Here is a 57,190-nt window from a genome sequence, read left to right as displayed (position 1 = left end):
CTACTACCATAGACTGGGGAGATGTACAGCCAGAAAGCGGATGGGGCGTTGCATTAAATGAGAAAACAAAATGGTCGCTTGATATCTACGATAATGCCATGTTCCTCCTGGCCATCAATGATTTCATCGCCATTAAACCTGCTGCTTATCCCACTAAAGATAACTGGAAAAATATCGCGGCTACCCTCCGGAAAAATATCCGGAAGCATTTGTGGGATACCAAAACCAACAAATACATACCGCATATCTACCTGGATGGTAGCCCCTTCCCGGCATCCTTCGATGAACGCAGTATTCTTTATACCGGGGGCTCCGCCTGCGCGATTCTCGCCGGACTGCATGACCAGAAAGAGATTCGGGAAATCAACCAGCAATGCCTGGCCGCTGCAGAAAAAGAACAATTCGCAACCATCGGTATGACCGTTTACCCTCCTTACCCGGTGGAAGTATTCCCCAACATGGCTGCCTATGTATACCAGAATGCCGGCGACTGGACCTGGTTCGGTGGACGCATGATCTCCGCATTGGTTAAGAATGGTATGCCATTGGAAGCCTATGCAGAAATGAGCCCCATGCTGGACCGCGTGATCAAAAACAAAGGATTCAATGAGTGGTATGACGTTCGTACCGGCAAAGCTTCCGGATCCGGCGACTTCAGAGGAGAAGCAGGCGTATTGTTTGATGCCATTCATCAACTGAAAGCCTGGGCAGGTAAAGTGAAGTAACATATTTTGTCAACGGGAAACCGGGGCATCCAGGTATTAGCATCCTTTTATTGAATATAAAAGGATGCTTTTTTAGTGCCACCTTCTTTGGTTTGATAAATGGATATCAGGCCAGTTATCGAAGATGAAATTTACCAGCTTTTGCTCTGTTTGAGGCCTTTCAATATTTCGTCTTTGTCCCTTAATTGATATTAAGAGACAACATATATAGCTGTTGTAGCAGGAAAAATCCCATAGAATTGTGTTCTATGGGATGCTTCTATTTGGAGAAAGCTATTTCATTTTGAAATGAAGTTTCCTTAGGGCTGATCTTTTACTTTCTCACTTGCGCTAAAATTAATTTATTTATCTGCCCAGGTTGTTCTTCCGGAACATAATGTCCGCATTCTTCTATCGTTTCAGTTTGTACATGATCGGCTACTTTCTTCATGGCCTCGCCCACCCGTTCTGCTGTTGCAAAACGTCCACCTATTGCCAGAACGGGAATGGATAATTTCCCGCTGAACGATTGGTTTTGCCTGGCGCTTTCACTAAAAGCCCGATAGTAATCAAAACCGTTTTTCATGGTTCCTTTATAATCCTTGTAATAAATCTGGATATCGTTTTTATTAATAGCAGATTTAACAAATGACTTCTTCGTAAAATACCAGGATATATATTCTTTTTCTTTCCCGGCGGTTAGAAACTCAGGTATTTCATCAACCGAGTGAAAATAGAACTGCCAGACTTTGTTGGCATTTTCCGGCTGAAAAACGGCAGGATCCATCAATCCAGGTATGCCAGCATCAATGACCGTTAGCGTAGATAGTTTACGCTCAAAGAAGATGGCGTAAGTAACAGCCACCCAACTACCGATGTCATGACCTACCAGGTGGAATTTTTCAATGTTTAGGGTATCCACTAATTTATTAATTATAGTAGCGATGTTTTTAGTATCGTATTTTTCTACTTTCCCACTTTTACCTAACCCTGGCAGATCTACTGCAATTACCCGGTTGTTTTTTGAGAGTTCTGCGAAATTTTTTCTCCATACATAGGACGTTTGCGGCCACCCGTGAAGGAGGATAATGACTTCGCCTTTCCCTTGCTCATAATAGGCGATTGGGGTGTTGTCAATTGTAATTGTTTTCATAGCTGGCAATTGTGCCAGTAAACTCCCCGGGATTATTAATAAGCATAATAATCTGATCACTTTATTTATTTTGAAAGAAAAGGTCATAACTGGTTTTTGTAACGTTAATAATCGAAGTAGCTTCAATCTGCTTCGCTATTTTCCGGATAGGTCCTATAGAAACACCGGTAATAAGCCAGGCTTTCTGTTTCATCATTTTTTTAGTTTAAATCCTGTGCAAAACTATTTTATACCTTCGCATATGACAAGTACCTACAAAATTGTAGGTATAAAATAAAAGTGATGAGAAAGGAAAATTCAACCAACTTTTTAAACCAAAGGGACCTGGAAAGAAACTGCGGAATGTATTATACTATCACGCTTATCGGAGGTAGATGGAAAATAAGTATTCTGGCTGCGCTGATGGATCACGAAGTGCTGCGGTATTCGGAAATAAAGAATAGGCTCATCAATATTACAGAAAGGATGTTGATCAAACAACTCAAAGAGCTGGAGGAAGACGGCCTTATTACCAGGAAGGATTATAAGGAACTCCCACCAAGAGTGGAGTACAGCATCAGCATGAAAGGGCAAAGTCTTAAAAATCTGTTGATTGAAATGCAGCAATGGGGAAAGAAGAACAGGAAAATATATAAGTAGAAGGTCTTATAGAAGAGAAACGTAACATTTTTGATAAAACGATTTGCCAATTGGAATAAGTTCATGCGAATACCATATTGAAAATATTTCCGATTTTTGTAAAGTAACTTGCAAAAAAGGGAAGCCAATGAATCATCAAATATTTGAACCGGATAGTGATCTGGCCCCATTCGTCAAATGTTACTGGACATTGGAAAGTCCGCATGAAAAAACACCGAAAAAGAACACCATCGTTCCTGATGGTTGTATGAAAATGATTTTTCATTATGGCGCCCCATATAAGCATTACCCTGAAAATGGGGATAGTGTTTTCTTACCCAAATGCTTTGTAATAGGTCAATTGACCCGGCCTTATGAAGTTGCGCCTACCGGAGAAACGGGTACTTTCTTTGTGTGTTTTCACCCTAATGGATTTTTGCCTTTTGCCACTTTCCCAATAAAAGAAATGGAAAACACTGCCGTCCCCCTGGAAAAACTATTTGGACAGGAGGGGAAATCTGTCGCCCAAAAAATCTTACAGGCAAAATCAACTGCAGAAAGAATACAAATCATCGAAATATTTTTATTCAACCGGTTAACGGATGCAACCGCCGTCGACTATGTCGTACAATCAACGATTGAAACTATCCTGACGGCCAACGGGCAACTTTCTGTTGATGAGCTATCCAGGAAGAGCAATATCAACCGCAGACAATTGGTGCGTAAATTTACCTCCTCCATAGGATTAAGCCCCAAACAACTTTCAAAAACAGTTCGGCTACAGGCGACGCTCAAAACATTACTGAATAGTAAAATAACCAGTCTTACCGGCCTGGCTTATGAAAGCGAATATTACGATCAGGCACATTTTATCAAAGATTTCAAGGAGTTTACCGGCCTTACCCCAAAGGAATTTTACGGCGATAATTTAAAGATGTCGTTGATCTTCGACAGCTTAGATTAACCTTGTCCCATTTTTACAATTTTGGACTACTGGCGTGATGCAACTTTGCTATCTAACGCAAAACAATTTGACAATGGATAATCTCGTCAACTTCATTGATATTCCTGCTACAGACTTTAGCAGGGCAGTATCTTTCTACAAAGCCATTTTAGATTTGACCATCAACGAAACGGAAATGTTCGGTACCAAAATGGGCTTCTTCCCAACAGACGGTAAAAATGTATCAGGCGCAATTGTGCAGGGGAATGATTACAAACCCTCCACAAATGGTGTTGTAGCTTATTTAAACGGTGGCAACAACTTACAGGGCATATTAGATAAAGTAGAAAGCAATAACGGGAAAGTCATTGTGCCTAAAACACATATCAGTGCAGAAGTTGGCTATGTTGCGATGTTCATAGATACCGAAGGGAATAAAATGGGGCTTCATTCTATTAACTAATGCAGATGCGTAAATCTACTCTTGACTATCTGCAAAAGTTAGCACAAAATAATAACCGTGAATGGTTTAATGAGCACAAGCAGCTATTCACCGTTGCCCAGGATGACCTGGTTGCATTCGTGAAGGTATTACTAGGGGAAATGACCAGGTTTGATAAGGAAATAGGCAGAATAGATGCCAGGAAGTCACTTTTCAGGATATATCGTGACACCAGGTTTTCTCTTAATAAAGAGCCATATAAAACCAATTTCGGCGCTAATATTAGCTATAGAAATGCGGGCTATTATCTGCATATCCAGCCGAATCAATCTTTTTTGGCAGGTGGTATTTTTATGTTGGACAAAGATCAGTTGAAAACGCTTCGGAAAGAGATTTCCAATGACGCGGCGGCTTTTCAAAGTATTATAGGTGAAGAAAGCTTTTGTCGTTATTTTGGCGATTTAAGCAATGAAGGAAAGCTAATGCGCATTCCTGTTGGCTTTGAAAAAGATGATCCGATGGCAGAATACCTGAAGCTGAAGCGTTTTGTGGCGGTTCATCCAATCACGGATAAAGAATTATTGGAAACAGATGCACCCAAAAAGCTGGCGGAGATTTATAAGTCCTTAAAACCACTTAATGATTTTCTGAATGCCTCTTTGGGATAAAAGGGAACGCTTCACCTGGATCCCACTACGATAAAAGTGGTGAGTTTTTTATGCCAGATTTTACTTGACAATTGTTTTCCTTTAAATATACCGCTGTCTGCGCTCATTCATCAAAGGCTCATCATATCCAGCTCCTATCCATGTTTGATGGGTTGGCCTTTATAAGAGGAGGTTGTGCCGTTTAGGCAACCTTCTCTTATATCTTGATAAACTGCTTTGTTTTGTCTAATCAATCTATTAATAACGCTTAAGCGTTTGTAGTAGAATGATCACCGGATTGCGTCCAATCTTGAGTATACCGATACCTCCCAAATCCTAGGGTATCAAATTCATCTTTATTTCGATCCGCAATAACATCGAAGGTCCTTAAAATAATATTTATCACTTCTTGTCCATACGGTAATTCAACGTTTCTTTCCCCGTCTTTCCAAATAATCCCCGTTTGTCCGCCGACGCCTCCAAAATAGGTTACTTCTACATAGGCTAGTGGTTTTCCTTGTATGGCGCTTAATATATTCAATTCTACAGTGCCCGTTAAATAATCAAAGCCACTGATACTTGCAGAGGCATCGAACTCATTTATCTGATCAAATAAATCCTTTGTGAAAGGAATTAATGAAATATCTTGGTCCAGGTTCACTGGTATTGCTTTATTGTATGATTCACGAATGCAACTGATATCGCTTGATTTGCCGATAAAAGCGTTTAAATAATATCCCATTTGCGGTAATATGTTGTAAATGCAAGTTATAAATATTCCAGTGCTTGCGCAATGATGCCGGGAGAAAGCCTTTTGAGAATATTCTATTGTTCTATACACTTGATTACAATGAAAATTTTGAAAATATCCAATAATGTCAAATGATTTGCACGTTTGTCTTGAGTTCTTCCCATCATTTTTGGAGCGATGCAAAATGGAATTTTATCGTGAAAATGAAACATGGTTACTCATGGTGATCCTTGAAAGTCATTCTGGAAAAAATAAAGGAAATTGGACAGCAAGAACTACGGATACATGGTATGTGGAGAAGATAGTTGAGCTAAGCAGAACTGTAGTAAAAGAAGCAAGAAAAGATGACAGACTGATATTAGATGGGATAGAGCTAATATGTTCCATTACAGAAAACAATGTTCAGAAAGTTCACAAATACCGTTGTCCTAAACAGGGCGATCCTGAATGGTTGTTAGCGGGCGCTTTCCTCGTTCGCGCACAAAAATTAATCAACGATCAGGAACTAACAAATTATATCGAATTACTGGAAGGTTATTTTGGCGGGCTTCCGGCTAAACTTTTTGATGAGATCCCGAGAAGACTTAGAATTTATGGTTACCTGTCGGTACATGACTCAAAAGCACTGTCAGATCTGATAGAAAAGGTTATTAATGAACAGGTACTCGTTCTTGACTTAACAAACCTGCATGGGATGGGGACTATTCTGTATCAACATTTCGAACCATTAAAAACTATCAGGGATTTAAAAGTAATAGTTAATGCAAACAATGAACATACCTTACAACAGGTGAAGGAAATCGGATTTACAGCCGGGCAGGTAATGGAGGTTAATAAGTAGAAATTACATCAATAATAAAACCATAGATTGCCAATTGTTATTAAGCGATGTGGCAGAACCTGGGGGAAATCGAATTGGGAGAGGTTGAATTTTTGCTAAAAGATTTGGAATGATATAGTTATAGAAAATAAAAAAGGCTTCCAGTATTACTGAAAGCCTTTTTTTGCTATTCGTAGCAAAGGTGATGAGAAATGAAATAAATTATCAGCATGCTTATGGGACTTGGTATCTTTACTCGCAAAAATATTTTAAAGAAGAATTACTATTAACCGAACCTAAGAAGATTCTTCTGCAAAATATATCTAGTAAATTAATTGATTCTAGTAAGATAAACTCTGCTTTTAATACAAGTTTACGTATAACAAATTTGATGATTTTATTAATCAAAGAATGCAATAAAAAGTTTGCGAATAAAAACTATAATTTTAATAATGGGTCCTTAAAAATGATAAATATGCTTGAGGCGTAAAAGTTAAATTATTCCTTATTTGTTTGGAACCCCGCTGGGTGTTGGAAGGAATGAGGCGCGGCATAATAAAGGATTTTCGTTCTAGATGTCAATGGAAGGAGGATGGCTGTTAATGAAGAATAATATTGAGTATAAACCTGAAATACATATGTAGGATTCTATATTGCAGTTAAATTATACTGCAATATTATTGTTCCTTCTTAAATGTATTGATTCTGATACCTTTTCCAACTTGTTGCTCGTAGCTGGATATATACTTTTTCAATTCTAGTATATTTGCCAACTTTAAGTTCCAGCTAGTATCCGGTAATGACGGTTTTTTTCCTACCAATGCTATATTAGAGTAAGGCTCTCCTAATGAATTTAAAAACTCTGTGATAAAAGATGAATCAAGCGTCTCAAATCTGTCATTGAATATTTTCACTTTGGTCTCAGTTAGTAAGCTATTCGAGCAAAGAATTCGCTTTAATATCTGCTCACTAAATACGAAAGAAGTGTTCTTTGCAGCAATACTTCCGATGGTTTGCAATATTTCTGCATTAGAAAGTACAATTGTCTCATCAATCTTATTTAATAGCTCACCCTTAAATTCATCTGAAAATGAACTAGATTTTAGAAGATTAAGAAGGTCATCACTATCAAGGTCATAGCTAGATATGTCTTTCAAAAGGTCGCTATTGCTATATTCTATTAGTCGAATGTGGTTTTGTCCACCTTTTTCCTTTAGATGTAAAAAATTGTCTTTCGAAAGTCTAATTGTCTTAGCCTTAATGAGACTCAGTATTTTATTGTTATTCAAATCTTCAGTCATAAATTTGTTGTAAAAATATGGTGATGATTGCAGCATAAGAGCATAATTCTTATCACTTATCTCTTCTGACTTAAGAAGCTTGAGAATAAAATTCTTGTAGATTTCCTTTAAAGGTTCGTCCTCTCCTCCGGTTGGTATTTTTTTCTTTGAAAGCAGATATATGATATTATCCTGATCAATAAACTTAATTAGAGTATCAGATATTTCTTGTTTTGCTTCTACGAAAAAGCGGAAAATATTATCCCATGTTGGAATTACTTTATTTTCTTTAAAAAGTAGTTCGATTACTTCTAAATTTGCTATTTCACTTATGTCGCTGATCTGAGTTTTAACCTTAAGAATAACTTTATGCTTGTTTTCAAGAGTTACTTCGCTGCTGTTTAGTAAAGTAGTCAATAAGTTTTCATCTTCCTGGTCATTTGTTTCTATTTTCAAATAAACGTATTTGATATACAAATCCAGATTATTATCTAGGTATGAAATCAACTCTTCGCAACCAGAACTAGTAATGGCGGAATAATTTTTCGTATCAAAAGACGCTTGATTAAAAGTCCCCTTTTTCTTTATCAATAGCTTGATCATATACACATTGATTTGGTAATAGGAGCTTTCATAGATGTAATTTAAAAAAGAGGAAGAAAGGGTGTTTTCGTCTATTTCCACAAATCGCAAATTAAGGATTTTAATTATACTAAGGACTTTTGTTTCATCGGGAATAATGCTTAGGAAGTGCTTGTCTGAAAGGATATACGCCTTTAAGTCCGATTTAGACGCTATGGATTGAATATCTGAGATCTCTGCATTTTCTATTATAAGACGAAAATATTCTCTCTTTTTTTCATCTGGGTATAGTGACCTTGTTTGAACGTAATTCCAAATATTTGACCATTTTTTGCATATAAGGGTTATGAATTTTTGATCCCCATTCCCGAGAAAGATCATGCCATCTATGAATTTTACAGACACTTCACTCTCGTCGCATAGTTTGTTCAACATTCGATTCAATTGAACATCGTATGTTTTACTATTTAATAAGAATTCAACAACCTGGTAGTTTAGCAAATACTCTTTGTCAAAATCTAGTGAGCTAATCCTTTTAACCAGGTCTTCAACCTTATTAAGTTGAAAATCGTACTCTGATGCTTTTTGACTTTTTACATTTAAAAGGAATTGATAATCCCTTTTTGTTAATGTGCCTTCGTAGAAAAGAGAAATATAATCAAAGTAATTCTCATCGATATATCCGTTTCTGATAAGAACATTAACTAAAGCCTTTTGATTATCATCAATGGATCCAAATATGGAAGGATCTTTTGCAAGTATTTCCTTTATGTTATAATTCCTAATTGCGGATTTCTCTAACTCTAGCTCTTGAATTTGCTTTTTCAGCTTATTTATTTTACTACCATGCCAATCCCTTATTTCATGCAATCGAGCGCTGTAGTTTTTTTCTGGATCAACGCTTTTCTCTATTTCATCGAATTTCTCATGAATTTTAGCGTTTTGAAATGATCCATAATTAAGAAATTGATAGTGCGATTTATTTCCAATTAGATAATCGAAGTTTTCATCACTAGTCATATTTGCGAATGCGACTGCGTTTCCATTGATAATAAAATTATGAATGCCTTTTAATCGCTCTGTATATTTTAGAATATAAAGGGATCTTAATTCCTGAATGTTTCGGATTTGTATATTCTCTATATTACTAATTTCTTCCTTTATAACCTCTATTTTATCATTTACTTTTTTGATAGCTGTGAGTATATAATTTTTCTTGTTATGCAAGGCATTGTATAGCTTTCCTTCTCCATCGCTTAACTGTGAAAAATCACCAGGGAAAATATTTTTATAAATTAGAATAGCAAGTAGCTTATTCTGATCTAGCTCCTTATTAAGTTTACTTTGATATAAATGAAATTCATTGACTATATTGTGTAATAGCCTCATGTCGCTAATGAATATAGCGATATCTTCTATTAAATCGTCCGTCCATTTATATTTGTTTGCGTTTTTATATTCTATTAATTTCTGACTTGAATTTGATGCATTAATAACTGGAATAATTGGAACGATAAAATCAAAGAACTTGGCGCGCTCCTTGTCTTTAAACATGTCGTCTCTAACAGCATAAACAAATACAATGTCTTTATTTACTTTCTTCGAGTTGTTCAATAATAAATTAATTTCTCGAAGCTTTGTGAATATTTCAGTTTGATTGAAACGATCTAAATCTTCTATTATCACCACATTATACGATGTTGCTTCAAAAAAATAGAGCAATTCGTCTATATGGTGGTTTAAAATCGATTTGCTAATATTTTCATCTATCTCAATTTCTGTATCAGTAATGCTTAACTTAAGCTTTACCTTCGATAGTATCCTGAGTGACTTTGCAATTAAGTACACGAAGCCTGACAAAGAGATTATCACGGATACCCAATGAATAATATTTAATTGCGATTTGCTTGGTTTGTATCCATTCAGAATTCTAGTGTCAAACTCCGTGTAGATCAGGTTTATCGCTGAAAGTGCAAATAAAGACCAACATAAAGTTGTAAAAATGATAGATACCCTGCTGTGTCTCTTGATTTTCTTAAATCTTGAATCAGGAATCTGACTATCTTTTTCGTGATAGAATATTTGCTGCAATATGCTTAGCTCAATGAGTCTAAGCATCTCTTCTTTAGAAGAGTTGTCATTGCTGCTATTACCAGCTTTTCCCTGCCCTTGTCCTTCAGAATTGATTTCATCCTTAAACGTAGCAAGTGATATATTTAGAAATTTAAGGTCTTTTCCACCAAATTTCTTCTGAAAAGTTTTTAAGACACTACTTTTTCCCGATCCATAAGGACCAGTTACAGCAATATTTTTAATATCCTTTTCTTTTCTATTTTTTAGTGCCCATAATAAAGCTTGGGCATATTTTCCGTCATTATCGGCATTGTCTATTGGAGATAATGAAGTATAGGCGTGAAGCTCTTGGCTTGCTGATAATCTGATATGTATTCTTTGTAGATATGAAATAAATCTTTCAAAGTATTTCAATAATTTTTCCTTCATCTTCTTTCTACCTTAGGGAGATAAGTTTCTTAATTGCCTAAATTATGAATTGAATTATTGCAATTATAGGTGCTTTGTCAAAAACGAAAATTATAATGCATAATGACATTCTATAGTGCTTTTGGGGCTAAATCTTTGCATTCAATCACATACGGAAATATAAGTATTTTACACGAAAAAAACTCGCTTACCCTTGATAATCTTTGGTGCGTTCACTCGAGCGATCTAAATGTGACTATTAAGCATGACCTCCGTGGCTTTTTTACAGAGGCTTGAACAAGGTCCAGGTTTAGCCATCTTATTAATTAGAACCCCGCAATAAAAAGGGCTGCGCCAGATTTTAGAGAACTTTTGGGGCGCAATCTTTAAGCCTCGGGCTTTCAGTTAGCCAATGATTTGTGCATCGCTGTAGTGGCTGATGATTTCCATTGCCAGGCTTCTTTAAGAAGTTCGCCATCTTTATCAAATGCGGGAATTGTAAAGGCTATATGCTTAGCTATATCAACCAGAAGGGGATCTGCATTATAATAGCTGCCACCATTGTAAAGGATTTAACATCAATGCACACATACAACAAAGCAGGCAAAGCGCAAAGAGCTACATGATCTCTTTCTCGACTTTCTGAACAATTTCAGTATTTCTCCTGCTGTTGTTTCTCTGGTTAAGTTGCAACTGACGAAACTCTACGATCATTTTAATGAAGGCAATAGCAATGATGATAAATTAAAGGAACAACTAACCGCCTTAGAAAGCAACTTGAAAATCTGAAAATTCGTCATGGTTTGGGGGATATTGACAAAGAAACCTATGATCTGACGACCGAACAGTTGAACGAGAAAATCAAGGCAGTAAATAAAGAATTGAATAACGAGATTCCTAAAGTGTTGAACCTCGATAAATTACTGACACAATCGCTAGAGAAATTGCAAAACTTGCGGCTAGTATGGATTTTCAGCGATTTAGAAAGAAAGAAAAAGCTACAAAAAACAATCTTCCCTGATGGCTTTTATTATGACCCGGAAAATCACCAGTGTTTAACCTCAAAATTAAATGAGTTCGTTCGTGTAAGTGCTGAATTGGCGCGTGTTTCGCCGGAAAAAGAGAAAGGGAAGTATCAAGATTTGCTTGACACTTCCCTTTCTGTAGCGAGATCGGCACTACCACCTATTTAATTAGTATGTCTTCGTCTTTACGCTAAAATGCTGGTAGAACCCTTTGTAGTTAACCGTTTTGGCGTTGTTCGCTTGCTCTCGTGAATTAATCGAGATTAAAATAAATAAGTGGAAATAAAGAGAAACCGACCACTAAACCGACCACCGTTTATTTATTTTAATACCTTTGTTTCCTTTAACCCGCATATGGTAAATATTAACCTCAACTTAAGGAAACAGGATAGTAAAAAGCCCCAGGTTATTTATTTGGTTCTGCGTTGGAGTGGTGAATACTATCGGTATCCCACTAAGGTATCCGTTACCCCCAAAAATTGGGATATTGAAAGACAACGTATACGGAACGTAATTACGGAGCTTCATAAGGACACTATCAATAAGTACCTGAATGATCTGGAAAATGCAGCGAAAGGCATATATATCAATGCTATTGCTAAACAGGTTCCAGTAACAAAGGAATATCTAAAAAGCTCATTGGACAGGTATACCGGTAGGGTAGTAGATGAGAAAAAAACATTCTGGTCTTTTCTTGATAAGTTTATAGCGGAGGCACCAACCAGGACAAACCCACAAACAGGGCAATTAATCAGCGCCAGGACTATCCAGAAGTATAACACTACTAAAGATGTACTGGCAGAATTTGAGAAAACCATACCCCGTAAGCTGGATTTTGAATTCCTGGATTTGGACACCCTAAACGACTTCCGCGATTACCTGACCCAGGAAAAGGAGTATGGGGCCAATACTGTAGCTAAACACATCGAAATATTAAAGGGATTTCTAAATGAAGCCGCCGCCATTGGGATTCCTGTTAACAATAGCTATAAAAGCAAGCATTTTAAAGCTAAACGCGAGGATTCAGCTGCTATCTACCTATCAGAAGCTGAACTACAATCAATTGCTGATTTGGATTTGGCGGATAATCTGCGGTTAGATCGTGTACGTGATTTATTTCTCATAGCAGCGTTTACGGGCCTGCGGTATTCAGATTTTACGGAACTCAAGGAACATCACATTAAAAAGGACAGCATTGAGCTGTTTCAAATCAAGACTGGTGACCCCGTAATTATTCCCCTGCATCCGAAGGTAAGGGCGCTTTTAAAGAAATATGACGGTAAACCGGCACCAACTATTTCTAACCAGAAATTCAACGAATATCTAAAGGAGGTTTGCGAAAAAGCGAAGCTGACCGAAGTCATTGAGATTCAAAAGACTAAAGCCGGTAAGCGTACAAAAGAGGTGTTTGAAAAATGGAAATTGGTAAGTAGTCACACAGCCCGCCGCTCGTTGGCCAGTAATCTGTATAAACGTGGGGTACCTATGCAGACAATTATGATTATTACCGGCCATAAGACAGAAAAGGCTTTCCGGCAGTATATCCGGTTAGGTAAAACAGAACACGCAGAAATAGTTAGGTCTGTTTGGAAAAAAGCCGCGCCTAAATTGGTTAATAAAACCCAAAAGTACACATGACAATATTTGAAATTGATATAGATCTTATAGTATCCAGGGTGTTAAATCTTCCCCGGAATGAATTATATGAAGAAAAGTTTCATGTTTTTGTAAATGCTAAGATGACAGAACGTTATCTCCATTGGGAATCAGAGGCAGATAAGCGGGCGTTTGACAAAGAAAAATGGTATAGCAAATATGCCGAAGTATATGGGGGTTTGATCTCTTCATTAAATTATTATGATCAGTATGAGGTGGGAAGTATTCCCCAGGTGTACTTTTATAAAGACCCGGTAATGCTTAATGGTATTGAGTATTACAGGAATCAAATAGACGAAAATGATAGATTTATAAAAGATGTCTTATTAATCCGTACTGCAAAATTTTTATTGTCAAAAGGGGAAGAATCTAAAGGGCTGGCAGATGTATCAACCGAACCGAAGTTAAAGTGGGCTGGCAAGCCTTCCCAGCTAGGCCACGTAATTTCCGAACTGATTCAACAGGGTTATATAGATGCTCCGCATAAAAAAGATAATGAAATTAATTATAATGAGCTGGCGCGACAGGTTATTGCTGCTTTTGACATAAAGGACGGTACTACCGTAAAGTCTCTTTCACAATCCTTGAATCCTGGAAGTGAAAATGGTCAACTGTCTGAAGATAGGAAAGCAAAATTTGTAATACCCTTTATAGGATTGATTAATTAACCTACGTTTTAAAGCTACATAGCCGCTATGTGCGGCTATGTTAACTGCCTTTAATTCAGGCTTTCTTTGCTGTAAATCGAGTTTATATGATAGCAAAGCAAGTGTTACAAATCGATAATTTAGAAGGCAGTTTGGTTATTAAATTGTTTGATAACCTGAATAAAAGATTAGATGAACTGGGAAGCAGCCCCAAAAGCGACCCTGAAACATTTCTTACCCGGCAGGAAGTTGCCGACTTATTTAAAATCTCCCTCCCTACTGTCCATGCCTGGATGAATGCCGGGATACTAAAGACCTACAAGATTGCCAATAAAACCCGTTTTCTACGCAGTGAAGTGCTGGCAGCGGCAAAGGATATTTCCAGAAAGGAGGTCGGCCATGCGTAAAGAAGTTGCAGCATTAAATCGTAGGCAATGGTTTATCATGGCGGCTTTTGATGAATTAAACGCTATTCGCGTTACCGGCTGCGGAGACGGTAAGGGCCTACGAACCTTATTGGATGTGCTTTATATGCATTCCGCCAGCGACGCGAGAATGCCGGTACACGGGTTTCCATGCACAAAGGTGGCCGATCATTGCCTAACGGTGGTGGAAAACCTTTTACAGCTATGTCTTTTAAGGCAAGCCCCCGCCTATGCCCTGCAAACAATTGATGATATGCTGTGCCTGGCATTAGGCCATGTTCAAACCGCTTTAACCCGCTACACAGGTAGCCATTAACCAGCAACCTTTTCACCTTAAAACACCTTCGTAATGATTGACAGTATTAAAAGCCTGCACCCATATTTGCAGCCGGAAACGTGGCAACGTTCCGGGCTGCTGGGTATGGGTGTTACCGTTGACATGCAGACCGGTGAGATAATGGACGGGATACAGGCGGCCCATTACAAAGGGCTACGGTTTGAGATACGGCCATCTGCCGGTAACCGGGGATATACGTGTTTACTTAACGGTTCACTGCATAAGTACTACAATGACGGGGTACATAATGCGAACGATTTTTCATTTTCTGCCCTGGTAGATACAATCAACGGGCTAGCCGTTGATTTTGGGCTGATACTCAGTCAATCCTCTTTACACGTGCTGGAAGTAGGGATTAATATAAAACTACCTTTTTCCCCGTTGCGCATATTTAAGCAGATAGTTTGTTACCGGAATAAACCATTTACCCAGATAGACAGGCGCAATAAGCGTTTGGGCCTTATCTGCTGCCTGAATGACTATGACGTAAAGCTATATGATAAGCAGGCCCAAAGTGGCCAACCCTGCGGGCATGTATTGCGGTTTGAAGTGAAGGCAAAGAAAATGCGCCACCTACGGCCCTTTCATATTGCTACAATGGCAGACCTGATGGACATAAGCCGGGTTTATAGGTTGCTTGATTTGCTTACGGATGCATTGCAAAATATCATCTTCTTTGATTACTCAATTGATCAAAAAGCACTAAGCAGGCGGGAGTTAAACCAATACCTGACCCTGGGTAATTCCGTTTCCTGGCAGGGTATGAATAAGTACCAGCTTACCAGGAACCGGCAGCGGTTAACTGACTTACTTTCAAAACATTCCCGGCAGCAGCTAAAACCCCTGTTATACGGGCTTATGGTGGAAAACTGGAAAGGTTTGTTTGCGGGTTACCAGGAAGCAAAAAGACTGCAACCTTTTCACCGGTCTGCGGGGCAGATTGAAACGCCTTTATCTGCAACCTTTTCACACCTTGAATATGTAGGGGAAATAGTTGCAGGGATAACAGGTAAACCCTTACAAGAAAATAAGCAGGAAAATAGGGATAGTTGTAAAGAGATATATAGCGCAAAAAATGAGCAAAAAAATTGTGCAAAAACTGCACAGCGTGAATGTAAAAGTTGTGGCCGCAGTATAGCCAGCCAGCGCCCCGGTAGTGTGTTTTGCAGTGAGCGTGTATATGGCCCTATAGCTAAAGCCTGCCGGAACCAGGACAGTAACCGCCGCCGTGATCTTAAACGCATTGTTACACACGCCATCATCTCACAATATGCCATAGTAGTAACCTATCGGATAGAGGGAAAAACCTGTACAGATAGTTTATCCCCTGCTGACCTGGAACTAACAAAGGCATGGTTAGACCGTATTGTCCGGATTGAGTTAATACCAACTATAATAGGAAAGAACCCGCCAGCCCGCACAGGATGCTGGGCGTAGGGAATTGTATAATTAATAAACCACAGAATAACATGAATGAGTTAATCAAAATTGAGCGCCGGGAAGGGCGGAACATTGTATCTGCAAGGCAGCTACATCAGTTGTTGAATGTAAAAACCCGGTTTAATGATTGGATAGTGTACCGGCTGGCGGAATATCAATTCCGGCAGGGGATTGATTTTACTGAAATTTCAGTAAAACCCCTATCGTCCGGCAGGCCGCGTACAGATTATGCCCTAACCCTGGATACCGCCAAAGAATTGTCTATGCTGGAAAAAACAGAGCAAGGGCGTTTTGTGCGGGGATACTTTATAGAATGCGAAAAGCGGCTTTATATGAAAGCAGGAACGGAGGATAAGAACTTACATCTAAAAGCCCGTTATGGTGATTTGGTATTACAACGGTGTGTCATCAATAGGGAACTGGCTAATATCCGTTACAGGCTGCGTCAGACAGCGCAAGCCCCTGCCTCATGTTACCTGCCTGTTTTTCATCAGACGGCGCTATTTACCGCTTAATTGGCCGGTAAAGCGTTTGAAGTAGGTGAAAACGTAGAGGGGGGATAGGTTTAAAAACCGGTTCAAAAAAATGTCAATATCACTGTTTGTAACTGCGACAACCACAGGTACAATTTAGGTTAATTTTAGTTGTATTAAATGGAAGGAAATACACGCCAAAGGGCAAGAGATAATAAGGCGTTAGGGGTAAAGGCCTACGCTTATCATTTAATGGGCTTAAGTGCGCCGGAAATAGGTACGCTGTTGAACGTCTCCCCCCGCACGGTACAACGGTATATAAAAAGGGAGCGGGTTAATAACCCCCTCCCTAAAAAAACAAAGCTGCAAGCGGCGGAACTATACCGGCAAGGATATAGCTATCGGCAAATTGCTGGTATTATCGGCAAGTGTAGAACAACTGTTTATAACTACATTAAGGAGATAAAATGTGTCTCAAAAAATAAGACTGTCAATAATCAGTCCCTGCTATAGACTATTGCTTACTTTTCGGATAGGTGCTTATTAACATCGGTAGTCAGTCGGTCAATTATTAAGCTCAACGCTTTGTCCTTGGCTTCCTTGTCCATACTCTCCGTTGTTTTCAGGGCTAGGCTTATGTTTTGTGTGATCACTAGTTTTTGATGATATTGGGACATTTTTAATACTGTCCGATTGTATAAGTAGTAGAAGATTGCAGCGATAGCCTCACTTATTAGGCCAGCCGCTGTTGTTACATACGCTTGATCGGTTTTCTCAAAAAGCATCAGAACAATGCCAAAACAAATAATTGTAAATCCGGCCAATGCTGCATTGCGGGCGACTTTAAAACTAACTGATGCTTGTGTTTGTGTTTGAAAATAATATCGGTCGAGGTATTTAAAGTTGATGTCAACCAGTTTTGTAAAGAAGTCATCTTTTATATGTTCCTTTAAATCGCTGATTGAGTAGTCGATTAAGTTTCTTTGTAGAAATCTTAATCGATCAATTTCTGTTTTTCTAGTAGAAATGTCATAGAGCAGATAAACAGTACATGCCATCATGATTACCATTTGTACATAATCCGTTGAGTCAATTTTGTGTTTGATTGAAAAATCAGGTAGATACACTCTCAATATCGTCATTATAGCTGATGATAAGCCTAACGTTATGACTAATACTCTAATAACCGTACGATTATTTTTGTGTCGAATTCTTTCTTTTACTTGAGAGAGTTCCTCTCTTAGCATATTAACTTCTATATCTTCAATTGCATTTATTAGCTGTTCTTTGTCGTTGGGGTCTGTGTGGAGATTGCCATTATTTGACTTGCCAGTAGTGTTGATCATATTTATAAGGGATTGCTAAACTACTATGAATATATAGATATTTTAGTTAAGTGGAAGAATGTAGATTTATCAATCTTTCTTATTGACTACGGCGCTAGAGGCAAGGTCGGCTATTTTCGTTAGGTTCTCCATGTATGCTTATATGGAGATGTTGCTCAATTAGGTAAATAACCCAATAAACATCTGTCATTGAGGTGTGGAAAAAGAAGTTAGCCCCACGCCTTAACCCTCGGCCTCCATCGGCAGTACGATCATTTGCCACGGCTAATAGTATTGGCCTTTTTTTGTGCTCCTGTCGGATTTTGGAAATGAGCTTAAAACCAGATACATCAAGCGGATCGATGGTAATAATGACCAAATCATAATAGCTTGAGGTAAATTTTTTCCATCCCTCTTTTTTCTCACATGGTGTAACGTTGTATCCTACCCATTTAAAAGTGGAAATAGCTTCTTTTACTTGCAGCGTGGGCTCCATGTTGACCCATAGAATGTTAGCTTTCATGGTTTGGTGGTTGGGGGCATTGGAAGGGAAGAGCAATTGAGTAGAAGGCCATGAATTGTTGCATCCTGAGCGTTGATGATTAACATGCAATAGGCTAGTAACAGGATTAGGCCAAAAGTCAGACCTAGTGAGAATCCTAGCGCAATATTATAAATGTCAAAATACGATTTGATTTCTTTTGCTTTTTCGGCGGTTTTAGGTTCCATATACAGGGTTATTATGATAATGGAGCGCCGGGACTATAATGCATAAAAAGGCGCGGAGCTCTTGCAATGCTGCACCAGCCGACCAAGGTAGGAAACAGCAAAGAAGAGCCCGCGCACATAGGTCGCGGGCCTCACTTCTTCTCCTGTTTCCTTTAAAATGCTGGTCGGCTGGTTACAGGTAAAAAGCGATGCCTCGAATAATTTCAGGGAGGCAAAGATATGCTAATATAATACTTTTCTGAAAAAGATGCTTTAAAGATGCCAGTTTTTAATATGCCATATTTAAATAGGTATTATATTAACCATCTTTTTGTAATTTTCGCAGATGGCGGTTAATAATAGACATAGAATTGATGATGCAAAGTATTTTGCACGACTGGGCGCAAGGATTAAAAAGTTGAGAATTGAAGCTGACTATCCATCTGCTGAATCCTTCGCCGGTGAAATAGGCATGAACCGCACGCAGTACCTGAACTATGAGAAAGGCAGGAATATGGAGATAGCAACGCTTAGGAAGTTAGCCGGTGCATTTAACATGAAGGTCGAAGAACTGCTGAGCGGATTAGAAGATGTTGAAGACTGAAGATTTTGTTTTTGACCTTATAAACCCCTATACGTATCCCCAGCCCTCCTTTTTATCCGTTAAATGACCAAAATGCTTTGCAGCCAATAATCTAACCCAATACTGTACATGAGAGAATTACAAATAGCTGTAGATTACTACAGTAAAAATGAAAAGGAAAAAATTAAGAATAATTTCCCTTTAGATTTTCCTATTATTAATGCAATTGCAGGAACTACTATTAAAGTCCCCTATGAAGATTTTCAGGTTTATGCCTTTTATAGACATAAAAAGAACCGTGAAGGCTATAGGAATTATAAAGAGTTGAGCCAACATATTGCAACCCGACAGGACTATGAACATGCAATGGAATATGATCCTAATAAGAAAACTCTAGTGTTATCTGAGCCGGGGGAAACACTTATTTCGCAAACCGAGGCTATAGGTATAGCCGGAGGTCTGACAATTGGCAGTTATCTTTATTCATTAACTCCTGCGGATTGGGAGCTTATTCCTAAAATAAATAAGAAGGATTTAGACTATAAAATGCTGGCGGCAACCACTAATAGATATGTCAATCTTGAAGTTAAAGGGTCTGCATCTCACGATAATACTGTATTAGGTAATGCAATTCATCAGCAAAAAAAAGGCATTGCTGATAAAAAGGCTGATGACTATTTCAAGTCTAAATATGATTATTCCAGAGATATTTGTTTGGGTACAATTACCGTAGTAGATCCTAAAAATACATTGAAGATTTGGTTGGTTGACCCGGTATTTAACGGGCCGGATATAGCACCAATTAAGATGAAATTATTAAAGAGGATTTATCACTACTATAGTTTATTAGCATATATTTCACCGAGAGCTGCGATTGTTATTGCATTGGCGAATAGATACGTAAGTCTCGAGCGTATACAGGAATATCAGCCTTTAGATAGAGAACCGCTGGTCAATCAATATATGAGCAAATTTGAATTTGCCGATTCTTTTTTCGCAGGTCGTACTTCGAGCGTTAATAATGATATTTTTGGGAGAATTGAATTTCACAGTCAAGTATTGGTGTTTATTGGCACGGCATCAAGATGCCTGCAACTGATGACTAATCAGGATTTTGACGAAATCTTAAATTTTTCTGTTTCCCCGTCGACCAGTGATAGAATATTTAATTGTGTAGTTAATGACAGGTACAAGGAATATATAGATAGATTGGAAGCTCGGGGCCTAGTTGCTAGGCGGACTGTTGTAAATGGCTATTTGCATTTTCAGATGACATTAAATGTTTCAACGACCAGCTCGGGCATGTGTTATGCAAAGGTAGTTATCTAACAATAGCTAAGAATCTGACCACCAAACCGACCACCACAATAAATTGAAAAAGCCGCAAACCCTTTCTAGTAAAGTGTTTGCGGCTTTTATCCTGTAGCGAGATCGGGAGTTGAACCCGAGACCTTTGGGTTATGAATCCAACGCTCTAACCACCTGAGCTACCTCGCCATTTTCCTTTTTTGATTCGCTGTAACTACTATCAGTAGCGACTACTCGTCCAAAACGGGAGTGCAAAGATAACGGCTTAAAAATGAAAATTCAAAATGTAACCAACGTTTTTTTATATTTTTTTTTAAACAGCGTCATCAGAACGGGGTTTATCCCACTTTTTCAGCAGTGTTTCGTCTATCGATCTTACGTGCAAATCCTGCTGTGGATAAGGCAATTCGATGCCGGCCTTGTTCAGCGCATCGTAAATAAATGTGAGTACGTCACTTTGCTGGGTGCCGGCAGTATCCAGGTCAGCGATCCAGAAATATACCCGGAAGTTAATGGAGCTGTCACCAAATTCATATAGTTGTACGGCAGGAGTGGGGCTGTTGAGCACTCCGGGGCGATCTGTAAAAGCTGATTTTATAATATCCATTACCTGTTTCACGTCACTGCCGTAGCCTACGCCAATGGTAAAGGTAACGCGTCGGATACGGTTAGTTCTGGTCCAGTTGATGAGTTGCTGGGAGATGAGCTCGCCGTTGGGGACGATGATTTCAGAACCATCGGCGGCGCTGATTTTACTGGAGCGGATACCTATTTCCTTTACTACGCCGGAGCGGGCGCCTATTTCTATTACATCGCCTACTTCCAGTGGTTTTTCAAAGGCGAGGATAATACCAGATACGAGATTGTTGACAACATTCTGCAGGCCAAAGCCAATACCAACGCCTAATGCACCTATTACGATAGCCAGTTTATCCATGGGGATACCGGAGGCAGCAAAAGCCAGTAACACACCACCGGCGAGTACCGCGAGGCGTAATAACAGCAGGGCTGAGCCGAATTTCGTTTTCCGGGAGGGCGTTGAACTGGTGCCGGTGCTGCCAAACATATAGGCAATCAGCTGAGATGCTACCGTGGCTACCCATATCACCAGGATAAAAATAATGATGCTGCTGAAAGTAAAGTCGGAGTTGCCGATTTGATGCCGGGACGAAAGAAAGGTGGTGATGGTGTCATAAATAGCATCGTACAAATACAGGTTGCGGGCAACGATCATCAGCCAGCCGATGCCGGCGAGTATGCTGAGAAAAGTCTTCAGTTTTCGTTGTACATCCTGGTAGTCCATGAAGGAAATAAAGGTGCTGGAATCTTTATTGGCTTCTACCTGTAGGTAAACCGCTTCCATGAGTATTTTAACGAGTGCAAAAAGGCTGAGGGCCATAACGGTATTGACAACAGCGCTGGAACCCATTATTTTGGCGGTGCCTACCCGGGCAAAAACAACGAGTAACAACGAAAAAATGCTGGTACCCAGGAAAAGTAGTAATAGTGGCCGGGTATATTTAGGTTGTGCAAAAGTGGTTAGTGCGGTTTCTTTCAGGAAACGCCGGGCCAGTACAATAGACAAGATAGCGCCAATCAACAGCCCCCATTGTTCTGCATAGGTAATTTCTATCAGCAGGTTATTCAGGCTGTAAAGAAATAGCAATCCAATCAGCAATAACCAGTTCCGGAATAATGTTTTAGGGAAATGTTCACGGAAAATAATAGTCAGTGCGGTGGCTGCCAGTCCCCAGGTAATTTCAGTGAACAGGATGGGGTAGCGGACCGAAAGTACGGCCGACAGTGTAGTAATGAATACTACAATACTGGCCACAGGAAAGCGGTATACGTATTTTGCATGTTGTAATATGGTTTCCCCTTCCGGCCCGGGATGATTCGCCCGGATCCGTCGGATATTGTTGTATACCCACCAGGAGAGGAGTATGGCCAGCAATAGCCAGATAAAAAATATAGGCCATTGTATAGAGAAAAAGATGAGTACTACTTTCGTGCTTTTATGCAGCGAGTTTTTGAGTACCGGGAAAAAATCAAGTGGATTGATACTGTCGCGGTGAGGTCTCCAGAGATAACGGTAGTCCCGGGCAAACATATTCAGGGAATATTGTTCCAGCCGGTAGTCCATGTCTTCATATAAATTCGACACTTCAATATACCGGTTAGCAACCCTGTTTTGCAGTAACCCCATTTTAATGAGATGATGTTTGTTGGCGCTGTCTACTGCATGGAATTTGAGCGCCAGGTTCGTGATTTGTCCCAGGTAAAAACCGTATAGTTCATCTTCGGCAGGGATATTCCGCATGGCGGTATCGGTACGCAGGGTATGGATGGTATCGTTGATGGCAATCAGTTTGCTGTAGTAGTCAAAAAGGGTACTTTGCCAGGAAGTAAGCTTACGTTGCAACTGTTCCAGCATGACTTTATTGGTGTAAATATCATTGATATTGGGAGTGCGGCCCAGGCTGGCAATATTATATTTAACGAGTCCGATCGAAGTATCTATCAGGGGGAGATCGGTGCTGATACGGGCGGTATCAAAGCCGCGTTTGAGTGAACTCATAAGTTCATTCAGCATCAGGGTATAGTTTTCAATGCGACTAATCAGGATGGCAACAGACGTATCCGATTTTTTTATCTTATTGCTGTCTTTAGCCAGGCTGGCGATGTTTTTTCGGATGGTAGCGCTGTCTATGGCCATCATATGAATAGTATCCGCCGGCTTCTTTTTCTGCGCAGTGGCGGAAAAAAAAGGTAGCAGCAATAGTAGGATATGTAGCAAAAATGGTTTAGCCTTCATGAACATATGAAACAACATGTATTTTTGAGCACGAGGTTGTCCTGATGGAGGAACATTTTTTCCGCGTAAATGTTCCTGAATTTAAAACTTTTACCCCGCTTGTCCGTTAAGTTTTCCGTAATTGGCCATGTAACTTTTGCTCGGTACTTAATTCCGCTGTATTTTGTAAGTAATTGCCGGACCTGGAAAAACTAGTTTATGAACAGAGAAATGCTCGTTACCGCATTAAGAAAGGATCTTGTACCCTGGGATATAGTCGTAATAGGAGGTGGGGCTACGGGCCTGGGAGCTGCGCTGGAGGCAGTAACAAGAGGGTACAGGACTTTGCTGCTGGAGCAGGTCGACTTTGCCAAATCAACCTCCAGTAAAAGCACGAAGCTGGTACATGGAGGGGTACGCTACCTGGCGCAGGGCGATGTGTCGCTGGTGCGGGAGGCCAGTGTGGAACGTGGGTTGCTGGCGGCCAATGCGCCACACCTGGTACGTAACCTGGCTTTTGTGATTCCTACTTTTAATTTTTGGGAGAATTTAAAATACACCATCGGCCTCAAAATGTACGATTGGCTGGCCGGACGGCTTAGTCTGGGTAAGTCGGTACATATTTCCCGCGCTGAAACCTTAAAACGACTGTCAACACTGAAAGAAGATAAGCTTGCTGGTGGCGTATTATACCATGATGGCCAGTTTGATGACAGCCGCCTCGCCATTAACCTGGTACAAACAATCAGCGACAAAGGGGGAACGGTGTTGAATTATATGCGGGTAACCAGCCTGCATAAGGATGCGGAAGGAAAAATCAGCGGCCTAACGGTAAAGGATACACTTAACGGTGGAGAAGAAATTTATATCAATACCAGGTCGGTAATTAATGCGACCGGTGTTTTTGCAGATGATATTCTGGAGATGGATAACCCACAGGCCCCCAAGTCTATTGCGGCCAGCCAGGGCGTACATGTGGTATTGGACAGTGAATTCCTGCCAGGTCATAATGCCCTGATGATTCCTTCTACCAGCGATGGCAGGGTGTTGTTTGTGGTGCCCTGGCATAATAAGGTAGTAGTAGGTACTACGGATACGCCGGTAAATCATATCAGCCTGGAACCCCGGGCGCTGGAAAATGAAATCTCATTTATTCTCAGTACTGCCGGACAGTATTTGTCCCGGCCTCCGCAGCGCGCAGATGTGCGCAGTGTTTGGGCCGGTCTCCGGCCATTAGCTGCTGCTAAAGCCGAAGGACATAAAACCAAGGAAATTTCCCGTAGCCATAAAATTATTGTGGCCCAATCAGGACTGGTTACTATCATTGGTGGTAAGTGGACTACCTATCGCCGTATGGCTGAAGATGTAATCCATAAGCTGGAGGAAGTGCTCCGCTGGAAAGAAACCACTACCGCTACTACGCACCTTAAAATTCATGGTGCGGCAGACAATGTAAATTGGGAAGATCCCTGGTATTTCTATGGTAGCGATGCGCTGCATATTCACCAGATGGTGGCCCGTCAGCCGGATCTGCAGGAAGAACTGAGCCGGGAATATCACATTATTAAGGCGCAGGTAGTGTGGGCGGTAAAAGAAGAAATGGCCCGCAACGTAGAAGATTTCCTGGCCCGCCGTACCCGCCTGCTTTTCCTGGATGCGAAAGAAGCAATACGTATAGCCCCGGCCGTAGCCAGGATTATGGCCGCCGAATTACATAAAGATGAACATTGGGTAGCTACACAAATCAGTAGCTTCGAAGCAGAAGCAAACGGATATTTACTACCTGCATAACATAACAAAGGGCCTGTAAAGGCCCTTTGTTATTATCGTTACATCCATTTAAACTTTTGATCAAAAGGCTTCAGCCTTCTTCCCGGTTGTGCAGGTTCGTCGGTATAACCGAGGTAAAAGAAGCCCAGTACCAGGTCTTCATCTCCCAAACCCAGGTAATCCTGCATGGCAGGGTGGTAGGTCATTCCGCCGGATCCCCAGTAGGCGGCCAGGTTCAGCGCAGTGGCCCCCAGCCAGATATTTTCTACAGCGCAGGACACGGCAGCAATTTCTTCTATCGCCGGAATCTTAGGGTTATTACCTCTTTTCATACAAATAGCCAGTATATGTGAGGCCAGGTTGCCCTGGTTCTTCAGCTTTTCGTAGTTGCCGGCAATATATTTATCTGCGGGAGTGTATTGCTTGTAGAGATTGGCATGATCCAAACAAAACTGTGGTACTTTATCGCCGCTGTATACCATGAAGTACCAGGGTTCAGTATGGCCATGGGTGGGCGCCCAGTCGGCCAGTTGCAATAATTGTTGTACCGTTTCATTGGGTATTTTCTGTCCATTCATGCTGGTAGGCTTCACGGTGCGGCGGGCGGTAATCACCTGCTCCACAGCGGAGGCTAATGTGGTAGTATCTATCATATTATAATGGTATTTGTTTTCCTGTTTCCAGGCTGGCCTTCAGGTGGGCCGGTAATTTCGCTATTTTGCGAAGTGTGTAGTCAAAGCAAATCATGCCGGTTTTAGCTTCGGCAATGGTAATCGTTTGTGCATTCCTGTTAGTAGTGATCCGGTAAAATAAATCAAAGCCAAAGGCATTGAATTCTCCTGCGGCGATGGCTACTTCAAAAATATCTCCATGAAATCCTTCTCCTTTGTAGGCTACCGCTACGTCTGCCATGATAAAACCGCTGCCGGCTTCATGGTCCAGTTCTTTATACCCGATACTGCTCAGGAATTGAATCCTGGCTTCATGCATGATAGACAGGATGGCGTCATTGCCCACATGGTTACCATAATTAACGTCCTGTATGCGTACAGGTATTTGTATACTAAAAGGGAATATTTCCGGTAAATCTATCTTAATCCTTGCCATTATTATTTTTTAGGGAGATGCTAAACGTTTGTTGTTTGTTGCAGGAAAGCCACAAATTTCGCGAAGGCCCTGGCGCGATGGCTATACTGATTTTTTGTTGCCAGGTCCATTTCTGCAAAAGACCTGGTGTCGCCTTCCGGTACAAAAATGGGATCATAACCAAACCCCTGGCCACCTTGTGTGGCGGTGGTGATATGTCCTTTACTGATGCCTTCAAACTGGTATTCTTTGTTATCCAGTATCAGGGAAATCACGGTACGGAACTGGGCGCTACGATCGGTTTTACCTTCCATTTCATGTAATACCTTCACAATATTATCGGCTGATTCCTTTTGTTCACCGGCGTAGCGGGCCGATAAAACGCCGGGCGCGCCTTGCAGGGCATTAATTTCCAGGCCGGTATCTTCTGCAAAACAATTTTCGCCGGTCATCCGGTGAATGGTAGCAGATTTTTCGGTGGCATTGGCTTCCAGTGTATCATGTGGTTCCGGAATATCGATGTCTATGCCGGCTTCCAGCAGGGTAATGATGTCAAACTGATCACCCAGCAGGGAACGGAACTCTTTTACTTTGTTTTGATTGTTGGTAGCAAATATCAATTTCATATAGTCGGATGAAAAAGCGTTTTATTGTATTAAATACCCAATAATTGTTTTAATCCTGCCCAAAGCCTGGCTTTCAGTGCTTTGTCGGTGCCAATGAGTGATAACTCATCGGAAAAAAGCAGGGTGGTACCGTTTACGGTGACCAGTTGGTACAGCGGAATATCACTGAGTCCAAGTTGTTCCGGTGCAATGCCAAATACAACGCCCCGGTCTATCTTCACAGCTGCCTGCCAGTCAGGAAATGTCAAAGAACGATAGTGCGATACGTTCAGAAGCGATACATCCTGCATGCCTAGTTTACAGGCATTTAATATATTGGTGAGGAGGTTGAATAATTCGTCGTTTAAGTAGGCTTCCTTTTCGTTTTCTATGAAGAGCGCGATGTTTTTTTGATTTTCTCCTAAATATTTGACTTTGGGCGCCACTTTTTCTGCAGCCTCAGCCGGCACGCTTTTCCCCGGAATGATTGGCTGGGTAAAGATTTTAGCCAGAAAGTAAGGATCAAGCTGGAATTGCTCAAGTGACATATTTATTATTATTTAATTTAATGTGAAAGTCCCCGCTGGGGAAAAATCTGTTTATTTGCACAGCCGGAGCGGCAAGGCCCGGCGGCACAACGATTGAAATGTAAAAATATTGAGATAAAATCGATTAACCATGATGGTAGAAAAATCAACAGTTAAGGAAGAGGCACTAAAGAAGATCAAAGTCACCAGAACTACCCATAGCAGGCTGAGTGAAGTGGATTTCAATAATCTGGCATTTGGTAAAATGTATGCCGACCATATGCTGGTAGCCGATTTTAATGGTAAAGAGTGGGTAAATGCGGAAATCCTGCCTTTTCAAAATTTGTCTGTAAGTCCTTCAAATGCCGCCTGGCATTATGGACAGGCTATCTTCGAAGGTATCAAAGCCTATAAAGATCCTCAGGGTAATCCCATGATCTTCCGGCCATATGATAACTACAAACGCTTTAACACCTCTGCAGAAAGAATGGGGATGCCCCAGGTGCCTGAGTGGTTGTTTATTGGCGGCATGGATATATTAATAGACATGGACCGCAACTGGGTGCCTACCGGCGCAGGTTGCTCCCTGTACCTGCGTCCTTTTATGATTGCCGCAGATGAGTTTATTGGCGTTCGTCCTTCTGATACCTACAAATTTGCCATCATCAATTCTCCTTCCGGGGCATATTTCAATAAACCTATTAAATTACTGGTGCAGGACAAATACGTACGTGCCTTCCCGGGTGGAGTAGGTTACGCCAAGGCTGCCGGTAACTACGGTGGTACCATGTATCCTACCATGCAGGCGAAGAAACAGGGGTATGACCAGATTTTATGGGTAGATGGATACGAACATAAATACCTCCAGGAATGCGGTACAATGAACGTTTTTGCGATCATCGGCAATACTGCCATCACACCGGACCTTACTCAGGGAACTATCCTGGAAGGAGTAACCAGGGCCAGCGTAATGGACATCCTTGCTGATATGGGCCTCCAGGTGGAAGAAAGACCTATTTCTATCGACGAAGTAGTGGCAGCCTATAAAGCCGGTACCCTCCGTGAAGTATTTGGAACCGGTACGGCTTCCAGCGTGGCCTATGTAGAAGAACTCGATTACCTCGATACCCAGATCAAACTGGATACAACTAAATATACTGTGGGCGCCGAAGTAATCCAGCGTTTAGATGGCATCCGCACCGGACGGGCTGCAGATACCCGTGGCTGGAACTACATCATTTAATAAAGCATAAAGCATAAAGCTATTGAAGCGGATAATAAGCCTCTTTAATAGCTTTTGCTTTGAATATCATATTATTAGATAAAACAGTTATCCGCTTCAATAGCTTTTTGGTTTCAGCTTTATGCTTTCAGCCCCCGCGTTATAAGGCCATCCAATAATTTTTATGGTTGTTTCTCAAGGAAAGCATACATTTGCACTCCGGTTTTTGGTAATCCTGAGCTGCTACCAAAATAATTAAGACCTTTCCCTGTTTAAGCAGGAGATCATCCCGGCAAAAATATTTTCGAAACAATTTTGTTATTCACACATATAGTTTTACCTTTGCCGTCCCAAAATCCCTATGTGGGGAATTTGGATGTCATTGTAAACCGACATAAAAAACTAGGTAAAGAATGCCTACTATACAACAATTAGTAAGAAAAGGAAGAGAAATTATCCGGGCTAAGTCTAAGTCCAGGGCATTAGATAGCTGCCCTCAGCGTCGTGGCGTTTGTACTCGTGTATACACTACCACGCCTAAGAAACCGAACTCCGCTCTGCGTAAAGTAGCGAAAGTGCGTTTAACCAACAAAGTTGAGGTGATTGCCTATATCCCTGGTGAAGGTCACAACTTGCAGGAGCACTCTATCGTACTGATCCGTGGTGGAAGGGTAAAAGATTTACCAGGTGTTCGTTACCACATCGTTCGCGGTTCCCTGGATACTGCAGGTGTGAAAGACAGAAAGCAGAGCCGTTCCAAATATGGTACTAAAAAGGAAAAGGCTAAAAAATAATAATTATAAATAGTCGTAATTTTCAATAAATGAGAAAGCAAGCTGCAAAGAAATTGCCTCTGGCTCCAGATCCTAGGTTTAATGACAAGCTGGTAACCCGCTTCGTTAACAACGTTATGGAACAAGGAAAAAAGAGCATTGCCTATAAAATTTTCTACGATGCTGTGGATAAAGTAAGCCAAATGACCGGCGAAAACGGTTATGAGGTTTGGAGAAAAGCATTGGCTAATGTTACACCTGGTGTAGAAGTTAGAAGCCGCCGTATCGGTGGTGCTACCTTCCAGATTCCAGCGGAAGTTCGTCCTGATAGGAAGATTTCCCTGAGCATCAAATGGTTAGTACGTTTTGCTGGTGAAAGAAACGGTAAGAGCATGGCTGATAAGCTGGCGAATGAAATCGTAGCAGCAAGCAAAGGTGAAGGCGCAGCGTTCAAGAAGAAAGAAGATACTCACCGTATGGCTGAAGCTAACAAAGCTTTCTCTCACTTCAGAATCTAGTTATAGCCTTTACAGGCAACTCAATATATTTGGCAAACAGTTCCTTTGGAGCTGTTTGCCTTTTTATGTTTACCCCTCATCCTGTCACCTACCCTCATCCCGGACAACACAAAAAAGCAGGCATCCGAAGACGCCTGCTACTATCAATAACTGTAAAGCTAAAAGCCAACAACTTATTTCACATTTACCAACACCTTGATTTTTCCGGTTTCTCCATTGAACTCCTGTAAGGCTTTTCCAATCACCTGGCCTGGCTTCACTTTGTCCGGATCAGCCTTCATCGCATAACCTGCCTTACTGGAGGTTACCAACAAATCTCCACGGTGAATCACCCCATTCTCATTACAAACCTTAGTCGGAATAACGCCCACCATACCCAGCGGAACTTTATCAGATAAATCAGCATCCGTTTTTTCTTCTGTCATGAGCATACCTGGTTTGGTGGCATAAACACCCGCTACTAAAGAAGAATAAGCCGTAGTAGATTTTTCCATAGTACGGTCAGCATCCGTGGAAATAACCATCACGTCACCCGGCTCATAATGATGCACATTCCCTGTTACATCAAAGGCTTCCGCCATGTCTGCTCCGCCTGTTACTGCACCACCATCAAAAAAACCCTTGCCCGTTCTGTCAATCCTGGCCATACTGAAGCCCCCCGTCTGAAATATGGCCAGGTCACCACTTGATCCGGTTTGATTGACAACAAGCCCCGTTCCCTGGCCGGCGTTGGCAACATAGAGCGCAATGCCGAACCCAGTTGCATTGCTGTGTTCAAAATAGCCACCATATCCACCCGTTCCGGATGCAACACCATACACACCTGCTGTACCATTGTTACCAAAAATGCTGTTCACTTCCCCCCGTACACCTGCACCCACGCCAGAGGTATTATTAGCAAAGAAGTTACCAGCATTACCCAATGAGTGATCCGCAATTACCCCAGGTCCTATAGAGGTTACCTGGACTACATTATCGGTATTGGTATTATTGTCTGTATGAATCAAGGCCGCATTACCAGTAGGACCAGTATGCACTAATTCCGTTGCAGTTCCCTGGCCAACACTGGTTACAAACAGCGCACGCCCAAAACCGGTGGTGCTGCTATGCTCAAAATAACCACCATATCCCCCGGTACCAGATGCAACGCCGTAAACACCAGCAGTACCATTATTCCCAAAAATGCTATTTACCTCTCCCCGCACGCCAGCACCCACACTGCTGGTATTACTAACAACGAAATTGCCGGCATTGCCCAGTGAATGGTCAGCAATCACACCAGGTCCTATATACCTTACCTGGAGTACATTGTCGGTATTAGTATTATTATCTGAGTGAATAAATGCGGCGTTACCAGTAGGTCCCGCATGCATTAATTCCGTCGCAGTTCCCTGGCCCACACTGGTTACCAACAATGCACGCCCAAAACCAGTAGTATTGGAATGTTCAAAATAACCGCCGTATCCCCCGGTACCAGATGCTACACCGTAAACACCGGCAGTACCGTTATTTCCAAAAATACTGTTTACTTCTCCCCGTACACCAGCTCCCACACCGCTCGTATTGTTAGCGAAAAAGTTAGCCGCATTTCCCTGGGTATGATCTGCAATTACACCAGGACCATTACTGACCGCTTCCAATGTATTATTAGTATTGGCGTTGTTGACATTTTCAAAGAATCCCGATCTACCGGTACTGCCACCGTTACCTATCTTACCATATACACCGATGCCATTTCCACTGGCATCCGTACTCACAAATCCATATACACCATAACCAGGTCCGTCGTTTCGGCCTACTACTGCTCCTGTAGCAACACCAGCGCTTTTAGTACGCCCGGTAACAGCCTCGCCACCACCTGTATTATCTCCCAGTACACCAGCTCCGGACAGCGCAGCAGTAGTACCATGCACCGCTGTATTACCTGAACTGGAGGCTGATACTGCTTCATTACTTCCTGTGGTAACAGCATTTACCGCTACTCCGCTACCACTGGTACTAACGTCTACTACATTGCCATTCCCTACCGTACTCGCTTGTAACGCTATTGAGTTATTGGTATTGTTGAGGATGGATACAACAGCGGCTCCACCATTAACGCTGGTAGCAAATAAACCATTTCCTGTATTGCTGTTGGCATATACGCCAGTTCCTGCTCCGGAAGAATTACCATACACGCCAAGGCCGGTAGGGGTTGTACCATATACTCCCCAGCCACTACCGTTCTGAGATCCCCATACACCAATACCTAACCCGCTGGTACCATTGTTAATTCCCCTTACCGCAGAAGAGAAACCTCCCGGTGTGGTAGAAGAAACAGTTCCGCGTAAGGCCGAAATACTGGAGGAAATACTATTGCTAATTCCATCCATTACAGTACCATCACCCTGGTTGGTGATAGCAAATACGCTACCCGCTAAGTTTACCGTATTACTGTAGGGGAGGGTGAATCCTCCTCCGGAAGCGGTAGGCGTCCATTTGGTACCGTCGTAAGCCAGTACCTGCCCGGCAACGGGAGCTACTGTATTTACACTTACACCTTGTAGTTTTGCTACACCCGGATTGGGATAAGTACCTTGTAAATCACCACCTGCAGGCCCATTGGGGGGAAGCGTAACAGGTATTACGCCCGCTGCAATTTTCGCCGCAGTAATTTTACCATTGCCCACCACCGGGTTGGGATAAGTACCACCCAGGTCGCCACCTGCGGGCCCATTGGGAGGAAGTGTGGTGGGTATAACCCCTGCCGCAATTTTCGCGGCTGTTACTTTACCATTGCCGATTAGTGGATTGGGGTAAGTTCCAGTCAAATCACCTCCTGCTGCAATACCACTGATATTCCCGGGAATACCCTGTATGCCTTGTGGTCCCGCAGGCCCAATTGGCCCGATAGGACCCTGTGGCCCTGTTGCGCCAGTGGCACCTGCAGTACCGGGATCCCCCTTGGCACCCTGTGGTCCTATCGGTCCGGTAGGACCAGTCGCCCCCGCAGGTCCTACTGGTCCTACGGCTCCAGTGGCACCAGGATCACCTTTAGCACCCTGTGGTCCAGTCGGTCCGGTAGCGCCCGCAGGTCCTACTGGTCCTATGGCACCAGTGGCACCGGGATCACCTTTAATACCTTGTAGTCCCATCGGTCCTGTAGCACCCATGGGGCCTACTGGTCCTATTGGCCCGATTGCGCCAGGGTCACCTTTAGTTCCTTGCGGACCTATTGGTCCGGTAGCGCCCATAGGCCCTGTAGCACCAGGATCCCCTTTGCTCCCCTGAGGTCCTGTTGGTCCTGTAGCACCTATGGGTCCTATCGGCCCAATGGCACCGGGATCACCTTTAGCGCCTTGTGGTCCGGTGGCACCAGTTGCACCTATAGGCCCTACAGGTCCTATTGGTCCAATGGCACCGGGATCACCTTTAACACCCTGTGGTCCGGTGGCGCCAATAGGTCCTACGGCACCTACAGGTCCTACAGGTCCGGTAGCGCCAGGATCTCCTTTGGCACCCTGTGGACCGGGATCACCTTTTACTCCCTGTGGCCCTGTAGCCCCAGGCTGGCTATTAGCAGCAAATATGGCAAAAGGCACACTCATGAGTTGCGACGTGCCCAGTTCTGCAAAATTGCTCCCGCCGGATGATACCTCAACACGCAGATACTGATTAGCCTGCGACCAGGGAACATTGGCGAAAGTACCAGACACCGGATCCCCTTTACCAATCTGCGCGGTGAAAAGTCCGAGCTGATTAGTGGTCACATCATGTGTTTCCTGGTATTGCACATTGCCGGCAGCGGATCCTCCCAGGATGCTAAATCTGATTTTCAATGCCTGGTTGGGTAAAGTGGTGCCATTGGCATTCCTGGCAACTGCCTGGTAATTTATACCAGTTAAACCGCTCTGGGCATGCAATTGTAACAGTACTGCAAACAAGGCAACAACGGTTAGGAATAGAATTCGTTTCATAAGGAAATCAGATTTAATTTTTTACAGCTTTTTTGGTACCAGTAGATATTTTCGGGGGCTGTATTGCTGGAGGGGGAGGCCCTTGTTGCTCAATTACGGGAGGTGTTACGGCTTTGGACGCCGGTCTGGAAACGGGAATATCCTGTGAGGAAGGCCCTTTGCTATTTCCCTGCGGGGCAGCAGCGCGACGATTGCTATTGGAGGTTTGCGCACCGCCTGTTTGCACAGGTACCTTGTTGTCTAACGCCGCTATGCGGGATAGGTTGCCGTTTGTCTGCGCATCTCCGGCCTTAACCGGCACCTGCCCTTTGGTCTGCGATACCTGGAGGGGTTGGATGATGGAAGCGCCCGCAGGTGGATCGCTTTTCCGGGTGGGAACCTTCCCCGTTTGTGCATGTGCGATGGCTGTTATCAACAGGCAAAGCGCAGTGTAGAATAGTTTCATCTGTTACTATATTTAAAAAAGGTGAATGATAGGATGGATAGTGCTTATTGTTGCGTAGGCTCATCCCGTGTTCCACCGATATTGTATACCAGCGAAAACTTCAGTGTTCTTTTCTGTACCAGGCTTTCCCCGGTAGGTATCTGGTAAGCAATGTCCAGCGATAAATTAGATACGCGTACGCCAACGCCGGCCGAAAAATGTTGCCGGTAGCCTTTATCAGGATGTTCATAGAAATAGCCAGCCCGTACAAAAAATGCCTGCCGGTAAGCATACTCTATCCCCGAACCAATGGTGAATTCTCTTAACTCTTCATGAAAACCGCCGGGGGCATCACCAAAAGAGGAAAAGATAGCGTCTACCACACCGCGGTTAGGATCTTTACCCTTCAAAATCTGGTTGGTTTCTATCCCATTGGAGTCTAAGGCATACAGGGGAGGAGTAGGGACCAGTAATTTATTAATATCCAGCGACAGCGTGAACTCATGATCCGTAGTATGTACAAACGTATAGCCGCCACCGATGCGAAGGTTCATCGGCAGAAAACTCTTGCGGGTGTTGTCATCGGTGTATTGTAGTTTGGAACCGATATTGGTAATACTCACCCCAAAACAGTAACGGTTGCCAAAATCCAGTTTGTCTGCACTGTTTTGATAGTAGTAACTAATATCCCCGGCAACAGCGGATGCCGGTTTCTGTTGCAGATTATTATAGGATCCCTGCCCCAGCTGACTGCGTACATATCGGACGCCAATGGCCAGCGACATATGTTTTCCCAGCTTTTTGGCATAGGCTGCATCCACCGCAAATTCTTTCGGATTATAATCCTGCAGCACTGTACCATTATCATCCCGGAAAGACACAGCACCATAGTTGAAGTATTTCATCGAAAGGCCTATGCCTTCAGATCCGTTCCAGTTTTTATAGCCGGATACATGAGCCATATTAGACTTGTTATTATTCAGTTCCCACATCCAGGGCGAGTAGCTGGCACTGACGCCCCAGTCTCCTGCGAAAACTATTTTAGCGGCGTTGGAAAACAGGGAATTGGCATCAGGGCTTAATCCTGTGGTGGCGTCGCCAACGCCACTACTTCGGGCATCCGGGTTAACCAGCAGAAAACTGGCACCAATATTAGGTGGCTTTTGAATCGCTTTTTGTGCTGATAAGGGAATACCAGCTGCCAATACACCTATAAAAAGCATAATTGTAAAACTGTATTTCATAATTTCATCAGTTAAGTAGTGATCAGGGAGTGCTATTGCACAATGAGTTTATCAAAAGTCACGTTGCCGTTTACGTTCAGCATCACGGTATAAATGCCCGCCGCAAAATGATTAACAGGTAGTATCACAGTGCTCCTGCCAGCGCCCAACTCAAGGTACTGGTGGTAAATAGTTTGCCCTGCAGGATTGATCAGTTCCAGGGTAAGGGTTGCATTAGAAAGCAGGTCAAACTGAATTTTGGTATTGGTAACAGCGGGGTTAGGAAACAGGATATAACTTTTGACAGGATTAGTCAGGGGGGGTAGTTTGGGGAGTTCTTCCGGTTGTTGAAAGCCTTGCGTTAAAAAGAACTTGCCATTGGTTACTGGCTGTATCACCGCCTCTCCAATGGTATATTGAATCAGCATTTTTTGCACAGCGCCAGTACCTCCATTACTGGCTACTACCTGCCGGTTAAGAATAATTTGGGCTTGGGAGGGTAGGGTAATAAAAAAAAGTAGCGCACACGCGCAGGTGAGTACAAATGTTTTCATATCAAATAGTTAATCAATAAGGGGATGGGGAATATATACTGCGGTTGCGCGGCTATACGATGCGAAACTGACTATGTGCCGTCGCAGCGAGTAAAGCTTTATTTCATTAAATAGCTGTTTTTAGGGCGTTACCTCTTTTTTGCTCCAATTGTTCGTTTCCTTCTTTGGGGGATTGTATTCTACCAGTTATAATCAGTCACTAATTTGGACGAATTCGGTTACCTGGAAAACCTACATTTATATTTTGGCAGCATTTGGTAAGAAAATGGTAGCTATATCGTTAAAATTGGTTTTTCATAAACTATTCATTTTTAATAATCATAATGTGTTAGCATACTGCCGCTTCTGCGCATTGTCAGTCCGGTACCTGGGGTGTTAGTTATTTATCCTAACAACATAAAAAAGCAGGTATCCGGAGATACCTGCTTTATAAACGATTTAATGTTAAAGGCTAACTGATAATAGATTATTTCACATTTACAAGCACCTTGATCACACCAGCGTCACTGGTAAATTCCTGCAATGCCTTCCCAATTACCTGTCCTGGCATTACTTTGTGCACATCTGCTCTCATGGCATATCCGGGCTTGCTGGAAGTAACCAGTAAATCCCCCCGGTGAATAGCACCATTCTCATTACATACTTTGGTAGGAATTACACCTACTACACCCATTGGTACTTCTGAAGACAGATCTGTTTCTACATCATGTTCTGTCAGCAATACCCCCGGTTTAGTCGCAAACACACCAGCCACCAGGGAAGAATAGGGTTCAGATGATTTCTCTACTGTACGGTCCGCGTGCGTGGCAATAACCAGTACATCACCTGCTTCATAACCATCCCGTTGTCCGGATACAGCAAAAGATTCAGCCACATCGGCCCCGGAGTTTTGTGTACCGCCGTTGAAGAACCCACGTCCTGCTTTATTGATACGGCCTACATTTACGCCAGAACTCTGGAACACGGCAATGTTGCCACTGGCGCCTCTATGGTCAACTACCATTGCACTTCCGGTACCATCATTTCTAACGGCTATAGTTGAATTACCATTGGCGGTATTGAAATTTACAAATCTTGCTGCACGTCCTGTAGAAAAATTGGGGACCCAGCCAAACACGGCATTGCCGCTACCACTTACAGAACTCTCCACACCATCACCTGCGTTGTCGGCACTGGCAGTTATACCATTGCCATTTCCTTTCGCAATAGCTACCAGCGCAGGGCCGTTACCCGTTACATTCGACTGGTAAAAAAGGCCGGCGAAGCCACCGGTACCAGTGGACTCCCCGAATATGCCAGCCGTACCAAAGTTGGCAAATTTTGAGTTTACAATGCCATGTACAGCTGGAGAGGTCCCATTATTATTATCCACCTCAAAATAGCCTGCAGTACCATTTGCCAATGTTTTAGCCGTTAATACTGTAGTGTTATTGGCATCATTGAAATTCTCGAAATCGGCCGCCTGCCCGGTACCAAAGGAAGGAACCCAGCCATATACCGCTTTACCGGTACCGTTTACGCTACCCTCTATGGCGTTACCGTCTTTTTTTACATTGGCTACAACAGCCTTACCATTGCCATCATTAATAGCTACCAACGTATTGCCACTGCCTGTTGTATTGGAACTATAAAACAAGCCTGCAAACCCGCCGGTACCAGCCGATTCGGAGAAAACTCCTGCAGCCCCGAAATTGCCGAATATCGTATTCACTTTTGCTTTTACAGCAGGTGCTACAGAATTGGTATTATTTACTTCAAAGGCACCGGCAGCTCCAGCTCCCACTACACCAGGATCTCCCAGGGAAACGGTATACGCGGTCATATTATCAGCTGAAATATTAGCTGTATTGAAGTTTTCAAAACGTCCGGCACTTCCGGTACTATTATTCAGGCCCACCTGGCCGTATACGCCAATGCCGGTACCGGCAGTGCTGGTGGAAATAAAGCCCCGCACACCATACCCACCTCCATCATTGCGTCCTACTACCGAACCGGCAATATCTGAGGTGGTAAGCCCAACCACCGCTTCCCCTGCACCGGTGTTCCGGCCAATAACACCGGCTGCAGTTTGTACGGTGGTGCTGGCGTCTACGCCAGTACCGCCGGTACTGGCTGCCCGTACGCCTTCGCCATTTCCGGTGGTGGTAGCAACAATCACATCGCCATTTCCTACCGTATTTGCCGTCAACACAACATTGTTATTGCTATTATTAAAGATGGACATATTAGCGGCTACACCATTTACACTGGTCGCATTCAAACCAGTTCCAGTGTTACTATTGGCATATACGCCATAGCCGTTTGCACTGGAATTGCCATATACACCAAGCCCGTTAGGCGTAACGCCATAAACTCCCCAGCCACTACCATTCTGAGATCCCCATACGCCAATACCTAATCCACCGGTCCCGTTGTTAATACCCCGCACGGCAGATGAAAACCCACCTGGTGCAGTGCTGTTTATAATACCGCGTATCGCTGCAACAGAAGAAGTAGTTGTATTATTAACACCTTCTACAGAGGTGCCATCTCCATCATTGGTAATACTGAAAAGCGTGGAAGCGTTATTTTCGAGGGCTACAAATGGGAGCGTCAATCCTCCACCTGGTGGAGCGGTGGCCAGCCATTGTGCCCCGTCAAATTTTAATATCTGGTTGGCTACTGGCGCTACATTACTAACCGGTTTACCTTGCAATTGGGCTACTACCGGGTTAGGGTAGGTGCCGCTTAGATCTCCGCCGGCAGGACCATTCGGAGGCAGGGAAGTAGGGATAACGCCAGCGGCTATTTTGGCCAGTGTTACTTTACCATTGCCGATCACCGGATTAGGATAGGTACCTGAGAGGTCTCCCCCGGCAGCAATACCATTGATATTTCCAGCCGGGCCCTGTATACCCTGAGGTCCTGCTGGTCCCATGGGGCCTACCGGGCCTTGCGAACCAACTGCTCCTGCCGGACCAACAGGTCCTATTGCACCAGCCGGTCCTACGGCACCCGCAGGTCCCACAGCCCCCGGATCACCTTTAATGCCCTGTATACCTTGTGGCCCTGCTGGTCCTACGGGTCCGATAGCACCGGCAGGTCCTACTGCTCCAACATCGCCTTTGTCGCCTTTAGCGCCGGTAGCCCCCATTGGTCCTACGGGTCCAGTGGCACCCGCAGGTCCCACAGCCCCCGGATCACCTTTAATGCCCTGTATACCTTGTGGCCCTGCTGGCCCTACGGGTCCGGTAGCACCGACAGGTCCTGCTGCTCCAACATCGCCTTTGTCGCCTTTAGCGCCGGTAGCCCCCATTGGTCCTACGGGTCCAGTGGCACCCGCAGGTCCCACAGCCCCCGGATCACCTTTAATGCCCTGTATACCTTGTGGCCCTACTGGCCCTACAGGTCCGGTAGCACCGGCAGGTCCTACTGCTCCAACATCGCCTTTGTCACCTTTAGCGCCGGTAGCCCCCACTGGCCCCACGGGGCCGGTAGCGCCGGCAGGTCCTGCTGCTCCAACATCGCCTTTGTCACCTTTAGCGCCGGTAGCCCCCACTGGTCCCACGGGGCCGGTAGCGCCGGCAGGTCCTGCTGCCCCAACATCGCCTTTGTCACCTTTAGCGCCGGTAGCCCCCACTGGTCCCACGGGGCCAACAGCACCCACAGGGCCGATAGGTCCAATAGGACCAGTTGGTCCCACAGCCCCCGGATCACCTTTGGCACCCGCAGGCCCGGCCGGACCAGGATTACCGTTGGCAGCAAATAATGCGTAAGGCACACTCATTAACTGAGAAGTACCCAATTCACTGAAATTGCTGCCATTTATAGAAATTTCTACTTTCAGATATTGATTGGCATTGGCCCAGGGAACGCCACTGTAGGTGCCCGTTAACGGTGTACCTTTTCCTATCTGTAAAGTAAATAAGCCTAGATTATTGGTAGTAGTGCTCTGAGTTTCCTGGTATTGTACAGGTCCCGCTGCCGAACCACCCAGTACTGAAAAACGTACCGTCAATGATTGATTCCCGAGTACGGTACCATTCGCATTACGGGCTACCGCCTGGTAATTGGTACCTGCAAGCCCGCTTTGAGCCTGCACGTACTGGAATGATGCCATAAGGAATATAGTTGCCAGGTAGAATATCTTTTTCATAATCATCGTTTTAATTGTTTAGCGGGCTTTAGCTCTTTTTCTTTATGTTCTTTACCGGGGTGTAAGTGGGTTCAGTACCCTGGCTGGGAATTTCAACTGGCTTGACCGGATGTGCACTCTGTGCAGCTTTTCGTTTATTATCAGCCTCCGTAGAAGATATATCAGAAGGCAGAGATGCTTTGGGCGCTGCTTTCAGGGAACGGGCCGTTGCATTATTGCGAACTACCGGTGGTTTATAATTGGTGAACGTATGGCTTTCGAATGATGTCGATATAACCACTTTATCTGGTTGACGTATGGCTTCTCTGGCTTTTAATTTTGCCAGATCCTGCTGCATATCCGGGAAAAGGAGCTTTTGCAGGCTAACACCCTCATTGGCCTCATTCCTGGGCTGGGGAGGAACTTGTGCAGTAGTAAAGGAAAACATACCTGTAGCAAGAAGAAATGTAATAAGGAGCAGTGATTTCATATGATCGAGAATTATAGATTCATGAATAAAAGATGCGCTGTTATAGTTTGGTGGAAAGGCGTTAAGGTTGAACCGTTTCATCCCGCGTTCCACCAATATTGTAGACGAGTGAAAACTTTAGCGTTCTTTTCTGGACCAGGCTTTCACCGGTAGGCAACTGGTAAGCGATATCCAATGCCAGGTTAGACACCCTTACGCCCATACCAGCAGAGAAGTGTTGCCGGTAGCCTTTATTGGGATGTTCATAAAAGTATCCGGCCCGTACAAAAAACACCTGTCGGTAAGCATATTCAATACCGGAGCCAATGGTAAATTCTCTCAGCTCCTCGCCAAATCCGCCGGGGGCATCGCCAAACGAGGAAAATATCGCTTCTGTTACACCGCGGTTGGGATCTTTACCTTTTAAAATCTGGCTGGTTTCTATGCCGTTGGAGTCCAGCGCATAGATAGGAGGGGTAGGCACCAGCAATTTGTTGATGTCCAGGGAAAGCGTGAATTCATGGTCGGCGGTGTGTACAAACGTATAGCCGCCACCGATACGCAGACTCATAGGCAGGAAACTCTTTCTCGTATTATCATCGGTGTATTGCAACTTGGTGCCGATGTTGGTAATACTCACACCAAAACAGTACCGGTTGCCAAAATCCAGGAGGTCTTTAGTGTTCTGATAATAATAGCTGATATCCCCGGCTACAGCGGATGCGGGTTTTTGTTGCAGGCTGTTGTAGGATCCTTGTCCCAGTTGACTGCGGACATATCTCACACTTAATGCGAGCGACATATGTTTACCCATTTTTCGGGAGTAAGCGCCATCTATTGCAAACTCTTTAGGGCTATAGTCCTGTAATACAGTGCCATTGTCGTCTCTGAAAGTAACGGAGCCATAATTGAAGTATTTTAGGGAAACGCCCAGTCCTTCAGATTGATTCCAGTTCTTATAGGCGGCTACATAAGCCATATTGGATTTATTGTTGTTCAGCTCCCACATCCAGGGCGAGTAATTGGCACTGACGCCCCAGTCGCCGGCAAATACTATTTTGGCGGCATTGGAAAAAAGGGAATTGGCGTCGGGCGTAAGCCCGGTGGTGGCATCTCCGGTGCCGCTGCTCCGCGCGTCAGGATTAACCAGCAGGAAGCTGGCGCCAATGTTAGGTGGCTTTTGGTTGCCCTTTTGTGCGGATAACTGGCCACTGGTAGCCAAAACGCCGGCAAGAAAGAGGAGGGTATAACCGTGTTTCATGTGTTATCAATTAAGTGTGATCAGGGTGGCAGGTAACGTATTACTGCACAATAAGTTTTTCAAAAAATACATTCCCGTTTACTGTCAGCATTACCGTGTAGATGCCTGCTGCGAAGTGATTAACAGGCAACACCACCAGGTTCCGGCCGACGCCCAGTTGTATAAACTGGTGGTAAACATTTTGACCAGCCGGATTAATTACCTCTATTGTAATACTGGCGTTAGTCAGCAGATCAAACTGGATTTTGGTATTGGTAACCGCAGGGTTGGGGAATAGAATGTAATTTTTTACCGGGGTTGAAGTGGGAGGTAGTTTGGGAAGTTCTTCAGGTTGCTGGAATCCCTGGGTAAGCAGCGTTTTCCCGTTGGTAATGGGGAGTACAATTGCTTCGCCCACCGTATACTGAATGTGGATATTCTGAACTACTCCCTGGCCGCCGCTAACGGCAACTACTTGTCGGTTAAGGATTACCTGGGCTTTGGATGATATACAGACACAGTGCAGCAACAACAGTGCACAGGTGCTACTGAGTACAAATGTTCTCATATAGAAAGGTTGATAGTAAATAAATACAGAAATAAGGCTATCGCGCTACATCAGATCTGCTATTGCCTTGAAATAAATAAAATGTCACCTGCAGAACAGGGGAAAGTGTACAGTTTTTCATACATATAAATACATGTGCGTTTTAGGGAAATCAAAAAATATTGTGCTCGTTTCTCTATAACTACTTAGATCCTTTGGGGGATTATCACCAATAACAATTCAACGCAAAATTGGTGGAAATGCAACAACCGGGAAACTGTCATTTAACTTTTGGTGGAATTTGATAAAAAAATGGTTGATACCGTCTAAAAACTGGTTTTCGCGCTTCTACTTATAATACACAATTTTAATGTGATGGAACGCCCGAGCTTGTTAAAAAGAAATAACAATTTGGAAAAGAAGGTCATTTTATTTATTGTCAAAAATAAGTTACCTTTGCCCCCCAAATTGCATTATTTAGTCACTTTAATATTATGGCAGACTTAAAATTTCAAAGGAACTTTGGTATTGCGGCGCACATTGATGCGGGTAAAACCACTACCACAGAACGTATCCTGTATTATACAGGTAAATCCCACAAAATTGGAGAGGTGCACGAGGGTGCTGCTACAATGGACTGGATGGCACAGGAGCAGGAAAGAGGTATTACCATCACATCTGCGGCAACCACTTGTTTCTGGAATTTTCCAACCTTACAAGGTAAAGCCTTACCTGATACCAAACAATATAAATTCAATATCATCGATACCCCAGGTCACGTGGACTTTACCGTAGAGGTAGAACGTTCCCTGCGTGTACTGGATGGTCTGGTGGCATTGTTCTGCGCTGTATCTGGTGTTGAACCTCAGTCTGAAACCGTTTGGCGTCAGGCTAACCGCTATCGTGTACCCCGTATCGGTTTCGTTAATAAAATGGATCGTTCCGGAGCTGACTTCCTGAACGTGGTAAAACAGGTAAAAGAAATGCTGGGTGCTAACCCCGTTCCTTTAACCCTGCCAATCGGCGCTGAAGATTCCTTCAAAGGTGTAGTTGACCTGATTACCATGAAAGGTATTATCTGGGACGAAGAAGGTAAAGGTGCTACCTACCAGGAAATTCCTATTCCGGAAGATATGGTGGCAGAAGCAGAAGAGTGGAGAGCTAAACTCGTAGAAGCAGTTGCTGAATACGATGACACCCTGATGGAAAAATTCTTCGAAGATCCTAACTCTATCTCCGAAGCAGAAATCCACGAAGCAATCCGTAAAGCTACTATCGATATCGCTATCATCCCTATGATGTGCGGTTCCTCTTTCAAAAACAAAGGTGTACAGAAGATGCTGGATGCGGTTTGCCGCTACCTGCCTTCTCCAATGGACGTGGAAGCAGTAAAAGGTACTGATCCGGACAGCGGCGAAGAAATCGAGCGTAAACCAGATGCGAAAGAACCACTGGCTGCACTGGCGTTCAAAATTGCAACCGATCCTTTCGTAGGTCGTCTGGCGTTCTTCCGGGTTTATTCCGGTCACCTGGATGCAGGTTCTTATGTACTGAACACCCGTACCGGCAAAAACGAGCGTATCAGCCGTATCATGCAGATGCACGCTAACAAGCAGAACCCGATCGACTTCATCGAAGCTGGTGATATCGGTGCTGCTGTTGGTTTTAAAGATATCAAAACCGGTGATACCCTGTGTGATGAAAAATCACCTATTATCCTGGAATCAATGACCTTCCCAGAACCAGTTATCAGCATCGCTATCGAGCCTAAAACTCAGGCAGACGTTGATAAAATGGGTATGGCACTCGCTAAACTGGTAGAAGAAGATCCTACCCTGAAAGCGAAAACTGACGAAGAAACCGGCCAAACCGTACTGAGCGGTATGGGTGAGCTTCACCTGGAAATCATCGTTGACCGTATGCGTCGCGAGTTCAAGGTAGAAGTTAACCAGGGTGCTCCGCAAGTTGCTTACAAAGAAGCCCTGACTACCAAAATTGAACACCGTGAGGTATTCAAGAAACAAACCGGTGGTCGTGGTAAATTTGCTGATATCCAGGTTGAAATCGGACCTGCTGATGCAGAATGGCTGAAAGAAAACGAAGGCAAATCCTTACAGTTCATCAATGACATCTTTGGTGGTGCTATCCCTAAAGAGTTCATCCCTGCTGTACAGAAAGGCTTCGAACAATCTCTCAACCAGGGTGTTCTCGCTAACTTCCCGCTGACCAGCTTAAGAATCCGTTTGTTTGATGGTTCTTACCACCAGGTGGATTCCGACGCCATGTCATTCGAATTGTGCGCTAAACAAGCTTTCCGTGAAGCTGCCCGCAAAGCTAAACCAGTATTGCTGGAGCCAATCATGAAAGTGGAAGTTCAAACTCCAGACCAATACATGGGTGATGTTACAGGTGACCTGAACCGTCGTCGTGGTATGCTGGAAGGTATGGACTCCAAAAACGGTGTTCAGGTAATCAAAGCTAAAGTGCCACTGAGCGAAATGTTCGGTTACGTAACTCAGCTGCGTTCCCTGTCTTCTGGTCGCGCAAGCTCCATCATGGAGTTCTCTCACTATGCTCCAGCTCCAAACAACGTAGCTGAAGAGGTGATTGCTAAAGTGAAAGGCAAAGTAAACGCTTAATCACAACTCTTTATACCGGAAAGGTTGTTCTGCGCAAGCGGAACAACCTTTCTGCTTTTATGGTCAACTGACATGAACATGCTATTGCCATGAAAAGAATATTCGATATTTTCGGTGTAATAACCTACAACTGAAATTTACTTTTTGCTAACTGCCAGGGTCCTGTTCTACAGGACCTTTTTATTTTTTTTCCCACCATAGAGGGAAACCTTGTTTCAGACGTCTAATTATAGAATGTAATCCACTTCACCTATATTTTTTAGACAGTCTTGAAATTATGTCCATAGAGTTATTGCAAGCACCTCCTACAACTGTGGTTTCTACATCGGGAGAAATGATCAAGCTTACTTCCGGCCTTGACTTGATTCTGCCCTGCTGGAACCCCTCGGGTCCCTGGGTGGAATCACTTATCAGGCATTACCACGAAGTAACCACTATCATGGGAAAAGTGCCTGTTCAGTTGATTCTGGTGAACGACGGATCGGTGCGGAATTTCACAGCGCAACATATTGCCTGGCTCGAGGCAGCCATTCCCGATATTATTATTGTTAGCTATACCCGTAACCGCGGTAAAGGATACGCGGTAAGAGAAGGCGTAAAACGCTCCCAGCATGCTTACCAGGTATATACAGACCTGGATTTCCCATTTGGTATACAGGCCGTGAAGGAAACCTACGACCGCCTCGTTCAGGGGCTCGACGTAGTGGCAGGAGAAAGAGGTGCCGCCTATCTACAGGAATTACCCCGCAAGCGACGCGTCATTACCCGTATCAGCCGGGCCTTGAATAGAATAGTGCTTGATCTGAAAGTGGAAGATGCACAGGCAGGACTCAAAGGCTTTAACGCCTATGGCAGAAACATACTGCTAAAAACCCGCGTTGATGGTTTCCTGTATGATAGCGAATTTTTGTACCATGCCGGCAAACGCCCACACATTAAAATTGGTGCCATTGCAGTATCTTGCCGCCCCGGTATTCAGTTCTCTTCTTTCCGTATGAAGCTTTTAATGAAAGAATTAGTGAACTATTGCCGGATTGTCCTGGGCTCTAAAGCCGCTTAGATTTTTATGAAACAAACGAACAGGATATTGATCAGTGTTGACGTGGAGGAATTTGATATCCCGGAGGAATTTGGTCAGCAGGTATCATTACAGGAGAAGCTGGAAGTTTCCAGGAGTGGATTACAGGCTACCCTGGCATTATTCGATAAATATAACGTACGCGCCACCTTCTTCGTGACCGCTTACTGGGCGCAGCATTATCCTGAGTTAATCAGGCAAATGGCTGCCAAACACGAAATCGCCTCCCACGCATATTATCATAGCTCATTCTCAGAAGCAGACCTGGAAGGGTCCAGGTTAGCCCTGCAGGAAATCAGCGGTCAACAGATACAAGGTTTCCGCATGCCTCGTTTACGTAAAGTAAACATGGAGGCGTTAAAAGCCGCAGGATATGTGTATGATGCCTCTGTAAATCCTACCTGGCTGCCAGGGCGATATAATAACTGGCATCTGCCGAGAACTGTTTTTAAGGAAAATGATACATGGATTATCCCATCTTCTGTATCCCCGCTTATCAGGTATCCCATATTCTGGTTGAGCATTAAAAATATGCCCTTATGGGTAACCCGCCATTTTAGTAAAAGGGTATTAAAGAAAGATAATTACCTGTCTTTTTACTTCCATCCCTGGGAACTTATGGATATTAATGCATATACGTTGCCTGGTTATATCAGGCGTGTTTCCGGGGAAAAAATGCAGCGTAAAATGGATGGATTCCTAAGTTTTTTACAGCAACAGGGAACTTTCTGTACACATGCTGACCTGCTAAAATCACGCTAGTACTGACTTTATAACGAACATCTTTCGCTACCGATGGCCCGGTAGCGAAAGATGTTTTTTTATGCAACAACATTTAAGTTATAAATGTTATAGTAATAATGAATAAGGATAAGTGTTCATGTTCAGAGAATTTCCGAACTGTACGATAACATTTTTTTTAAAGAACAAGCACTTAGTATATTCATTTTCAGTAGTTTTGTAATAACAGATCAAATCTGTTGTCATGTGTGTTTGTTGAACGATGTCGAGAACTACCCCCATTATCCCCCTGCCTTTTATGTTTTTTTGATGGCTGACTATTGACAGCTTTTATGCAAATGGATGCGTTTGCCTGGAATTTTTCTTATTCATTCAACACGTTAATTGTTAAAACAAAAAATCAGACTATGAAAAGAATTCGTCTCTTGACCCTTGCACTTTCAGCTGTATTGTTTGGTTCCGCTGCTAATGCCCAGATTCAGAAAGGAAATATTATGGTGGGAGCTGATCTCACCAACCTCAGTGTTACCTTCCAAAAAGAAAGTACTGCCTTCAGCTTCAACCTTTCCCCCAAAGTAGGTTGGTTTATTAAGGATGGGCTGGCCATTGGCGGTTATGTTGACTTTGGTGCAAATACCACTAAGAATAAAACAACGGATACCAGGGCTTCTAACACCAATTATGGGGTAGGTGCCTTTGCCCGTTATTTTGTGGAAGATAAAAATGTAAGAAAACTCGAATTTTCGAAGAGAACCCGCTTTTTCGTGGAAGCAAATGCCGGTTTTGCTGGTCAGAATCCTGCCAGTGGTGCGTCTACCAATGGGTTTAACGTAGGTATCGGACCTGGTATTTCTTATTTTATTACCCCAAACATCGGTTTGGAAGGATTATTCAAGTATGATCTTACTGTAGGTGGTGGTAACTCTACTACTGCTAACCGTCTTAGTCTGGGTGTAGGTTTCCAGATTTATTTGCCTTCTGCCAAAGCAAAAGCTATTTATAAAGAAGAAAGAGGCGGAAAATAATTTGCCTGTATAACATATTTGAGGTTACGGCGACATTGACGTTCACCGTAACCTTTTTTATTAGCAGTCCTAACAGGAGTGGGCGATGAACAAAATGAACAGTATGTGCCAGAATGAATTAAGTGAATGGAGGATTTTTAATGGGAACCAGTTATTTTAGTACGCTCTCTGCAATGGTGCAGGAGCGGGGAATGCTGAAAACCCGAAATAGAGTAGGCGTTACGTCCATAAATACCTCCATATGATAAACACTATTCTCATGGCAGTGCTTAAGTTTTGGCAAACTGTAATAGGCGCACTGTAATTTGCAGCATCGCAACGCAAGGATATTCTCCTGATGGGATTGCCGAAAACCATACAAAAGAGTAGGCATAAAAGAAAATAACCTACTTATGGTCCTTAATGCGTTGAACACATTTCTCCAAGGTCTGCTGGCATTGCTGCTATCGGCCCTTGGCGGTATCTAATGATGTTGTTAGCACAAGCAACTGGCCTGACAGTAGCGTTCCGCTAGTGTTAAGGTAGTACAGGAAATCATTCGCCTATTTTTTAGCGTATTTTCCAATCTAACTCTAAATGAAGAAAGCTTCTGCCTTATAGCAGAAGCTTTCTTCATTTAGAGTTAGATTTTCTGTTTTATTATGGCTATGGTGGCGGATTGAACAGAATTGTTTTAGGAATCCGAACTGAATAAAATGAACGAAGGATTTTCTGTGAATAGACTTTAATTTCGGCGAACACTTAAAAAGAGAGTGTACCTGGGATTGCCGAAAACCAAATCAAAAGAGTAGGTATCACCCGTAGTAAAAACTATCTTATGGCTTTACTGTCTCAACTGCTGGCAACCATCGTTGCACTGCTGAAATCTCTGCTGGGTGGTCTGTAATCAGATACCCTTCCGGTAAGGGATTCCGTATTTAAGTTATGCTATTTCCCTTACGTACATCATCATCCAGAGGCTGTTCACCCAATGAACAGCCTCTATTTTTTTGAGGTGATTATCCTTGCTAAATCTTACTGGTAGCTGAATGAACAACAATGCATCATTGTTATATAAATGAACAAAATGAACGATTACATTTTGAATGATTGCTTTTAATTTTAGTCCTGTTAACTGAATAACAACTGGGAACGCCGAAAACCAGACAATAGAGTAGGCAGTATCTTATAAAAACCTTTTCCCATGGATTTACTGAATCAACTGCTGGCATTAATCTTAGGATTAGTAAGATCATTACTGGGTGGTTTAGGTGGTGGCTTACCGCTTTAATCGGGTAGCCAACAAACTAGACGTACCCAAATCACTTTAATTATTCGACAAAGGGTTGTTCCTGGAAAGCAGGGGCAACCCTTTGTGTTGAAAGGAGGTGAAGCGTATGTATTAAGTTGGCAATCCTGCCGGTATATTTCTGGTTTTTATGATAATGGAGCGTCCGGATCTTTTACTAAGCGGTGTTATATAATAGCGGCAGCATTGCCGGGTTGTTAGATCCTTCGGGGAGAATGGTAAAGCAGGATTGTTCCATCGGACCATCCCATGTGCCGGGAGGGGACTATATGTTGGTTTATGTCAGGAACGCACCCCTTTGGTGGCCTATTAGCCAGCTTTCGGTGGTTGTGTAAGGTGATAGAGGCCCTCTGGGCGGGATTTTTCACATTTTAATGGCTGATTTTATCACTTCTCCCGAAAAAAATATAAAGAAATCCACCTTTTTTTGGTTTTGAAATTTGTTTTCCTATATTTGTCAAAACGAGCATGTGAAGTTACCTTAAGGCTTAACACACACACAATGAATGTTTTCTGAAGCCTTAATGCCCAATAATTTTGTTTTCCTCCTCTTCCAACTGCTGCCGGAGCTGGCCTTTTGCCCCGGAACTTTTATTTTTTCCTGAGATTTATTTGCCAAATAGAAAAAACGGGTTACCTTTGCCCTCCCAAATTGTATTGGGAAAAAACTAGAAGAAGTTCATTGCATATGTCTCAGAGAATAAGAATCAAGCTGAAGTCCTACGATCATAACCTGGTAGACAAGTCTGCTGAGAAGATCGTTAAAACCGTGCGTAACACGGGTGCCGTGGTAACAGGTCCAATTCCTTTACCTACCGAGAAGAAAATATTTACAGTATTACGTTCTCCGCACGTAAATAAGAAAGCGCGCGAGCAGTTCCAACTGTGTACACACAAACGTTTACTGGATATTTACACGTCTTCTTCCAGAACTGTAGACGCGCTGAGCAAGCTCGATCTGCCATCTGGGGTAGAAGTTGAAATTAAAGCATAGGACAACAGCAAGGCGGGCGAAAGGCCGGCCTTTTATTGATTTATGGTTATCTTGTTGGTTTCCAACAAGATAACAATTTTAACAACAAACATAGGTTGCGCCTTCTGGGCAACCACCCAATAAATGTATTTAAACCGCCCATCCTGGGGATAGCACGAAATCCCCCAGGCGCTGGGTAAAATCATATAAAAAATGAAAGGTATTATTGGCAAAAAGATTGGTATGACCAGTATCTTCGAAGCTAATGGTAAGCAAACTGCTGTTACCATTATCGAAGCGGGTCCCAACGTTGTAACTCAGGTAAAAACCCTGGAAACAGATGGTTACAATGCAATTCAGGTTTCTTTCGGTGAAAAGAAAGAAAAGCACACCACAAAAGCAGAAAGCAGTCACTTCGCGAAAGCAAGCACCTCTCCCAAACGTTTCGTAAAAGAACTCCGCAACCCGGATGTACAGAAAGCCCTCGGTGAATCTATCACCTGCGAAATCTTCGCAGAAGGTGAAACAATTGACGTTGTAGGCACTTCCAAAGGTAAAGGTTTCCAGGGTGTTGTAAAACGCCACGGATTCAGTGGTGTGGGTGAAGCTACCCACGGTCAGCACGATAGAAGCAGAGCTCCTGGTTCTGTTGGTGGATCCTCCTATCCTTCCCGCGTTTTCAAGGGTATGCGTATGGCCGGCCAGACAGGTAATGAAAGAGTGAAAGTGAAAGGTCTGAAGATCGTGAAAATATTCCCTGAAAAGAATTATATCCTGGTAAGTGGTTCCGTTCCCGGCCACATTGGTTCAATCGTTTTAATCCAGAAGTAACATGCAAATCGATATTTTAAATATACAAGGTAAGAAAACCGGAAGGTCTATTGATCTTCCTGAGGAGATCTTTGGTGTTGAGCCTAACAACCACGTAATTTACCTGGCTGTTAAACAATACCTCGCTGCTCAGCGTCAGGGTACCCACAAGGTAAAAACCAGAGCTGAAGTGAAAGGTGCTTCCCGTAAACTGCACAAACAAAAAGGTACTGGTGGTGCCCGTAAAGGTAACATCCGTAACCCATTGTATAAAGGTGGTGGTACCATCTTTGGACCAAAACCGCATGGTTGGGGTTTCAAACTGAACAGAAAAGTGAAAGATCTCGCTAAGATCTCCGCCCTGTCAGTGAAAGCTAAAGAGAACAGCATCATCATCGTTGAAGATCTGCAACTCGAAGCGCCTAAAACTAAGCAATTCGTTGGTTTCCTGAAGAATCTGAACATCAATGTAGCAGGTAGAAAAACTATGTTTATCACGCCTGAATACAATGACAATGTTTATCTGTCTTTGAGAAACATCCCTACTGTAGACGGTACCGTTCTGAGCGACGTAAACACTTACGACATCATGAACAGCAACTATATCGTGTTCACAGAAAGCGCAGCTAAGATCTTCACTGAAGAGCCTGCTGAAGCCTAAGGATCTCAAAACAATTAACAAAACAAGCTAAGAGCTGAGAGCTAATAGCTAAAAGCTATAAAGAAAATGAAACTTTCTGACGTTTTAATCAAACCGGTGGTATCCGAAAAGGTTAACAAAGCAACCGAAAAATTCAACCGCTACTACTTCATCGTTGACAAAAAAGCCAACAAACTGGAGATCAAAAAAGCAGTAGAAGAATTTTACGGCGTAACCGTAGCAGATGTAAATACTGCTGTAATGCCAGGTAAAGCTAAATTCCGCTTTACTAAAGCCGGTTTCATCGCAGGTAAAAAACCGTCTTACAAAAAGGCGATCATTACCATTGCAGCTGGTGAAACTATAGATCTGTATGCTAACATGTAGTGCCGTTCCGGCCTGAACAGCCGGGATGTGGATGTATATGCAGATCACTTTTATATTAATTAACATTTAACTTTTTAGGAAGTAATGGCACTGAAGAAGTTCAAACCAATGACGGCCGGTACCCGCTGGAAAATAGGCAACGCTTACGCTGAGCTGACATCGGATACCCCTGAGAAAAGCCTGCTGGAACCAATCAAAAGAACCGGCGGTAGAAATGCGCAAGGAAGAATGTCCATGCGTTACATAGGTGGTGGTCACAAGAAACAATACCGTGTAATTGATTTCAAGCGTGATAAAGAGAATGTACCTGCTACAGTTAAAACGATCGAGTACGATCCTAACCGTAGTGCATTCATCGCACTGGTAAGCTATACAGATGGTGAAAAACGTTACATCATCGCTCCACAGGGCCTGCAAGTTGGCGGTACTGTGATCAGCGGTGCAGACGTAGCACCTGAAGTAGGTAACGCTTTACCATTGAAAAACATGCCACTGGGTACTGTTGTGCACAACATCGAGCTGCAACCTGGTAAAGGTGGTGCGATCGCAAGAAGCGCCGGCGCTTATGCACAGTTATCCAACAAGGAAGAAAAGTATGCCGTACTGAAAATGCCTTCTGGTGAGCTCCGCAAAGTATTAAATACTTGTAAAGCTACTGTAGGTACTGTTTCTAACTCCGACCACGCACTGCAATCCATCGGTAAAGCAGGTGCTAACCGTTGGAGAGGTATCCGCCCCCGCAACCGTGGTGTGGCTATGAACCCTGTGGATCACCCAATGGGTGGTGGTGAAGGTAAATCTTCCGGAGGCCATCCAAGATCAAGAACTGGTAAATATGCGAAAGGTCTGAAAACCAGAAAACCGCATAAGAGTTCTGATAAGCTGATCATTAGCAGAAAAAACGGTAAAAAATTATAATATTTCGGAATTCGGGCTCCGGTAGCAATATCGGATCCCGGGTTTGAAAAATCATAAATCAGTAAGACATGGCTCGTTCCATAAAAAAAGGTCCTTACGTAGACCTGAAATTAGAAACAAAAGTTGAGAAGATGAATACCGGTACCAAGCGTTCTGTTATCAAGACCTGGAGCCGTCGTTCTACTATCACTCCTGATTTCGTTGGTCACACTTTCGCAGTTCACAATGGCAACAAATTTATTCCTGTTTATGTAACAGAATTCATGGTTGGTCATAAACTGGGCGAATTTGCTCCTACACGTAACTTCAGAGGACACGTTAACAAGAAAATGTAAATTATAGTCTGAGGTTTGAGGTTTGAAGTATTGGTTTCAAACCTGCAACATCAAACATCAGGCGTCAGACACTTAATAATAAAAGAAATTAATTACAATGGAAGCAGTAGCTAAGCTGAATAATAATCCTACATCTCCCCGCAAAATGCGTTTGCTGGCAGACTTAATCCGTGGTCTGGATGTAGAAAAGGCTTTGAATATTTTGAAATTCCATCCGAAACACCCAAGCGTACCTTTAGAGAAACTGCTGGTATCTGCTATCGCTAACTGGAAAGTTAAAAACGAAGGTGCTAGGGTAGAAGATGCTAACCTGATCGTAAAAACCGTTTTTGTTGATGGTGGCCGCACACTGAAAAGAATGCGTCCAGCTCCACAAGGAAGGGGTTACCGTATTCGCAAGAGAAGTAACCACGTAACGATTGTAGTGGACGGTAAGGCACAATAATTCGTGCAAATCGGAAACGAGATAGAAACAAAACTATTTAAACTAATAGACAAATAACCAGAACATGGGTCAGAAAACAAATCCTATTGGTAACAGGTTAGGTATCATCAGAGGATGGGACTCTAATTGGTATGGCAGCAAAAAAGATTTTGCTACCAAACTGATCGAAGATAACAAGATCAGAACTTATCTGAATGCCCGTATCAACAAAGGTGGCATCTCAAGAGTTGTGATCGAAAGAACTTTAGGTAAGTTAATCATCACTGTTCATACTTCTAAGCCTGGTATCATCATTGGTAAAGGCGGTAACGAAGTTGATCGCATCAAAGAAGAACTGAAGAAGCTGACAGGTAAAGAAGATGTTCAAATCAACATCCTCGAAATCCGTCGTCCCGAAATGGATGCTAACATCGTTGCTGAAACAATTGCTAAACAAATTGAAAGCCGTATTAACTACAAACGCGCTATCAAAATGGCAATTGCTACTGCTCTGAGAATGGGTGCAGAAGGTATCAAGGTTAAAATCAGTGGCCGTTTAGGTGGTGCTGAAATTGCCCGCTCGGAAGAAATGAAACAAGGCCGTACTCCATTACATACTTTCCGTATGGACATCGATTACGCTTCCCTGTTCGCTTTAACCGTATACGGTAAAATCGGTATCAAAGTATGGATCTGTAAAGGTGAAGTACTGGGTAAACGCGATCTTAACCCGAACGTTTTAACCGGTAAAGAAGGCGATAACCGTGGCACTGGTCATGGTGGTGAAAGAAGAGAACATCACGGTGAACGCAGAGATAACCGCGGTGGTGGCGAAAGAAGAGGCGGTGGAGAAAACCGTGGCGGCGGCCGCAGATAATATCTGGCGGTAGAGCAGACATTAACAATTACTATTAACATTAACAACATAGACGATGTTACAGCCAAAAAGAACGAAACACAGGAAGATGCACAAAGGCCGCATCAAAGGGAACGCTAAAAGAGGCGCTACCCTCTCCTTTGGTACTTTCGGTCTTAAAGCATTAGAACCTAAGTGGATCACAGACAGGCAGATTGAAGCTGCTCGTGTGGCGCTCACCAGACACATGAAACGTGAAGGTAACGTGTGGATCCGCATATTCCCTGACAAACCTATCACTGCTAAGCCTTTGGAAGTGAGGATGGGTAAAGGTAAAGGTGCTCCTGACCATTGGGCAGCAGTAGTAAAACCAGGTAGAATTTTATTTGAAGCAGACGGCGTTTCCTTACAGGTAGCGAAAGAAGCAATGGAACTCGCAGCACAAAAACTGCCCATCAAAGTAAAATTTGTTACCAGCCGCGACTACGTAGCTTAATCACAGGTACACAATAACTAAAAATCCGGTAAAACTGCTCCGGCAGCTAACCGAATCAAACTCAATACAATGGCAAAAGAAAAGCTGGAACTGAAAGGCCTGAGCGAACAAGAACTTAAAGAGAAAATCTCTGCTGAGGAACTCCGCTTGAAAAAAATGACCTTTGGTCACGCAATTACGCCAATCGAAAATCCAATGAGCATCCGCGCCGTAAGACGCGATATCGCTCGGATGAATACCGAACTGCGTAAAAGACAACTGGGCTTCTAAATCTTCAGTCCCGGTAACACCGGGGCTGCTGAATAGCATTAGTATAACAATTTATGACCTCCTCACGGAGGGTTAAATACTTTCAACAATGACGACCGAAAGAAAATTAAGAAAAACCAGGATTGGTGTGGTTGCCAGCAACAAAATGGATAAAACCATCACCGTTAAGGTGGAGCGTAAGGTAAAGCACCCGATCTATGGTAAATTCGTGAAAAAAACTACCAAGTTCATGGCGCACGACGATAAAAACGAGTGCAGCATTGGCGATACCGTGAAAATCGCGGAAACTCGTCCTTTGAGCAAGAACAAGTGCTGGAGACTGGTAGAAGTAATCGCTAAAGTAAAATAATTCATTATTTGTTTCAAGCTGTATCCGGCAATCCCGGGTTCAGCCGCTGACTAAACAATATCAAATCTCATTTCGATGATACAACAAGAATCAAGACTGAGTGTAGCTGACAACAGCGGTGCGAAAGAAGTACTTTGCATCCGCGTGTTAGGTAACTCCGGTCAGGACTACGCTGGCGTAGGCGATAAGATTGTAGTAACCGTTAAGGATGCAATGCCAGGCGGTGGTGTTAAGAAAGGTATGGTTACCAAAGCGGTAATCGTAAGAACTAAGAACAAATTACGTCGTAAAGACGGTTCTTACATCCGTTTCGATGATAACGCAGTAGTACTGCTGAATAACTCAGACGAACCTCGCGGTACCCGTATTTTCGGTCCGGTTGCACGTGAGCTGAGAGACAAGGGTTATATGAAAATTATCTCCCTCGCTCCTGAGGTATTATAAGATATTATCGATGATGGGATTCAGGAAATTTCACAAAAATTTCCTGAATCCCAAAATTCATAAATATTTCTTATCTTTGCAGCCCGTTTGCAAAACGAGAAAAAACATTAATCAAGCGAAACAATTGTTTCGCTTGGCGTTTATAAATAAATCAAAGTAATGAAAACTAGATTTAAGCCTAAATTCAACATTAAGAAGGGCGACCTGGTTGCGGTAATTGCCGGTGATGATAAGGACAGAACCAAAGCACGCAAAGTGCTGGAAGTACAGCCTGACAAAGCCCGCATTCTTGTAGAAGGCGTTAACATTATTACCAAGCACACGAAGCCTACTGCTCAGAATACCAAAGGTGGTATTGTTAAGCAGGAAGCTCCTATTGCTATCTCTAACGTAATGCTGTGGGATGCTAAAACAGGCAAACCAACTAAAATTAACAGAAAGAGAGAAAACGGGAAATTAATTCGTATCGCTAAAAAATCAGGGGAGGAAATTAAATAATGGCAAACGCAAAATATACTCCGAGACTGCAGAAAAAATACCACGAGGAGGTAAAATCTGCTCTGATGAAGAAATTCAACTACAAAAGCGTAATGCAGGTTCCTCGTCTGGTAAAAATTTGCCTGAACCAGGGTATTAACGGTGCAGTAGGTGATAAGAAACTGGTAGACATCGCAGTAGACGAAATGACCCGTATTTCTGGTCAGAAAGCTATCGCTACCATGTCTAAAAAGGATATCTCTAACTTCAAACTGAGAAAGAACATGCCTATCGGTGCACGTGTAACTTTACGCAGCACTAATATGTACGACTTCCTGGATCGTTTGATCGCGGTATCTCTGCCACGTGTACGTGACTTCAAAGGTGTTAACGAAAAAGCTTTTGACGGTCGTGGTAACTACACTATGGGTATCACCGAACAAATCATCTTCCCTGAAATCGATATCGATAAGGTAACTAAAATGTCCGGTATGGATATCACCTTCGTTACCACTGCTACCACTAACGAAGAAGCTTACGAGCTCCTGAAGGAAATGGGTATGCCGTTCAAGGGTATGAAAAAAGATAATCAGTAAATCGAAACGATAATATAATTATGGCAAAAGAATCCGTAAAAGCCAGACAAAGAAAAAGAGAAGCTATGGTAGCTAAATTCGCTGAAAAGCGTGCTGCCCTGAAAGCTGCCGGTGACTACGCTGCACTGGATCAACTTCCAAAAAATGCTTCTCCAGTTCGTCTGAAAAACAGATGCCAACTGACCGGTCGTCCTAAAGGATACATGCGTCACTTCGGTCTCTGCAGGAACATGTTCCGTGACCTGGCTCTGGCAGGTAAAATCCCTGGCGTTAG

General features: G+C 43.1%; 58 protein-coding genes and 1 tRNA gene (2 of these 59 cut by a window edge). 39 read left to right on the top strand and 20 right to left on the bottom strand.

The genetic code is table 11. The features are described 5' to 3' along the window. Window positions 1-725, top strand: the 3' portion of a protein-coding gene (locus AC5ZC7_RS25145) for a glucosidase family protein (protein WP_496158309.1). The gene continues 613 nt to the left of window position 1, outside the view; 725 of the gene's 1,338 nt are visible here — the last part of the coding sequence; the start codon falls outside the window, past its left edge; its stop codon occupies window positions 723-725. Between the two features lie 313 nt (window positions 726-1,038). Here AC5ZC7_RS25145 and AC5ZC7_RS25140 read toward each other — a convergent pair whose 3' ends face one another. After that, window positions 1,039-1,857, bottom strand: coding sequence for an alpha/beta fold hydrolase (locus AC5ZC7_RS25140; RefSeq protein WP_496158310.1), 819 nt, complete (start codon window positions 1,855-1,857; stop codon window positions 1,039-1,041). Between the two features lie 61 nt (window positions 1,858-1,918). After that, complete coding sequence (locus AC5ZC7_RS25135) at window positions 1,919-2,053, bottom strand: hypothetical protein (RefSeq protein ID WP_496158311.1); 135 nt, start codon at window positions 2,051-2,053, stop codon at window positions 1,919-1,921. Between the two features lie 86 nt (window positions 2,054-2,139). Here AC5ZC7_RS25135 and AC5ZC7_RS25130 point away from each other — a divergent pair, with 86 nt between their 5' ends. The 4 genes from AC5ZC7_RS25130 to AC5ZC7_RS25115 all read left to right on the top strand — a co-directional run bounded on the left by AC5ZC7_RS25130 (window position 2,140) and on the right by AC5ZC7_RS25115 (window position 4,528). After that, window positions 2,140-2,496 (top strand): winged helix-turn-helix transcriptional regulator, encoded by a 357-nt coding sequence (locus tag AC5ZC7_RS25130; RefSeq protein ID WP_496158312.1) that lies wholly within the window; start codon window positions 2,140-2,142, stop codon window positions 2,494-2,496. Between the two features lie 127 nt (window positions 2,497-2,623). Next, a complete protein-coding gene (locus tag AC5ZC7_RS25125) occupies window positions 2,624-3,439 on the top strand; it encodes a DUF6597 domain-containing transcriptional factor (protein WP_496158313.1) in 816 nt (271 codons plus the stop codon). A gap of 73 nt (window positions 3,440-3,512) precedes the next feature. After that, entirely contained in the window at window positions 3,513-3,881 is a 369-nt protein-coding gene (locus AC5ZC7_RS25120) for a VOC family protein (protein WP_496158314.1), read from the top strand. A 5-nt stretch (window positions 3,882-3,886) separates the two neighbouring features. Beyond that, on the top strand, window positions 3,887-4,528 hold the full coding sequence (locus tag AC5ZC7_RS25115) for a TIGR02453 family protein (RefSeq protein WP_496158315.1): 642 nt from the start codon (window positions 3,887-3,889) through the stop codon (window positions 4,526-4,528). Window positions 4,529-4,775: 247 nt separating this feature from the next. On the opposite strand, the gene AC5ZC7_RS25110 is transcribed toward AC5ZC7_RS25115, so the two are convergent. After that, window positions 4,776-5,249, bottom strand: a complete 474-nt coding sequence (locus AC5ZC7_RS25110; RefSeq protein WP_496158316.1) for a hypothetical protein — start codon at window positions 5,247-5,249, stop codon at window positions 4,776-4,778. 133 nt (window positions 5,250-5,382) lie between these two features. On the opposite strand from AC5ZC7_RS25110, the gene AC5ZC7_RS25105 reads away from it, so the two are divergent. Further along, window positions 5,383-6,099 carry a hypothetical protein gene (locus tag AC5ZC7_RS25105; RefSeq protein WP_496158317.1) on the top strand — a complete coding sequence of 239 codons (717 nt, stop codon included), beginning with the start codon at window positions 5,383-5,385 and terminating at the stop codon, window positions 6,097-6,099. A 656-nt stretch (window positions 6,100-6,755) separates the two neighbouring features. Here AC5ZC7_RS25105 and AC5ZC7_RS25100 read toward each other — a convergent pair. Next, window positions 6,756-10,442 carry a YobI family P-loop NTPase gene (locus tag AC5ZC7_RS25100; RefSeq protein ID WP_496158318.1) on the bottom strand — a complete coding sequence of 1,229 codons (3,687 nt, stop codon included), beginning with the start codon at window positions 10,440-10,442 and terminating at the stop codon, window positions 6,756-6,758. A gap of 782 nt (window positions 10,443-11,224) precedes the next feature. Between AC5ZC7_RS25100 and AC5ZC7_RS25095 the strand changes: the two genes are divergently transcribed. The 8 genes from AC5ZC7_RS25095 to AC5ZC7_RS25060 all read left to right on the top strand — a co-directional run bounded on the left by AC5ZC7_RS25095 (window position 11,225) and on the right by AC5ZC7_RS25060 (window position 16,937). Continuing rightward, window positions 11,225-11,614 (top strand): hypothetical protein, encoded by a 390-nt coding sequence (locus AC5ZC7_RS25095; protein ID WP_496158319.1) that lies wholly within the window; start codon window positions 11,225-11,227, stop codon window positions 11,612-11,614. A gap of 186 nt (window positions 11,615-11,800) precedes the next feature. Continuing rightward, complete coding sequence (locus tag AC5ZC7_RS25090) at window positions 11,801-13,084, top strand: phage integrase SAM-like domain-containing protein (RefSeq protein ID WP_496158320.1); 1,284 nt, start codon at window positions 11,801-11,803, stop codon at window positions 13,082-13,084. After that, window positions 13,081-13,770 (top strand): hypothetical protein, encoded by a 690-nt coding sequence (locus AC5ZC7_RS25085; protein WP_496158321.1) that lies wholly within the window; start codon window positions 13,081-13,083, stop codon window positions 13,768-13,770. The genes AC5ZC7_RS25090 and AC5ZC7_RS25085 overlap by 4 nt, the downstream gene beginning before the upstream one ends. An 86-nt stretch (window positions 13,771-13,856) precedes the next feature. After that, on the top strand, window positions 13,857-14,156 hold the full coding sequence (locus AC5ZC7_RS25080) for a helix-turn-helix domain-containing protein (RefSeq protein ID WP_496158322.1): 300 nt from the start codon (window positions 13,857-13,859) through the stop codon (window positions 14,154-14,156). Beyond that, a complete protein-coding gene (locus tag AC5ZC7_RS25075) occupies window positions 14,149-14,490 on the top strand; it encodes a hypothetical protein (RefSeq protein WP_496158323.1) in 342 nt (113 codons plus the stop codon). Before AC5ZC7_RS25080 ends, AC5ZC7_RS25075 begins: the two co-directional genes overlap by 8 nt. A gap of 33 nt (window positions 14,491-14,523) precedes the next feature. Then, complete coding sequence (locus tag AC5ZC7_RS25070) at window positions 14,524-15,948, top strand: hypothetical protein (RefSeq protein ID WP_496158324.1); 1,425 nt, start codon at window positions 14,524-14,526, stop codon at window positions 15,946-15,948. Window positions 15,949-15,980: 32 nt separating this feature from the next. Then, entirely contained in the window at window positions 15,981-16,466 is a 486-nt protein-coding gene (locus tag AC5ZC7_RS25065) for an antA/AntB antirepressor family protein (RefSeq protein ID WP_496158325.1), read from the top strand. A gap of 138 nt (window positions 16,467-16,604) precedes the next feature. After that, window positions 16,605-16,937 carry a helix-turn-helix domain-containing protein gene (locus AC5ZC7_RS25060; protein WP_496158326.1) on the top strand — a complete coding sequence of 111 codons (333 nt, stop codon included), beginning with the start codon at window positions 16,605-16,607 and terminating at the stop codon, window positions 16,935-16,937. A gap of 8 nt (window positions 16,938-16,945) precedes the next feature. Here the strand turns inward: AC5ZC7_RS25060 and AC5ZC7_RS25055 are convergent, their stop codons facing one another. Continuing rightward, window positions 16,946-17,770 (bottom strand): TRADD-N-associated membrane domain-containing protein, encoded by an 825-nt coding sequence (locus AC5ZC7_RS25055; protein WP_496158327.1) that lies wholly within the window; start codon window positions 17,768-17,770, stop codon window positions 16,946-16,948. A gap of 94 nt (window positions 17,771-17,864) precedes the next feature. Then, entirely contained in the window at window positions 17,865-18,272 is a 408-nt protein-coding gene (locus AC5ZC7_RS25050) for a response regulator (protein ID WP_496158328.1), read from the bottom strand. Between the two features lie 531 nt (window positions 18,273-18,803). Here AC5ZC7_RS25050 and AC5ZC7_RS25045 point away from each other — a divergent pair. Together AC5ZC7_RS25045 and AC5ZC7_RS25040 are read left to right on the top strand one after the other, a co-directional pair. Beyond that, window positions 18,804-19,061 (top strand): helix-turn-helix domain-containing protein, encoded by a 258-nt coding sequence (locus tag AC5ZC7_RS25045; protein WP_496158329.1) that lies wholly within the window; start codon window positions 18,804-18,806, stop codon window positions 19,059-19,061. 108 nt (window positions 19,062-19,169) lie between these two features. Beyond that, on the top strand, window positions 19,170-20,369 hold the full coding sequence (locus AC5ZC7_RS25040) for a hypothetical protein (RefSeq protein ID WP_496158330.1): 1,200 nt from the start codon (window positions 19,170-19,172) through the stop codon (window positions 20,367-20,369). A 94-nt stretch (window positions 20,370-20,463) separates the two neighbouring features. Here AC5ZC7_RS25040 and AC5ZC7_RS25035 read toward each other — a convergent pair. Both AC5ZC7_RS25035 and AC5ZC7_RS25030 read right to left on the bottom strand, forming a co-directional pair. Then, a tRNA-Met gene (locus AC5ZC7_RS25035) sits at window positions 20,464-20,537 on the bottom strand. 124 nt (window positions 20,538-20,661) lie between these two features. Then, window positions 20,662-23,169 (bottom strand): mechanosensitive ion channel domain-containing protein, encoded by a 2,508-nt coding sequence (locus AC5ZC7_RS25030; protein ID WP_496158331.1) that lies wholly within the window; start codon window positions 23,167-23,169, stop codon window positions 20,662-20,664. A gap of 192 nt (window positions 23,170-23,361) precedes the next feature. Between AC5ZC7_RS25030 and AC5ZC7_RS25025 the strand changes: the two genes are divergently transcribed. Further along, window positions 23,362-24,933 carry an FAD-dependent oxidoreductase gene (locus tag AC5ZC7_RS25025; protein WP_496158332.1) on the top strand — a complete coding sequence of 524 codons (1,572 nt, stop codon included), beginning with the start codon at window positions 23,362-23,364 and terminating at the stop codon, window positions 24,931-24,933. Between the two features lie 38 nt (window positions 24,934-24,971). Here AC5ZC7_RS25025 and AC5ZC7_RS25020 read toward each other — a convergent pair whose 3' ends face one another. Genes AC5ZC7_RS25020 through AC5ZC7_RS25005 form a run of 4 tightly spaced genes read right to left on the bottom strand, consistent with a single transcriptional unit; the run spans window position 24,972 to window position 27,151 of the window. Next, entirely contained in the window at window positions 24,972-25,565 is a 594-nt protein-coding gene (locus AC5ZC7_RS25020; RefSeq protein ID WP_496158333.1) for a nitroreductase family protein, read from the bottom strand. Window position 25,566: 1 nt separating this feature from the next. After that, window positions 25,567-26,019 (bottom strand): thioesterase family protein, encoded by a 453-nt coding sequence (locus tag AC5ZC7_RS25015; protein ID WP_496158334.1) that lies wholly within the window; start codon window positions 26,017-26,019, stop codon window positions 25,567-25,569. A gap of 20 nt (window positions 26,020-26,039) precedes the next feature. Continuing rightward, window positions 26,040-26,624 carry an RdgB/HAM1 family non-canonical purine NTP pyrophosphatase gene (gene rdgB / locus AC5ZC7_RS25010; protein ID WP_496158335.1) on the bottom strand — a complete coding sequence of 195 codons (585 nt, stop codon included), beginning with the start codon at window positions 26,622-26,624 and terminating at the stop codon, window positions 26,040-26,042. Window positions 26,625-26,653: 29 nt separating this feature from the next. After that, a complete protein-coding gene (locus AC5ZC7_RS25005) occupies window positions 26,654-27,151 on the bottom strand; it encodes a hypothetical protein (protein WP_496158336.1) in 498 nt (165 codons plus the stop codon). Window positions 27,152-27,281: 130 nt separating this feature from the next. Here AC5ZC7_RS25005 and AC5ZC7_RS25000 point away from each other — a divergent pair, with 130 nt between their 5' ends. The 3 genes from AC5ZC7_RS25000 to rpsG all read left to right on the top strand — a co-directional run bounded on the left by AC5ZC7_RS25000 (window position 27,282) and on the right by rpsG (window position 29,643). Then, entirely contained in the window at window positions 27,282-28,373 is a 1,092-nt protein-coding gene (locus AC5ZC7_RS25000; protein WP_496158337.1) for a branched-chain amino acid aminotransferase, read from the top strand. 392 nt (window positions 28,374-28,765) lie between these two features. Continuing rightward, window positions 28,766-29,146: a 30S ribosomal protein S12 gene (gene rpsL, locus AC5ZC7_RS24995; RefSeq protein ID WP_012789278.1), complete on the top strand. Its 381-nt coding sequence runs from the start codon at window positions 28,766-28,768 to the stop codon at window positions 29,144-29,146. A 29-nt stretch (window positions 29,147-29,175) separates the two neighbouring features. Beyond that, entirely contained in the window at window positions 29,176-29,643 is a 468-nt protein-coding gene (gene rpsG / locus AC5ZC7_RS24990) for a 30S ribosomal protein S7 (RefSeq protein WP_291917749.1), read from the top strand. Window positions 29,644-29,816: 173 nt separating this feature from the next. On the opposite strand, the gene AC5ZC7_RS24985 is transcribed toward rpsG, so the two are convergent. The 8 genes from AC5ZC7_RS24985 to AC5ZC7_RS24950 form a co-directional block, all read right to left on the bottom strand. Further along, window positions 29,817-33,599, bottom strand: coding sequence for a hypothetical protein (locus tag AC5ZC7_RS24985; protein ID WP_496158338.1), 3,783 nt, complete (start codon window positions 33,597-33,599; stop codon window positions 29,817-29,819). A 13-nt stretch (window positions 33,600-33,612) separates the two neighbouring features. Beyond that, window positions 33,613-34,044: a hypothetical protein gene (locus tag AC5ZC7_RS24980; protein ID WP_496158339.1), complete on the bottom strand. Its 432-nt coding sequence runs from the start codon at window positions 34,042-34,044 to the stop codon at window positions 33,613-33,615. A 44-nt stretch (window positions 34,045-34,088) separates the two neighbouring features. Beyond that, window positions 34,089-35,267, bottom strand: coding sequence for a type IX secretion system outer membrane channel protein PorV (porV, locus tag AC5ZC7_RS24975; RefSeq protein WP_496158340.1), 1,179 nt, complete (start codon window positions 35,265-35,267; stop codon window positions 34,089-34,091). Window positions 35,268-35,299: 32 nt separating this feature from the next. Then, window positions 35,300-35,800, bottom strand: coding sequence for a T9SS type A sorting domain-containing protein (locus AC5ZC7_RS24970; RefSeq protein WP_496158341.1), 501 nt, complete (start codon window positions 35,798-35,800; stop codon window positions 35,300-35,302). A gap of 466 nt (window positions 35,801-36,266) precedes the next feature. Next, on the bottom strand, window positions 36,267-39,935 hold the full coding sequence (locus AC5ZC7_RS24965; RefSeq protein WP_496158342.1) for a hypothetical protein: 3,669 nt from the start codon (window positions 39,933-39,935) through the stop codon (window positions 36,267-36,269). Window positions 39,936-39,963: 28 nt separating this feature from the next. Then, window positions 39,964-40,404, bottom strand: coding sequence for a hypothetical protein (locus AC5ZC7_RS24960; RefSeq protein WP_496158343.1), 441 nt, complete (start codon window positions 40,402-40,404; stop codon window positions 39,964-39,966). Window positions 40,405-40,465: 61 nt separating this feature from the next. After that, the gene (gene porV / locus AC5ZC7_RS24955; protein ID WP_496158344.1) at window positions 40,466-41,644 is read right to left on the bottom strand and encodes a type IX secretion system outer membrane channel protein PorV; all 1,179 of its coding nucleotides are present in this window, start codon (window positions 41,642-41,644) and stop codon (window positions 40,466-40,468) included. Window positions 41,645-41,684: 40 nt separating this feature from the next. Next, entirely contained in the window at window positions 41,685-42,191 is a 507-nt protein-coding gene (locus AC5ZC7_RS24950; RefSeq protein WP_496158345.1) for a T9SS type A sorting domain-containing protein, read from the bottom strand. A 473-nt stretch (window positions 42,192-42,664) separates the two neighbouring features. Here AC5ZC7_RS24950 and fusA point away from each other — a divergent pair, with 473 nt between their 5' ends. From fusA to rpsN, 19 genes are all read left to right on the top strand, one after another. Then, window positions 42,665-44,809: an elongation factor G gene (fusA, locus tag AC5ZC7_RS24945; RefSeq protein WP_496158346.1), complete on the top strand. Its 2,145-nt coding sequence runs from the start codon at window positions 42,665-42,667 to the stop codon at window positions 44,807-44,809. A 334-nt stretch (window positions 44,810-45,143) separates the two neighbouring features. Next, on the top strand, window positions 45,144-45,869 hold the full coding sequence (locus AC5ZC7_RS24940) for a glycosyltransferase (protein ID WP_496158347.1): 726 nt from the start codon (window positions 45,144-45,146) through the stop codon (window positions 45,867-45,869). Between the two features lie 6 nt (window positions 45,870-45,875). After that, window positions 45,876-46,649, top strand: coding sequence for a polysaccharide deacetylase family protein (locus AC5ZC7_RS24935; RefSeq protein ID WP_496158348.1), 774 nt, complete (start codon window positions 45,876-45,878; stop codon window positions 46,647-46,649). 386 nt (window positions 46,650-47,035) lie between these two features. After that, entirely contained in the window at window positions 47,036-47,653 is a 618-nt protein-coding gene (locus AC5ZC7_RS24930) for an outer membrane beta-barrel protein (protein ID WP_496158349.1), read from the top strand. A 1,976-nt stretch (window positions 47,654-49,629) separates the two neighbouring features. Continuing rightward, window positions 49,630-49,935 (top strand): 30S ribosomal protein S10, encoded by a 306-nt coding sequence (gene rpsJ, locus AC5ZC7_RS24925; protein WP_012789286.1) that lies wholly within the window; start codon window positions 49,630-49,632, stop codon window positions 49,933-49,935. 192 nt (window positions 49,936-50,127) lie between these two features. Next, complete coding sequence (gene rplC / locus AC5ZC7_RS24920; RefSeq protein ID WP_496158350.1) at window positions 50,128-50,745, top strand: 50S ribosomal protein L3; 618 nt, start codon at window positions 50,128-50,130, stop codon at window positions 50,743-50,745. 1 nt (window position 50,746) lies between these two features. After that, window positions 50,747-51,385: a 50S ribosomal protein L4 gene (gene rplD, locus AC5ZC7_RS24915; protein ID WP_496158351.1), complete on the top strand. Its 639-nt coding sequence runs from the start codon at window positions 50,747-50,749 to the stop codon at window positions 51,383-51,385. A 66-nt stretch (window positions 51,386-51,451) separates the two neighbouring features. Then, window positions 51,452-51,751 carry a 50S ribosomal protein L23 gene (rplW, locus tag AC5ZC7_RS24910; RefSeq protein ID WP_291917710.1) on the top strand — a complete coding sequence of 100 codons (300 nt, stop codon included), beginning with the start codon at window positions 51,452-51,454 and terminating at the stop codon, window positions 51,749-51,751. An 84-nt stretch (window positions 51,752-51,835) separates the two neighbouring features. Then, the gene (rplB, locus tag AC5ZC7_RS24905; protein WP_496158352.1) at window positions 51,836-52,669 is read left to right on the top strand and encodes a 50S ribosomal protein L2; all 834 of its coding nucleotides are present in this window, start codon (window positions 51,836-51,838) and stop codon (window positions 52,667-52,669) included. A 68-nt stretch (window positions 52,670-52,737) separates the two neighbouring features. Continuing rightward, the gene (gene rpsS / locus AC5ZC7_RS24900) at window positions 52,738-53,004 is read left to right on the top strand and encodes a 30S ribosomal protein S19 (RefSeq protein ID WP_079470771.1); all 267 of its coding nucleotides are present in this window, start codon (window positions 52,738-52,740) and stop codon (window positions 53,002-53,004) included. A 97-nt stretch (window positions 53,005-53,101) separates the two neighbouring features. Next, window positions 53,102-53,449 (top strand): 50S ribosomal protein L22, encoded by a 348-nt coding sequence (gene rplV, locus AC5ZC7_RS24895; RefSeq protein ID WP_106527845.1) that lies wholly within the window; start codon window positions 53,102-53,104, stop codon window positions 53,447-53,449. Window positions 53,450-53,513: 64 nt separating this feature from the next. Then, window positions 53,514-54,305 (top strand): 30S ribosomal protein S3, encoded by a 792-nt coding sequence (gene rpsC / locus AC5ZC7_RS24890; RefSeq protein ID WP_366838294.1) that lies wholly within the window; start codon window positions 53,514-53,516, stop codon window positions 54,303-54,305. Window positions 54,306-54,393: 88 nt separating this feature from the next. After that, entirely contained in the window at window positions 54,394-54,780 is a 387-nt protein-coding gene (rplP, locus tag AC5ZC7_RS24885; RefSeq protein ID WP_511911276.1) for a 50S ribosomal protein L16, read from the top strand. Between the two features lie 69 nt (window positions 54,781-54,849). Further along, the gene (gene rpmC, locus AC5ZC7_RS24880) at window positions 54,850-55,050 is read left to right on the top strand and encodes a 50S ribosomal protein L29 (protein ID WP_496158353.1); all 201 of its coding nucleotides are present in this window, start codon (window positions 54,850-54,852) and stop codon (window positions 55,048-55,050) included. An 88-nt stretch (window positions 55,051-55,138) separates the two neighbouring features. Further along, window positions 55,139-55,399, top strand: a complete 261-nt coding sequence (rpsQ, locus tag AC5ZC7_RS24875) for a 30S ribosomal protein S17 (protein ID WP_079470766.1) — start codon at window positions 55,139-55,141, stop codon at window positions 55,397-55,399. A 75-nt stretch (window positions 55,400-55,474) separates the two neighbouring features. Continuing rightward, the gene (rplN, locus tag AC5ZC7_RS24870) at window positions 55,475-55,843 is read left to right on the top strand and encodes a 50S ribosomal protein L14 (protein ID WP_079470765.1); all 369 of its coding nucleotides are present in this window, start codon (window positions 55,475-55,477) and stop codon (window positions 55,841-55,843) included. Between the two features lie 159 nt (window positions 55,844-56,002). Continuing rightward, on the top strand, window positions 56,003-56,341 hold the full coding sequence (gene rplX / locus AC5ZC7_RS24865; protein ID WP_291917691.1) for a 50S ribosomal protein L24: 339 nt from the start codon (window positions 56,003-56,005) through the stop codon (window positions 56,339-56,341). Between the two features lie 65 nt (window positions 56,342-56,406). Continuing rightward, a complete protein-coding gene (gene rplE / locus AC5ZC7_RS24860) occupies window positions 56,407-56,916 on the top strand; it encodes a 50S ribosomal protein L5 (RefSeq protein ID WP_511911275.1) in 510 nt (169 codons plus the stop codon). A 20-nt stretch (window positions 56,917-56,936) separates the two neighbouring features. Next, a protein-coding gene (gene rpsN / locus AC5ZC7_RS24855) for a 30S ribosomal protein S14 (protein ID WP_142685981.1) crosses the window boundary here: on the top strand, window positions 56,937-57,190 show its 5' portion. Its footprint extends 16 nt past the window's final position; only the first 254 of its 270 coding nucleotides appear in the window; it begins with the start codon at window positions 56,937-56,939; its stop codon lies off the right edge, out of view.

It is taken from the genome of Chitinophaga sp. 9-1-y, assembly GCF_059511905.2.
Note: the sequence above shows the minus strand (reverse complement) of the source record. Positions and strands in the feature narration are given on the sequence as shown.

Excerpts from the sequence above, each read along its gene's own strand:
- AC5ZC7_RS25090 (WP_496158320.1), top strand. The coding sequence starts at position 11,801 with ATGGTAAATATTAACCTCAACTTAAGGAAACAGGATAGTAAAAAGCCC.
- porV (WP_496158344.1), bottom strand. The coding sequence starts at position 41,644 with ATGAAACACGGTTATACCCTCCTCTTTCTTGCCGGCGTTTTGGCTACC.
- AC5ZC7_RS25105 (WP_496158317.1), top strand. The coding sequence starts at position 5,383 with ATGTCAAATGATTTGCACGTTTGTCTTGAGTTCTTCCCATCATTTTTG.
- rplC (WP_496158350.1), top strand. The coding sequence starts at position 50,128 with ATGAAAGGTATTATTGGCAAAAAGATTGGTATGACCAGTATCTTCGAA.
- rpsJ (WP_012789286.1), top strand. The coding sequence starts at position 49,630 with ATGTCTCAGAGAATAAGAATCAAGCTGAAGTCCTACGATCATAACCTG.
- AC5ZC7_RS25100 (WP_496158318.1), bottom strand. The coding sequence starts at position 10,442 with ATGAAGGAAAAATTATTGAAATACTTTGAAAGATTTATTTCATATCTA.
- AC5ZC7_RS25040 (WP_496158330.1), top strand. The coding sequence starts at position 19,170 with ATGAGAGAATTACAAATAGCTGTAGATTACTACAGTAAAAATGAAAAG.
- AC5ZC7_RS25080 (WP_496158322.1), top strand. The coding sequence starts at position 13,857 with ATGATAGCAAAGCAAGTGTTACAAATCGATAATTTAGAAGGCAGTTTG.
- AC5ZC7_RS24950 (WP_496158345.1), bottom strand. The coding sequence starts at position 42,191 with ATGAGAACATTTGTACTCAGTAGCACCTGTGCACTGTTGTTGCTGCAC.
- rpsQ (WP_079470766.1), top strand. The coding sequence starts at position 55,139 with ATGACGACCGAAAGAAAATTAAGAAAAACCAGGATTGGTGTGGTTGCC.
- AC5ZC7_RS24980 (WP_496158339.1), bottom strand. The coding sequence starts at position 34,044 with ATGAAACTATTCTACACTGCGCTTTGCCTGTTGATAACAGCCATCGCA.
- fusA (WP_496158346.1), top strand. The coding sequence starts at position 42,665 with ATGGCAGACTTAAAATTTCAAAGGAACTTTGGTATTGCGGCGCACATT.
- rplV (WP_106527845.1), top strand. The coding sequence starts at position 53,102 with ATGGAAGCAGTAGCTAAGCTGAATAATAATCCTACATCTCCCCGCAAA.
- rplD (WP_496158351.1), top strand. The coding sequence starts at position 50,747 with ATGCAAATCGATATTTTAAATATACAAGGTAAGAAAACCGGAAGGTCT.
- AC5ZC7_RS25110 (WP_496158316.1), bottom strand. The coding sequence starts at position 5,249 with ATGGGATATTATTTAAACGCTTTTATCGGCAAATCAAGCGATATCAGT.
- rplB (WP_496158352.1), top strand. The coding sequence starts at position 51,836 with ATGGCACTGAAGAAGTTCAAACCAATGACGGCCGGTACCCGCTGGAAA.
- rpsC (WP_366838294.1), top strand. The coding sequence starts at position 53,514 with ATGGGTCAGAAAACAAATCCTATTGGTAACAGGTTAGGTATCATCAGA.
- rplP (WP_511911276.1), top strand. The coding sequence starts at position 54,394 with ATGCACAAAGGCCGCATCAAAGGGAACGCTAAAAGAGGCGCTACCCTC.
- rpsL (WP_012789278.1), top strand. The coding sequence starts at position 28,766 with ATGCCTACTATACAACAATTAGTAAGAAAAGGAAGAGAAATTATCCGG.
- rplX (WP_291917691.1), top strand. The coding sequence starts at position 56,003 with ATGAAAACTAGATTTAAGCCTAAATTCAACATTAAGAAGGGCGACCTG.
- rplW (WP_291917710.1), top strand. The coding sequence starts at position 51,452 with ATGAAACTTTCTGACGTTTTAATCAAACCGGTGGTATCCGAAAAGGTT.
- AC5ZC7_RS25025 (WP_496158332.1), top strand. The coding sequence starts at position 23,362 with ATGAACAGAGAAATGCTCGTTACCGCATTAAGAAAGGATCTTGTACCC.
- AC5ZC7_RS24985 (WP_496158338.1), bottom strand. The coding sequence starts at position 33,599 with ATGAAACGAATTCTATTCCTAACCGTTGTTGCCTTGTTTGCAGTACTG.
- AC5ZC7_RS25135 (WP_496158311.1), bottom strand. The coding sequence starts at position 2,053 with ATGATGAAACAGAAAGCCTGGCTTATTACCGGTGTTTCTATAGGACCT.
- AC5ZC7_RS25085 (WP_496158321.1), top strand. The coding sequence starts at position 13,081 with ATGACAATATTTGAAATTGATATAGATCTTATAGTATCCAGGGTGTTA.
- AC5ZC7_RS25115 (WP_496158315.1), top strand. The coding sequence starts at position 3,887 with ATGCGTAAATCTACTCTTGACTATCTGCAAAAGTTAGCACAAAATAAT.
- AC5ZC7_RS25070 (WP_496158324.1), top strand. The coding sequence starts at position 14,524 with ATGATTGACAGTATTAAAAGCCTGCACCCATATTTGCAGCCGGAAACG.
- AC5ZC7_RS25060 (WP_496158326.1), top strand. The coding sequence starts at position 16,605 with ATGGAAGGAAATACACGCCAAAGGGCAAGAGATAATAAGGCGTTAGGG.
- AC5ZC7_RS25005 (WP_496158336.1), bottom strand. The coding sequence starts at position 27,151 with ATGTCACTTGAGCAATTCCAGCTTGATCCTTACTTTCTGGCTAAAATC.
- AC5ZC7_RS25030 (WP_496158331.1), bottom strand. The coding sequence starts at position 23,169 with ATGTTCATGAAGGCTAAACCATTTTTGCTACATATCCTACTATTGCTG.
- AC5ZC7_RS25015 (WP_496158334.1), bottom strand. The coding sequence starts at position 26,019 with ATGGCAAGGATTAAGATAGATTTACCGGAAATATTCCCTTTTAGTATA.
- AC5ZC7_RS24970 (WP_496158341.1), bottom strand. The coding sequence starts at position 35,800 with ATGAAAACATTTGTACTCACCTGCGCGTGTGCGCTACTTTTTTTTATT.
- rplN (WP_079470765.1), top strand. The coding sequence starts at position 55,475 with ATGATACAACAAGAATCAAGACTGAGTGTAGCTGACAACAGCGGTGCG.
- AC5ZC7_RS24930 (WP_496158349.1), top strand. The coding sequence starts at position 47,036 with ATGAAAAGAATTCGTCTCTTGACCCTTGCACTTTCAGCTGTATTGTTT.
- AC5ZC7_RS24965 (WP_496158342.1), bottom strand. The coding sequence starts at position 39,935 with ATGAAAAAGATATTCTACCTGGCAACTATATTCCTTATGGCATCATTC.
- rpsG (WP_291917749.1), top strand. The coding sequence starts at position 29,176 with ATGAGAAAGCAAGCTGCAAAGAAATTGCCTCTGGCTCCAGATCCTAGG.
- AC5ZC7_RS25065 (WP_496158325.1), top strand. The coding sequence starts at position 15,981 with ATGAATGAGTTAATCAAAATTGAGCGCCGGGAAGGGCGGAACATTGTA.
- rpsS (WP_079470771.1), top strand. The coding sequence starts at position 52,738 with ATGGCTCGTTCCATAAAAAAAGGTCCTTACGTAGACCTGAAATTAGAA.
- AC5ZC7_RS25050 (WP_496158328.1), bottom strand. The coding sequence starts at position 18,272 with ATGAAAGCTAACATTCTATGGGTCAACATGGAGCCCACGCTGCAAGTA.
- rdgB (WP_496158335.1), bottom strand. The coding sequence starts at position 26,624 with ATGAAATTGATATTTGCTACCAACAATCAAAACAAAGTAAAAGAGTTC.
- AC5ZC7_RS25000 (WP_496158337.1), top strand. The coding sequence starts at position 27,282 with ATGATGGTAGAAAAATCAACAGTTAAGGAAGAGGCACTAAAGAAGATC.
- rpmC (WP_496158353.1), top strand. The coding sequence starts at position 54,850 with ATGGCAAAAGAAAAGCTGGAACTGAAAGGCCTGAGCGAACAAGAACTT.
- AC5ZC7_RS25140 (WP_496158310.1), bottom strand. The coding sequence starts at position 1,857 with ATGAAAACAATTACAATTGACAACACCCCAATCGCCTATTATGAGCAA.
- AC5ZC7_RS25020 (WP_496158333.1), bottom strand. The coding sequence starts at position 25,565 with ATGATAGATACTACCACATTAGCCTCCGCTGTGGAGCAGGTGATTACC.
- AC5ZC7_RS24935 (WP_496158348.1), top strand. The coding sequence starts at position 45,876 with ATGAAACAAACGAACAGGATATTGATCAGTGTTGACGTGGAGGAATTT.
- AC5ZC7_RS25120 (WP_496158314.1), top strand. The coding sequence starts at position 3,513 with ATGGATAATCTCGTCAACTTCATTGATATTCCTGCTACAGACTTTAGC.
- rplE (WP_511911275.1), top strand. The coding sequence starts at position 56,407 with ATGAAGAAATTCAACTACAAAAGCGTAATGCAGGTTCCTCGTCTGGTA.
- porV (WP_496158340.1), bottom strand. The coding sequence starts at position 35,267 with ATGAAATACAGTTTTACAATTATGCTTTTTATAGGTGTATTGGCAGCT.
- AC5ZC7_RS25075 (WP_496158323.1), top strand. The coding sequence starts at position 14,149 with ATGCGTAAAGAAGTTGCAGCATTAAATCGTAGGCAATGGTTTATCATG.
- AC5ZC7_RS24960 (WP_496158343.1), bottom strand. The coding sequence starts at position 40,404 with ATGAAATCACTGCTCCTTATTACATTTCTTCTTGCTACAGGTATGTTT.
- AC5ZC7_RS24940 (WP_496158347.1), top strand. The coding sequence starts at position 45,144 with ATGATCAAGCTTACTTCCGGCCTTGACTTGATTCTGCCCTGCTGGAAC.
- AC5ZC7_RS25125 (WP_496158313.1), top strand. The coding sequence starts at position 2,624 with ATGAATCATCAAATATTTGAACCGGATAGTGATCTGGCCCCATTCGTC.
- AC5ZC7_RS25045 (WP_496158329.1), top strand. The coding sequence starts at position 18,804 with ATGGCGGTTAATAATAGACATAGAATTGATGATGCAAAGTATTTTGCA.
- AC5ZC7_RS25055 (WP_496158327.1), bottom strand. The coding sequence starts at position 17,770 with ATGATCAACACTACTGGCAAGTCAAATAATGGCAATCTCCACACAGAC.
- AC5ZC7_RS25130 (WP_496158312.1), top strand. The coding sequence starts at position 2,140 with ATGAGAAAGGAAAATTCAACCAACTTTTTAAACCAAAGGGACCTGGAA.